Origin of the sequence: Achromobacter sp. K91 (assembly GCF_003576205.1) — a bacterium.
GTDB classification, from domain to species: Bacteria; Pseudomonadota; Gammaproteobacteria; order Burkholderiales; family Burkholderiaceae_B; genus Achromobacter; species Achromobacter aegrifaciens.
On the sequence record NZ_QWFB01000030.1, the window covers coordinates 222,213 to 279,883 of the forward strand.

47 protein-coding genes, 1 tRNA gene and 1 pseudogene (1 of these 49 only partly in view) are annotated in these 57,671 nt (G+C 65.2%); 21 read left to right on the forward strand and 28 right to left on the reverse strand.

Annotation, left to right across the window (positions count from 1 at the left end; translation table 11 throughout):
- Positions 1-488: 488 nt before the first annotated feature.
- Positions 489-2,402 carry a phosphomethylpyrimidine synthase ThiC gene (gene thiC / locus DXK93_RS12640; RefSeq protein ID WP_119450205.1) on the reverse strand — a complete coding sequence of 638 codons (1,914 nt, stop codon included), beginning with the start codon at positions 2,400-2,402 and terminating at the stop codon, positions 489-491.
- Positions 2,403-2,774: 372 nt separating this feature from the next.
- Here thiC and DXK93_RS12645 point away from each other — a divergent pair, with 372 nt between their 5' ends.
- Positions 2,775-3,335, forward strand: a complete 561-nt coding sequence (locus tag DXK93_RS12645; RefSeq protein WP_054457711.1) for a hypothetical protein — start codon at positions 2,775-2,777, stop codon at positions 3,333-3,335.
- Between the two features lie 112 nt (positions 3,336-3,447).
- Here DXK93_RS12645 and nadS read toward each other — a convergent pair whose 3' ends face one another.
- The 3 genes and pseudogenes from nadS to DXK93_RS12660 form a co-directional block, all read right to left on the reverse strand.
- The gene (gene nadS, locus DXK93_RS12650; protein ID WP_119450206.1) at positions 3,448-3,738 is read right to left on the reverse strand and encodes a NadS family protein; all 291 of its coding nucleotides are present in this window, start codon (positions 3,736-3,738) and stop codon (positions 3,448-3,450) included.
- A gap of 1 nt (position 3,739) precedes the next feature.
- Positions 3,740-4,050 (reverse strand): annotated as a pseudogene (locus tag DXK93_RS32305) (type II toxin-antitoxin system RelE/ParE family toxin).
- A gap of 183 nt (positions 4,051-4,233) precedes the next feature.
- Entirely contained in the window at positions 4,234-4,686 is a 453-nt protein-coding gene (locus DXK93_RS12660) for a helix-turn-helix domain-containing protein (protein WP_054457708.1), read from the reverse strand.
- 79 nt (positions 4,687-4,765) lie between these two features.
- Here DXK93_RS12660 and DXK93_RS12665 point away from each other — a divergent pair, with 79 nt between their 5' ends.
- Entirely contained in the window at positions 4,766-5,476 is a 711-nt protein-coding gene (locus DXK93_RS12665; RefSeq protein ID WP_119450207.1) for a response regulator transcription factor, read from the forward strand.
- Here DXK93_RS12665 and proB read toward each other — a convergent pair.
- The 5 genes from proB to DXK93_RS12690 all read right to left on the reverse strand — a co-directional run bounded on the left by proB (position 5,445) and on the right by DXK93_RS12690 (position 9,615).
- Entirely contained in the window at positions 5,445-6,581 is a 1,137-nt protein-coding gene (gene proB / locus DXK93_RS12670) for a glutamate 5-kinase (protein ID WP_054457706.1), read from the reverse strand. The two genes, DXK93_RS12665 and proB, sit on opposite strands and share 32 nt — an antisense overlap.
- A gap of 56 nt (positions 6,582-6,637) precedes the next feature.
- Positions 6,638-7,774, reverse strand: coding sequence for a GTPase ObgE (gene obgE, locus DXK93_RS12675; protein ID WP_054457705.1), 1,137 nt, complete (start codon positions 7,772-7,774; stop codon positions 6,638-6,640).
- A gap of 191 nt (positions 7,775-7,965) precedes the next feature.
- Positions 7,966-8,226, reverse strand: a complete 261-nt coding sequence (rpmA, locus tag DXK93_RS12680; protein WP_006216229.1) for a 50S ribosomal protein L27 — start codon at positions 8,224-8,226, stop codon at positions 7,966-7,968.
- 34 nt (positions 8,227-8,260) lie between these two features.
- Positions 8,261-8,572, reverse strand: coding sequence for a 50S ribosomal protein L21 (rplU, locus tag DXK93_RS12685; protein WP_006216228.1), 312 nt, complete (start codon positions 8,570-8,572; stop codon positions 8,261-8,263).
- Between the two features lie 284 nt (positions 8,573-8,856).
- Complete coding sequence (locus DXK93_RS12690) at positions 8,857-9,615, reverse strand: IclR family transcriptional regulator (RefSeq protein ID WP_119450208.1); 759 nt, start codon at positions 9,613-9,615, stop codon at positions 8,857-8,859.
- Positions 9,616-9,719: 104 nt separating this feature from the next.
- On the opposite strand from DXK93_RS12690, the gene DXK93_RS12695 reads away from it, so the two are divergent.
- The 4 genes from DXK93_RS12695 (at position 9,720) to DXK93_RS12710 (ending at position 14,579) form a co-directional block, all read left to right on the forward strand.
- Entirely contained in the window at positions 9,720-10,883 is a 1,164-nt protein-coding gene (locus DXK93_RS12695) for a fumarylacetoacetate hydrolase family protein (RefSeq protein ID WP_119450209.1), read from the forward strand.
- A gap of 196 nt (positions 10,884-11,079) precedes the next feature.
- The gene (ispB, locus tag DXK93_RS12700; RefSeq protein ID WP_054457702.1) at positions 11,080-12,045 is read left to right on the forward strand and encodes an octaprenyl diphosphate synthase; all 966 of its coding nucleotides are present in this window, start codon (positions 11,080-11,082) and stop codon (positions 12,043-12,045) included.
- Between the two features lie 158 nt (positions 12,046-12,203).
- A tRNA-Pro gene (locus DXK93_RS12705) sits at positions 12,204-12,280 on the forward strand.
- Between the two features lie 160 nt (positions 12,281-12,440).
- Positions 12,441-14,579 (forward strand): LamG-like jellyroll fold domain-containing protein, encoded by a 2,139-nt coding sequence (locus DXK93_RS12710; RefSeq protein ID WP_119450210.1) that lies wholly within the window; start codon positions 12,441-12,443, stop codon positions 14,577-14,579.
- Between the two features lie 39 nt (positions 14,580-14,618).
- Here DXK93_RS12710 and DXK93_RS12715 read toward each other — a convergent pair whose 3' ends face one another.
- On the reverse strand, positions 14,619-15,584 hold the full coding sequence (locus tag DXK93_RS12715) for a LysR family transcriptional regulator (protein ID WP_119450211.1): 966 nt from the start codon (positions 15,582-15,584) through the stop codon (positions 14,619-14,621).
- A 124-nt stretch (positions 15,585-15,708) separates the two neighbouring features.
- On the opposite strand from DXK93_RS12715, the gene DXK93_RS12720 reads away from it, so the two are divergent.
- A complete protein-coding gene (locus DXK93_RS12720; protein ID WP_158598557.1) occupies positions 15,709-16,689 on the forward strand; it encodes a tripartite tricarboxylate transporter substrate binding protein in 981 nt (326 codons plus the stop codon).
- Positions 16,686-18,212 carry a sulfatase-like hydrolase/transferase gene (locus DXK93_RS12725; protein ID WP_054457698.1) on the forward strand — a complete coding sequence of 509 codons (1,527 nt, stop codon included), beginning with the start codon at positions 16,686-16,688 and terminating at the stop codon, positions 18,210-18,212. Before DXK93_RS12720 ends, DXK93_RS12725 begins: the two co-directional genes overlap by 4 nt.
- A 22-nt stretch (positions 18,213-18,234) precedes the next feature.
- Here DXK93_RS12725 and DXK93_RS12730 read toward each other — a convergent pair whose 3' ends face one another.
- Both DXK93_RS12730 and DXK93_RS12735 read right to left on the reverse strand, forming a co-directional pair.
- On the reverse strand, positions 18,235-21,618 hold the full coding sequence (locus DXK93_RS12730; RefSeq protein ID WP_147400239.1) for an ATP-binding protein: 3,384 nt from the start codon (positions 21,616-21,618) through the stop codon (positions 18,235-18,237).
- 222 nt (positions 21,619-21,840) lie between these two features.
- The gene (locus DXK93_RS12735) at positions 21,841-22,572 is read right to left on the reverse strand and encodes a response regulator (protein WP_306650739.1); all 732 of its coding nucleotides are present in this window, start codon (positions 22,570-22,572) and stop codon (positions 21,841-21,843) included.
- A 343-nt stretch (positions 22,573-22,915) separates the two neighbouring features.
- Here DXK93_RS12735 and DXK93_RS12740 point away from each other — a divergent pair, with 343 nt between their 5' ends.
- Complete coding sequence (locus DXK93_RS12740) at positions 22,916-24,604, forward strand: ShlB/FhaC/HecB family hemolysin secretion/activation protein (RefSeq protein ID WP_119450214.1); 1,689 nt, start codon at positions 22,916-22,918, stop codon at positions 24,602-24,604.
- An 80-nt stretch (positions 24,605-24,684) separates the two neighbouring features.
- A complete protein-coding gene (locus tag DXK93_RS12745; protein WP_119450215.1) occupies positions 24,685-27,711 on the forward strand; it encodes a filamentous hemagglutinin N-terminal domain-containing protein in 3,027 nt (1,008 codons plus the stop codon).
- 68 nt (positions 27,712-27,779) lie between these two features.
- Here the strand turns inward: DXK93_RS12745 and DXK93_RS12750 are convergent, their stop codons facing one another.
- The 10 genes from DXK93_RS12750 to DXK93_RS12795 all read right to left on the reverse strand — a co-directional run bounded on the left by DXK93_RS12750 (position 27,780) and on the right by DXK93_RS12795 (position 39,950).
- Complete coding sequence (locus DXK93_RS12750; protein ID WP_054457693.1) at positions 27,780-28,970, reverse strand: fimbrial protein; 1,191 nt, start codon at positions 28,968-28,970, stop codon at positions 27,780-27,782.
- A gap of 36 nt (positions 28,971-29,006) precedes the next feature.
- Positions 29,007-29,768: a molecular chaperone gene (locus tag DXK93_RS12755; RefSeq protein WP_233564546.1), complete on the reverse strand. Its 762-nt coding sequence runs from the start codon at positions 29,766-29,768 to the stop codon at positions 29,007-29,009.
- Positions 29,765-32,386 (reverse strand): fimbria/pilus outer membrane usher protein, encoded by a 2,622-nt coding sequence (locus DXK93_RS12760; RefSeq protein ID WP_119450216.1) that lies wholly within the window; start codon positions 32,384-32,386, stop codon positions 29,765-29,767. The genes DXK93_RS12755 and DXK93_RS12760 overlap by 4 nt, the downstream gene beginning before the upstream one ends.
- An 81-nt stretch (positions 32,387-32,467) precedes the next feature.
- Positions 32,468-33,151 carry a molecular chaperone gene (locus tag DXK93_RS12765; RefSeq protein WP_119450298.1) on the reverse strand — a complete coding sequence of 228 codons (684 nt, stop codon included), beginning with the start codon at positions 33,149-33,151 and terminating at the stop codon, positions 32,468-32,470.
- Positions 33,152-33,212: 61 nt separating this feature from the next.
- On the reverse strand, positions 33,213-33,773 hold the full coding sequence (locus DXK93_RS12770; protein WP_054457690.1) for a fimbrial protein: 561 nt from the start codon (positions 33,771-33,773) through the stop codon (positions 33,213-33,215).
- A 338-nt stretch (positions 33,774-34,111) separates the two neighbouring features.
- Positions 34,112-34,912 (reverse strand): winged helix-turn-helix domain-containing protein, encoded by an 801-nt coding sequence (locus DXK93_RS12775; RefSeq protein ID WP_119450217.1) that lies wholly within the window; start codon positions 34,910-34,912, stop codon positions 34,112-34,114.
- A 35-nt stretch (positions 34,913-34,947) separates the two neighbouring features.
- Positions 34,948-35,919, reverse strand: a complete 972-nt coding sequence (locus tag DXK93_RS12780) for a fimbrial protein (protein ID WP_054457688.1) — start codon at positions 35,917-35,919, stop codon at positions 34,948-34,950.
- 83 nt (positions 35,920-36,002) lie between these two features.
- Positions 36,003-38,507, reverse strand: a complete 2,505-nt coding sequence (locus tag DXK93_RS12785; RefSeq protein WP_119450219.1) for a fimbria/pilus outer membrane usher protein — start codon at positions 38,505-38,507, stop codon at positions 36,003-36,005.
- A 17-nt stretch (positions 38,508-38,524) separates the two neighbouring features.
- Positions 38,525-39,337 carry a molecular chaperone gene (locus DXK93_RS12790; protein WP_119450220.1) on the reverse strand — a complete coding sequence of 271 codons (813 nt, stop codon included), beginning with the start codon at positions 39,335-39,337 and terminating at the stop codon, positions 38,525-38,527.
- Between the two features lie 82 nt (positions 39,338-39,419).
- Complete coding sequence (locus tag DXK93_RS12795) at positions 39,420-39,950, reverse strand: fimbrial protein (RefSeq protein ID WP_119450221.1); 531 nt, start codon at positions 39,948-39,950, stop codon at positions 39,420-39,422.
- 383 nt (positions 39,951-40,333) lie between these two features.
- Here DXK93_RS12795 and DXK93_RS12800 point away from each other — a divergent pair, with 383 nt between their 5' ends.
- The 7 genes from DXK93_RS12800 (at position 40,334) to DXK93_RS12830 (ending at position 48,629) form a co-directional block, all read left to right on the forward strand.
- Positions 40,334-42,337: an ATP-binding protein gene (locus DXK93_RS12800; protein WP_147400240.1), complete on the forward strand. Its 2,004-nt coding sequence runs from the start codon at positions 40,334-40,336 to the stop codon at positions 42,335-42,337.
- 203 nt (positions 42,338-42,540) lie between these two features.
- Positions 42,541-44,040: an ATP-binding protein gene (locus DXK93_RS12805; protein ID WP_158598558.1), complete on the forward strand. Its 1,500-nt coding sequence runs from the start codon at positions 42,541-42,543 to the stop codon at positions 44,038-44,040.
- Between the two features lie 11 nt (positions 44,041-44,051).
- Entirely contained in the window at positions 44,052-44,681 is a 630-nt protein-coding gene (locus DXK93_RS12810; RefSeq protein ID WP_119450224.1) for a response regulator transcription factor, read from the forward strand.
- 48 nt (positions 44,682-44,729) lie between these two features.
- Positions 44,730-45,104, forward strand: coding sequence for an Hpt domain-containing protein (locus tag DXK93_RS12815; RefSeq protein ID WP_054457681.1), 375 nt, complete (start codon positions 44,730-44,732; stop codon positions 45,102-45,104).
- Between the two features lie 81 nt (positions 45,105-45,185).
- The gene (locus DXK93_RS12820) at positions 45,186-45,971 is read left to right on the forward strand and encodes an EAL domain-containing protein (protein WP_054457680.1); all 786 of its coding nucleotides are present in this window, start codon (positions 45,186-45,188) and stop codon (positions 45,969-45,971) included.
- 106 nt (positions 45,972-46,077) lie between these two features.
- The gene (locus DXK93_RS12825; protein ID WP_054457679.1) at positions 46,078-46,770 is read left to right on the forward strand and encodes a response regulator transcription factor; all 693 of its coding nucleotides are present in this window, start codon (positions 46,078-46,080) and stop codon (positions 46,768-46,770) included.
- Positions 46,767-48,629, forward strand: a complete 1,863-nt coding sequence (locus DXK93_RS12830; RefSeq protein WP_119450225.1) for a sensor histidine kinase — start codon at positions 46,767-46,769, stop codon at positions 48,627-48,629. Before DXK93_RS12825 ends, DXK93_RS12830 begins: the two co-directional genes overlap by 4 nt.
- Positions 48,630-48,636: 7 nt before the next feature.
- On the opposite strand, the gene DXK93_RS12835 is transcribed toward DXK93_RS12830, so the two are convergent.
- Positions 48,637-49,026 (reverse strand): hypothetical protein, encoded by a 390-nt coding sequence (locus DXK93_RS12835; RefSeq protein ID WP_054457677.1) that lies wholly within the window; start codon positions 49,024-49,026, stop codon positions 48,637-48,639.
- Between the two features lie 195 nt (positions 49,027-49,221).
- Here DXK93_RS12835 and DXK93_RS12840 point away from each other — a divergent pair, with 195 nt between their 5' ends.
- The 3 genes from DXK93_RS12840 to DXK93_RS12850 all read left to right on the forward strand — a co-directional run bounded on the left by DXK93_RS12840 (position 49,222) and on the right by DXK93_RS12850 (position 52,781).
- Positions 49,222-49,704 (forward strand): hypothetical protein, encoded by a 483-nt coding sequence (locus DXK93_RS12840; protein WP_054457676.1) that lies wholly within the window; start codon positions 49,222-49,224, stop codon positions 49,702-49,704.
- 49 nt (positions 49,705-49,753) lie between these two features.
- Positions 49,754-50,200, forward strand: coding sequence for a hypothetical protein (locus DXK93_RS12845; RefSeq protein WP_119450226.1), 447 nt, complete (start codon positions 49,754-49,756; stop codon positions 50,198-50,200).
- A 325-nt stretch (positions 50,201-50,525) separates the two neighbouring features.
- Complete coding sequence (locus DXK93_RS12850) at positions 50,526-52,781, forward strand: TonB-dependent siderophore receptor (protein WP_119450227.1); 2,256 nt, start codon at positions 50,526-50,528, stop codon at positions 52,779-52,781.
- Positions 52,782-52,832: 51 nt separating this feature from the next.
- Here the strand turns inward: DXK93_RS12850 and DXK93_RS12855 are convergent, their stop codons facing one another.
- From DXK93_RS12855 to DXK93_RS12875, 5 genes are read right to left on the reverse strand one after another with little or no spacing between them, the layout of a single operon-like run.
- Positions 52,833-53,861 carry a tripartite tricarboxylate transporter substrate binding protein gene (locus DXK93_RS12855; protein WP_119450228.1) on the reverse strand — a complete coding sequence of 343 codons (1,029 nt, stop codon included), beginning with the start codon at positions 53,859-53,861 and terminating at the stop codon, positions 52,833-52,835.
- Positions 53,862-53,921: 60 nt separating this feature from the next.
- Entirely contained in the window at positions 53,922-54,695 is a 774-nt protein-coding gene (locus DXK93_RS12860; RefSeq protein ID WP_119450229.1) for an SDR family NAD(P)-dependent oxidoreductase, read from the reverse strand.
- A complete protein-coding gene (locus DXK93_RS12865; RefSeq protein ID WP_119450230.1) occupies positions 54,692-55,411 on the reverse strand; it encodes an SDR family NAD(P)-dependent oxidoreductase in 720 nt (239 codons plus the stop codon). The genes DXK93_RS12860 and DXK93_RS12865 overlap by 4 nt, the downstream gene beginning before the upstream one ends.
- Before the next feature lie 10 nt (positions 55,412-55,421).
- On the reverse strand, positions 55,422-56,318 hold the full coding sequence (locus tag DXK93_RS12870; protein ID WP_119450231.1) for an oxaloacetate decarboxylase: 897 nt from the start codon (positions 56,316-56,318) through the stop codon (positions 55,422-55,424).
- 21 nt (positions 56,319-56,339) lie between these two features.
- A complete protein-coding gene (locus DXK93_RS12875; RefSeq protein WP_054457670.1) occupies positions 56,340-57,062 on the reverse strand; it encodes a GntR family transcriptional regulator in 723 nt (240 codons plus the stop codon).
- A 298-nt stretch (positions 57,063-57,360) separates the two neighbouring features.
- Between DXK93_RS12875 and acnA the strand changes: the two genes are divergently transcribed.
- Positions 57,361-57,671, forward strand: partial view of an aconitate hydratase AcnA gene (acnA, locus tag DXK93_RS12880; RefSeq protein WP_119450232.1) — the beginning only. Its footprint extends 2,389 nt past the window's final position; only the first 311 of its 2,700 coding nucleotides appear in the window; the start codon lies at positions 57,361-57,363; its stop codon lies beyond the right edge, outside the window.

Genomic DNA, 57,671 nt, shown 5'->3' on the forward strand with positions numbered 1-57,671 from the left:
CTCATGACGCTTCCGTGGGATGGGTGAAGCATCAAGTAAGAACCCCAGCGTCCAGCACAAGTAGCTCACGGCCGGACCCTTACACACTCCCCCGTCCTGCCCATCTCCACGCACTCAACACCAGCGCGCAGCGTCATCCTTCGACGCGAGGCACCGCGTAAGCCCCCAAAGGCCGCCTGCGCGGCCGGCCGGGGGCGGGCCCCGCAAGAGCCTCGCCCACCCCCACCGGTGGCGAGAACGCCAAGCACACTTCTCGTCGCGGCGACCGTGAAGATCCAACAGACAGAGCACGGCGCGGCAGCGGCCTGCCGGGCGCGGGGCGTCGATAAGCCCGAGGGAATCCGAAGGAGTCGCCGAAGGCGAGGACGAGGATGACAACGGGGAAGTCCGGAGCGAACGCTCCGGACCGCAATCGTTGCCCCGCGCCCGGCAGGCCGCTGCCGCGTCGTGCGTCTTAAGAACTCAACGCAGACGCAGCAGCAACAACATCACTGCCGATGATAAACCTCGGCTCCCTTCTTAACGAACTCCACAGACTTCTCCTGCATCCCTTTCTGCAACGCATCCTTCTCGCTAACCCCCTGAGCCGCCGCATAATCCCGCACGTCCTGGGTGATTTTCATGGAGCAGAAATGCGGTCCGCACATCGAGCAGAAGTGCGCCACCTTCATCGAATCCTTCGGCAGCGTTTCGTCGTGGAATTCCTTGGCCGTGTCCGGATCCAGTCCCAGGTTGAACTGGTCGTCCCAGCGGAACTCGAAGCGCGCCTTGGACAGCGCGTTGTCGCGGATTGCCGCGCCCGGGTGGCCCTTGGCCAGGTCCGCTGCGTGGGCTGCGATCTTGTACGTGATGATGCCGTCCTTCACGTCCTTCTTGTTCGGCAGGCCCAGGTGTTCCTTGGGCGTCACATAACAGAGCATCGCCGTGCCGTACCAGCCGATCAGCGCTGCGCCGATGCCCGAGGTGATGTGGTCGTAGCCGGGGGCGATGTCGGTGGTCAGGGGGCCCAGCGTGTAGAACGGCGCCTCGTGGCAGTGTTCCAGCTGCAGCTCCATGTTTTCCTTGATCATCTGCATCGGTACGTGACCCGGCCCTTCGATCATGACCTGCACGTCATGCTTCCACGCCACCTGCGTCAGTTCGCCCAGCGTCTTCAGCTCGGCGAATTGCGCCTCGTCGTTGGCGTCGTATCCCGAACCCGGGCGCAGGCCGTCGCCCAGTGAGAAGCTGACGTCGTAGGCCTTCATGATTTCGCAGATTTCCTCGAAACGCTCGTACAGGAAGCTTTCCTTGTGGTGCGCCAGGCACCACTTGGCCATGATCGAACCGCCGCGCGAGACGATGCCGGTCATGCGGTCGGCCGTCATCGGGATGAACGGCAGACGCACGCCCGCGTGGATGGTGAAGTAGTCCACGCCCTGTTCCGCCTGCTCGATCAGCGTGTCGCGGAAAATCTCCCAGGTCAGGTCCTCGGCCTTGCCGTCGACCTTCTCCAGCGCCTGGTAGATCGGCACGGTGCCGATCGGCACGGGCGAGTTGCGGATGATCCATTCGCGCGTTTCGTGGATGTGCTTGCCGGTGGACAGATCCATGACCGTGTCGCCGCCCCAGCGGATCGCCCAGGTCATCTTTTCCACTTCCTCGCCGATGCCGGAGCTGACGGCGGAGTTGCCGATGTTGGCGTTGATCTTCACCAGGAAGTTGCGGCCGATGGCCATCGGCTCCACTTCAGGGTGGTTGATGTTGGCGGGGATGATGGCACGTCCGCGCGCGATCTCGTCGCGCACGAACTCGGGCGTGATGGCCGCGGGAATCGAGGCGCCGAAGGACTGGCCGGGATGCTGGCGCAGCAGGCGCTTGACCATCTTTTCGCCATCGGGGCCGCTGTCGCGCAACGTCTGCAGGTAGTGTTCGCGGCGCAGGCTTTCGCGGATCGCCACGTATTCCATTTCCGGCGTGATGATGCCGCGGCGCGCGTAATGCATCTGCGACACGTTGGCGCCCGACTTGGCGCGGCGCGGCGGACGCTGCAGGTCAAAGCGCATGGCCGTCAGCTTGGGATCGGTCAGGCGTTCCTTGCCGTAGTCGCTGGTCGGGCCCGACAGCACTTCCGTGTCGCCGCGCTCTTCGATCCAGCCGCGGCGCAGTTCGGGCAGGCCGCGGCGGATGTCGATCTTGGCTTCGGGGTCGGTGTAGGGGCCGCTGCAGTCATAGACCGTCAGCGGCGGGTTCTTCTCGCCACCGAACATCGTCGGCGTATCGTCCTGCTCGATCTCGCGGAACGGCACGCGGATGTCGGGGCGCGAGCCCACTTCATACACGCGGCGGGATTTGGGCAGCGGTGCGACGGCCGCCGCGTCGACTTCGGCGGTAGCGGCCAGGAATTTGGGATTGGCGTTCATGGAAAGCTCCAAGCGAGTGGTTGGAGCCGATCGGGAAGGAATTCCCGCCGCGCGCGCAAAGACGCATGGCGGGAATACGGCTCCCAGCATCGGCATTATCCGTACTGGTACGAAGGGACTCTCTCAACACGTCCGGCCATGTAGGCGGGACGAGTACCCCTGCGCGAAAGCGAAGTATAGAGGCTGGCGCGCGTTCCGACGAATCGCGCGGCTGCTGCGCCGCGTCGGCCGGAGCAGGCGGGAGCTGGTATTACCGCTTTACAATTGGATTCAGACTATGGCGACACCGTCATTCAGGTTCGGTACACTTTTCCCAGTGCCGGGGATGAAGTGCATCGCCTGGTCTTAGTCCACATTAAGAAGGAAACGAGCATGCAACTGACCCTACGCAAATTGGCGCCCGCCCTGGTAGTCGTGACGTTGGCGCTAGCGGGTTGCAAGACCGCCCCGACTAAGACGTCTGGCGACACCGCCACGCCGCAAGCAGGCCAAGAGGCCGCCAAGCCGGCAGCCGCGGCCTCGGTGGACTTCTACCTGGCGCAGAAGCAGCCTGGCGCAGGCATGCGCGAAATCGCGCTGCCTGACGGCAAGCTCTACATGCAGACCGTGCCCGTCCTGACGCGCGCCGACCTCACCGACGCCGCCGCGCTGGTGGACCGCCAGGGTCAGAACTTCGTCGGCCTGCGCTTCTCGGAAGCCGGCGCCCGCAAGCTCAATGACGTCAGCACCAAGAACGTCGGCAACATGCTGGCGCTCGTGATCGACCAGGAACTGGTCGCCGCTCCGCTGATCGGCGAACCGCTGAACCGCGGCGTGCTGGCCTTTGGCGTGGCCTCGGCCCAGGCCGCCTCGGAAATCGCCGCCAAGATCCGCGGCGACGCTGCCGTGCCGCCGGCTGGCGGCGCCGCTCCGGCTCCTGCTGCCAAGCCCTGAACAGCACAGCAAGCGACAAAAAAGCCCGGCATGCCGGGCTTTTTCATGGCCGCGCACAATGCGCGGGGGAGGGTTGATGAGGGCTTGGCGTCTTTTGCGCGGTCCCATGCGCCTAACGGTGCAGGGCGCGTAGCGCGATCTCAGGCTCGTTGGCTACGACTTTCAGCAGAGCAGCAGCTGGTCCAGTAGGAGACCGGCGCTTTTGCTCCCAGTTTTGCAAGGTGCGAACGCTGACCTGCAACGCCGCCGCAAACTCAGCTTGAGACAGCTTGGTCTGTTCGCGCACCCGCTTCACGTCCAGAGGATCAAGCGTGGATATTCTCGAAGGACGCGTCTCTCCCTTGCGTATCGCTGCCGCTTCTTTGAGACTCGCCTTCAAATCGGCGAATAACTGCCTGTCCATTTCACAAGTCCTTTACCAACGCCCGCAGTTCAGAAAGTTCCGCTGAGCTCAAGTTGTCCCGCACGTTCTTTGGGTAGGCCAACAGCATCAGAATCTGGTCGTCATCGGTGAGCCAGTAATAGATCACCCGTATCCCCCGCTCTTGCCGATTCCCGGCCGCGCGTGGCGCACCTTTCGTATGCCGCCTCCGCCAGGAATCACATGGCCGCAGGCGGGATCCTCCAGCAGCATTTGCTGCAATTCACGATAACCATCATCTGGCAGCAGGGACGTGATTTGCCTGGTAAAGACGCTGGTTTCTATGAAAACCACGATTGGATTGTACGCCAATGGCGTAGTCGAAGTTGCACGTAATACCGCAAGCGCGCGGCGCGGAAAATCGCCGACGACTGTACGTGCTTTACCGGGAGGCAGGGGCGCTACTGCGCGATATCTGTCACTGGGATGCGCTTGGCGGACGCGCGCTTGCGCGAGGCCGGCAAAGATAGTTTGCGATCAGCCCAGCTTGCGGCCGCGCGTCTTGGCGCCGCGGCGGACGAGGATGGTTTTTTCGATGTAGGCCTGCGTGATCGATTCAAGGATCAGGCGGTCGTCGGCCGTGAGCGATTCGAACTGCGAAGGCGAAATGTTGGGGAAGGGCCAGGGCGCCATCGGACGCGGCCGGCCGCCGGGACGCGGCACGGGTTCGGCCACGCCAGGCGCGGGCAGCGTGTTGCTGAGGTCGTAGCCTTCCACGGGAAGTTCCAGCGGGCCCTTGCCGGTTTCCAGCCATTCGACCTCGACCTTCAAGACCTGCGCCAGCTTGCGGGCCGAGCGGCTTGAGTGCCGCAGGCCGCTTTCGTAGCTGCCGATGGCGCTTTGCGAAATGCGCGCAAGACGAGCGAGGTCTTTCTGCGTGTGGCCACGCAGCAGGCGCGCATGCTTCAGTCGGTCTGAGAATGTTTTCACACCGGCGATTGAAGCTTGCTGGTCACGCGCTTTGGTGGTTATAAATATTACTTAAGTGATATTTATCAAAGGTGAGCGCATGGAGCAACGAGGCAGCGTCTTCGTCGTACGGCTCGACGCAACGGCGCGCGAGGATTTCGCCGAGGCTTTGCGTCTGATGCGTTGGCAGGTCCGCGTGTTCGATTCGTCCGCTGCCGTATTGGAACACTTGCAGGCGCAGGGCGCTGATGCCCTGGTACTTTTGGGAGGTATTAAGGGCGTGCCTGGCCTCATCGCCATGCTGCGCCGGGCGGCGCCCGCTGCGGCGGTGCTGTGGCAGGCCGCGGATGCCAGCGCGTCGGATCGCATTGCCGCGCTGGATGCGGGGGCGGACGTCTGTACCCCTGCGGGCATGGACGCGCTGGAATGGGATGCTCTGCTGCGCAATCTGTACCGGCGCGCGCCGTCCACCGCCTTGCCTTGGCGACTAGACCCGCACGTGGGCGCACTGGCGGGACCGGCTGGCGAGTTCCTGCCGTTGACGGTCACCGAGCGCGCTTTTTTTGTCCGCTTGTTGAGCGCGCCGGGCTACTGCCTGCGCCGGGAATGTTTTTTCCCTGCCGGTACGCGCAAGTCCATGGAAGGGGCGCGGCGGGTGGATGTGCTCTTGTCGCGGCTGCGCAGCAAGGCGCGCCGCCTCAATATCGACTTGCCCGTGCTTGCGGTGCGGGGATGGGGCTACATCCTGCTGCCCGAAGGCGCCGCAAGAGGGCAGGGTCTCAGAGCACTACCAGGTTATCCCGATGCATGAGCTCGGGTTCGGTCATGCTGCCGAGAATGCGCGCGATCTGCGACGAAGGCTGGCGCAGGATGCGGCGGGTGTCGGCCGATGAGTAGTTGATCAGGCCACGGGCGCATTCGCGGCCCTGGCCGTCCACGCAGGCGACCACGTCGCCGCGGCCGAACTCGCCTTCCACCTCGGTCACGCCGATGGGCAGCAGGCTCTTGCCTTCGCGCAGCAGCGCCTGCACGGCGCCGTCATCCAGCACCACACGTCCGCGCAGGCGCAGGTGATCGGCCAGCCATTGCTTGCGCGCGGACCACACGGGCAGCACGGCGCGCAATTCGCTGCCGATGCACTCGCCCTGGGCCAGGCGCGTGAGCACGTTGCGCTCGCGGCCCGACGCGATGACGGTATGCGCGCCGCTATGCGCCGCGCGCTTGGCCGCCAGCACCTTGGTCAGCATGCCGCCGGTGCCGATGCCGCTGCCCGCGCCGCCGGCCATGGCTTCCAGCGCGGGGTCGCCTGCCTGGGCATGCGACATGAACTTGGCGTCGGGATTCTTGCGCGGATCGGAGTCGTACAGGCCGCGTTGATCGGTCAGGATGATCAGCGTGTCGGCTTCGATCAGATTGGTGACCAGCGCGCCCAGGGTGTCGTTGTCGCCCAGCCGGATTTCGTCGGTGACGACCGTGTCGTTTTCGTTCACGATCGGCACCACGCCCAGGCGCAGCAGCGCGAACAGCGTGCTGCGCGCGTTCAGGTAGCGGTGGCGGTCGGCCAGGTCTTCGTGGGTCAGCAGGATCTGGGCGGTACGCAGGCCGTACTCGGCGAAGGCCGCTTCGTAGGCCTGGCACAGGCCCATTTGGCCCACGGCCGCGGCTGCCTGCAGTTCGTGCATGACCGACGGGCGTTTGCGCCAGCCCAGGCGCGCCATGCCTTCGGCGATGGCGCCGCTGGAGACCAGCACGATCTGCTTGCCCTGCTTGTGCAGGGCGGCGATCTGCGCGGCCCAGTGCGCCACGGCGGCGCGGTCCAGGCCTCGGCCTTCGTTGGTGACCAGCGACGAGCCGACTTTGGCGACGAGACGCTGGGCGTTGGTGACGACGGAAACGGCGGGTGTTTCAGCAGACATGATGGCGGCCGGCTGCGGCGAGAAAAAGGCGTAATCGTAAGGACTGCGATTATGGCTTATTCGTCGTCGCCGCGCGGCGCGGGGCGCTGGTCGGCGGTCGAGCGCTTGTCGTCGAAGCGCGGGTCCGGCGCGACATAGTTCTCTTCGGCCTGGTCTTGCGACAGGTGTTCCTTTTCACGTTCGGCGTCCAGGTAGTCCTGCAGCGCATAGATCAGGTCTTGCGTGCCTTCGCCCGACAGGCCGGAAATGCCGAACACCGGGCCCTTCCAGTCGTAGAGTTCAAGGAAGCGGCGCTTGGTGTCCTCGGGATCGGGCACCATGTCCAGCTTGTTCAGGACCAGCCAGCGCGGCTTGGCGGCCAGTTCCGGATCGTAGCGGCGCAGTTCCTCGACGATGGCGCGCGCGTCGACCACGGCCTGCTCGACCGGATCCGCGTCCGGGTCGGGCGTGGAGACGTCCACCAGATGCAGCAGCACGCGGGTGCGCGCCAGGTGGCGCAGGAACAGGTGGCCCAGGCCGGCGCCTTCGGAGGCGCCTTCGATCAGGCCGGGAATGTCGGCCACAACGAAGCTGCGCGACGGCGAGGTGCGCACCACGCCCAGGTTGGGGTGCAGCGTGGTGAAGGGGTAGTCCGCGATCTTCGGCTTGGCATTGGAAATGCGCGTGATCAGCGTGGACTTGCCGGCGTTGGGCAGGCCCAGCAGGCCCACGTCCGCCAGCACCTTCAGTTCCATGCGCAGGTAGCGGTGTTCGCCTTCCTTGCCGGGCGTCCACTGGCGGGGCGCGCGGTTCACGCTCGACTTGAAATGGATATTGCCCATGCCGCCCTGGCCGCCTGCGGCCAGCACCACCTTCTGGTCGTGCTGGTTGAGGTCGAACAGGATTTCGCCGGTGTCGGCGTCATGGATGATGGTGCCCACCGGCACGCGCAGCGTGATGTCCGGAGCGGCCGCGCCGTACTGGTCCGAGCCGCGGCCGTTTTCGCCGTTCTTGGCGCGGTGCAGGCGCGCATAGCGGTAGTCGATCAGCGTGTTGATGTTGCGGTCTGCCACGGCGTAGATGGTGCCGCCGCGTCCGCCGTCGCCGCCGTCCGGGCCGCCTCTGGGAATGAATTTTTCGCGGCGAAAGCTCGCCACGCCATTGCCGCCTTTGCCGGCGACGACTTCGATGGTGGCTTCGTCTACGAATTTCATGATGTCCGCGCGTGTAGTGGTAAGGAGTGGGGCGGGGCCGTCATTCGGCGCCGCCGGGAGGCAGGGGCCGGAACCGTCCGGCTGCTGCCCGAAATCTGGAAAAGCTTAAAACAAAAAAGCCCTGCCGCATGCGACAGGGCTTTTGCCGTTCTGGAACGCGGCGAACCGCGTTGCTGACCGTGCTGGTCCGATTACTCGGCAGCGACGATCGAAACGGTCTGCTTGTTCAACGCGCCCTTGAAGCCGAATTGAACCTTGCCGTCGATCAGCGCGAACAGGGTGTGATCCTTGCCCATGCCGACGTTCACGCCAGCGTGGAAGCGCGTGCCGCGCTGACGCACGATGATCGAACCAGCGGGAATCAATTCGCCGCCGAATGCCTTGACGCCCAGACGCTTCGATTCTGAGTCGCGTCCGTTCCGCGTAGAGCCGCCGCCCTTTTTCTGTGCCATGTTTAGCTCCTGCTAAGTGGTACCGAGTCGCTTCTTAAGCCGTGATGGCTTCGATGCGGATTTCGGTGTAGTTCTGACGGTGGCCCTGACGCTTCTGGTAGTGCTTGCGACGGCGCATCTTGAAGATCTTGACCTTGTCGTGGCGGCCTTGCGCAAGAACCGTTGCCTTGACCACGGCGCCGGAGACGAGGGGCGTGCCAACTTTCAGTTGGTCGCCTTCGCCCACGGACAGCACTTGGTCCAGGGTGATTTCTTGCCCAATGTCTGCCGGTATCTGTTCTATCTTGAGTTTTTCGCCAGCGGCAACGCGATACTGCTTGCCACCGGTTTTTACGACCGCGTACATGGGGGATTCCTTAAATAGGTAAATGGGTTCATCTGCGCTGCCTGCCCTGCTGGGCGGGATTGCCGCTCTGGCGGGCGCTTTCTTCTCCTGGCGCCAGAGCCTGGCAAGAGAGGGAAAGGCCTTGATGCCTGGGAAAGTAGAACCTTCCTTGGCACCCAGAGGGGTGACGCAAATGCAACCGACGTAATTCGGGCATTGCTGACCGAATCCGGAATATTAGCCCGGGACTTTCAGAAAGTCAAAAAGCCGTTGCAGGCTAAGGGCTTAGGTGTCGCATGCGCGCTTCAAGCGCCGGGGATCACCCGCAGGGCGATGTCCCGCGCCACGAGGCGGATGCCCGCAATGACGTCATGGCGGTGCGTCTCGTCCAGCCGGTCGGTGGGGATCGACGTGCTGACGGCCACTCGCTTGCCCTGCGGCGTCATGCCCACGTAGGCGGCATAGCAGACCAGGCCTGTCGCCACTTCCTCCAGATCCTGCGCGAGGCCTGTGCTGCGCACCTGGGCCAGTTCCTGATCGAGCGCGGCGCGGGTGGCGAGGCTGCGCTCGGTGACGCGCGGCAGCGTATCCGGCACGCGGGCGGCCAGGTCTTCGGGCGGCAGGCTGGCCAGCAACGCCTTGCCCAGCGCGCAGGCGTGCGCCGGCAGGCGCAAGCCCAGGTCCGACACCAGTCGCACCGGGCGGCGCGCGTCTTCGCGGGCCAGGTAGACCACGTCGAAGCCATCCAGCGTCGCCAGTTGCACCACTTCGTTGTGCCGCGCCACGAAAGCGCCCGCGGCCGCCTGGAACGCCGCCTGCAGCCCGTCCTGGCGCAGATAGGCATGGCCCAGCGCCATCAGTTCGATGCCGATGACGTAGCCGCCATCACGGCGCTCGATCCAGCGGCGCTGTTCCAGGCAATCCAGCAGCAGATAGAGGGTGCTGCGGGCGAGCTGGCAGGATTCAGCCAGCTCGGATGCCTTGACCGGCGTGTTGCGGCTGGCCAGCACTTGCAGGATGTCGTGCGTGCGGCGGATGGCGGGGACGTCGTGTACGGTTGCCATGCTCTATTTGTCCAACATATTGGACATAAATTCATGATGTTGGACATGATAATGGAAGTCTCCTAGACTGCCCCGCACATCATTCGAACAAGGCGAGGAGACTCATGGACCAAGCAAAGGCGCTGCCCGTCGATCTGGAACAGGCGTTGCTGGTGGGGCGGGTGTGGAGGCCGGGGCATGGTCCCAGCGTCGTGGCGGTGCGCCGCGGCGAGGTGATCGACATCACGGCGGCCGCGTCCACCATGGCGGACCTGCTGGACCGTCCCGACCGCGTGGCGCTCGCCGCCAGCGTCGCCGGCGAGTCGCTGGGCGATGTGCATGCCCTGATGGCAGCCAGCCTGGCAGGCCGGGAGGGCTTGCGCCTGCTGGCGCCTTGCGACTTGCAGCCCGTCAAGGCGGCGGGCGTCACCTTCGCCATCAGCCTGCTGGAACGCATGATCGAGGAAGAGGCCGGCGGCGATGCCAGCCGCGCCGAGGAAATCCGCGTCCGCATGCAGGCGCTGATCGGCTCGGACCTGTCCCGCCTGCGGCCGGGCTCGCCCGAAGCTGCCAAACTGAAGGCCGAGCTGACCGAGCGCGGCCAGTGGTCGCAATACCTGGAGGTCGGCATAGGCCCGGATGCCGAGATTTTCTCCAAGGCGCCGCCCATGGCGTCGGTGGGGACGGGTGCGCATATCGGCGTGCTGCCCGAATCCCGCTGGAACAATCCCGAACCCGAGATCGTGCTGGCGGTGGACAGTCGCGGCGAGGTCGTCGGCGCCACGTTGGGCAACGACGTCAACCTGCGCGACATCGAAGGCCGCAGCGCCTTGTTGCTGACCAAGGCCAAGGACAACAACGGCTCTTGCGCCATCGGTCCCTTCATTCGCCTGTTTGACGGGGACTTCAGCCTGGACAGCGTGCGCCAGGCCGATGTGTCCTTGCGCATCGAGGGCCTGGACGGCTTCGTGCTGGACGGCGTGAGCCACATGCGCGAGATCAGCCGCGATCCGCTGGACCTGGCGCGCCAGGCTTGCGGCAAGCATCATCAGTACCCGGACGGCTTCATGCTGTTCCTGGGTACCATGTTCTCGCCCACCCAGGACCGCATGGGCCCGGGCACCGGCTTCACCCACAAGCTGGGCGACCGCGTCGTGATCGCGTCCGAGCGCCTGGGCGCGCTGGTCAACGAAGTGCGTCTGGCCACCGAGATTGAGCCCTGGACCTTCGGGGTGCGCGCACTTTACGCCAGCCTGGCCGCGCGCGGCCTGCCGAGGCAAGGCGCCTGATCCGCCGCAGGACGGCGCCGGGCAGGGGCGCGCTCCGGGGCGTCACCCCTGCCCGGCGATTCCGCCAGGATGACGGCTCGTGTCCGTCACTCCCCGTATAATCCTTGGTCGAATCCTCCCGCCGTCTGCGGCGGGCCCAGCGGTAAGAGCCGGCGCGCGTTCACGCCGCGGCTCGTTTCACTCTCCCGGATACGTCTTGAATCTCCCCGAGCTTGTTGCCCCCATTGCAGACGATATGAAAGCCGTCGACGCGGTCATCCGCGAGCGGCTGAATTCCGAGGTGGTCCTGATCCGCACGATCGGCGACTACATCATAGGCGCGGGCGGCAAGCGCATGCGCCCGGCCATGGTACTGATGGTGGCGCGCGCGCTGGGCTACGAGGGCACGCACCACCAGCTGCTGGCCGCCGTGGTTGAGTTCATCCACACCGCGACCCTGCTGCACGACGACGTGGTCGACGAATCCGACCTGCGCCGCGGGCGTGAAACCGCCAACGCGGTCTTCGGTAACGCCGCCAGCGTGCTGGTGGGCGACTACCTGTATTCGCGCTCCTTCGAGATGATGGTGGAAGCGAACTCGATGCGCGTCATGAGCATCCTGTCCGAAGCCACCACGGTGATCGCCGAGGGCGAGGTGCTGCAACTGCTGAACGTGCATGATCCGGACGTCTCGCAGGAGCGCTATCTGCAAGTGGTGCGCTACAAGACCGCCAAGCTGTTCGAGGCCGCCGCCCAGGTGGGCGCCGTGCTGGCGGGCGCCACCCCCGAGCAGGAAGCCGCCGCGGCCGCCTATGGCCGCCACGTGGGCACCGCCTTCCAGTTGGTGGATGACGTGCTGGACTACAGCGGCGACGCCGCCGCCCTGGGCAAGAACGTGGGCGACGACTTGCGCGAGGGCAAGCCCACGCTGCCGCTGATCCGCGTGATGGAAGTGGGCACGCCGGAACAGCAGCAATTGATCCGCGATGCCATCAAGACCGGCGACGCCGACTTCGCCGCCGTGGCCGCCGCCATCCAGGCTACCGATGCCCTGGAACACGCCCGCCAGGCCGCCGTGGCCGAAGCGGATCTGGCCCGAAAAGCACTTTCTGCTTACCCCATTTCCCCTTTTCAAAAATCTCTGTTAGAATTCTGCGCTTTCGCGGTGAACAGAGATCGCTAAGCGAATTAGGCGAAAAATCTGGGGCAACCCAGGTGTTGGGAAAACCCGGATGGGAAAGCCCGGTGGCCTGAAACGTGGCGGTTGATAGTGAAAGCGAAAGATGATTTGGTTGCACTGAGCGCAGCGAAGTCAGTAGTAGTAAGAGTTGTACTAAGACTCGGGGCGTAGCTCAGCCTGGTAGAGTACTGCGTTCGGGACGCAGGAGTCGGAGGTTCGAATCCTCTCGCCCCGACCACTCATGTGGTCGAATTCATGAAGGTGTTTCCCGACGCCTTTGGCTGAAAGCCGGTATCGCGCAAGCGTTGCCGGCTTTTTTGCATTTGCGTGTCGGATTCAGTCATCCCGCCGTCATTCCGCGTCTCTAGACTCCCGCCTTTTTCGAACAGGCAGCAGAGATGACGAAGGACAGCAAGCACGGCCAGGGTGATACGCAGATCGTGGAGCAGGCGCCGGATGCCTTGCCGCAGGCGCCCGACAACCGGCGGCGCAGCTTGCTGCGCGCCGGCTTGGGCGTGACGCTGTTGCCCATGGGCGGCAGTTTCCTGCTCAGCGGCTGCAATGGCGGCGGCGACGATGACGATGATGATGACGGCGATGGCGGCACGGGCAAGCCTCAGCCGGCCCTGGTGTCGAGCTTTGCGCTGGCGGTGCTGCCGGATACGCAGTTCTATTCTCGCTACGCGACCGACGCCGAGAACCAGCAGTTCATGCGCAAGTACGGCAGCGAGCCCTACCAGGCGCAGACGCGCTGGGTGGCCGAGCACGCCAAGGCGCTCAACATTCCCTTCCTGGTCCATCTGGGTGACGTGGTCGACCAGCAGGGCAAGCCCGACCAGTGGAAGGTGGCCAGCGCCGCGATGAAGGTGCTGGAAGACGCCAAGGTGCCGTACTCGATCCTGGCGGGCAACCACGACGTGATCGTCGACCGCGACTATGTCGACGAGAGCAGCCAGTCGGCCAATACCGACGCGCAGCGCGACCTGGCCAAGGAACCCTACCTGCAGCATTTCAGCGTCACGCGCGCCAAGCAGCAGGCCACCTTCGGCGGCCGCGATGCCAGCGGCTTTCACGAGTACCACGTGTTCGAGGCCGAAGGGCAGAAGTTCCTGGTGCTGTCGCTGTCCTGGCGCGCATCGAATGACGCGCTGGCCTGGGCCAACCAGGTGCTGCGCGCCAATCCCACGCTGCCCGCCATTCTGATCAACCACCAGCTGCTGAATATCGACAAGGATGGCGTCAGCCCACTGGAAGTGCCCTACGGCAAGATGCTGTGGGACAAGCTGATCCGCGACAACGATCAGATCTTCATGACGCTCAACGGCCACTACCATGGCGCCACCCGCCTGACCAAGACCAACGCCTATGGCAACGCGGTGGAGGAGATGGTGGTGGATTACCAGATGGCCTACCAGGGCGGCAACGGCCTGATGCGTCTGTACGAATTCGATCTGGGCAACAACGAGATCCGCGTGCTGTCTTTCTCGCCCTGGGTGCCGCAGAAGCCCAAGGACACGCTCAACGCATTTGACCAGGCGGTGCTGACCGCGCCCAACGAGCAGTTCACCATCAAGATGGACTTCGCCAGCCGCTTCTCCGGCTTCAACAAGACGTTCAAGGCGGCGGCGCCTTCGCATACCTCGCTGGTCGAACAGGCTTCGGCGCTGATCCTGGCCAACTACACGGATCCCACGACCGTCGAACAGAAGCCGGCCGCGGACGTCAACGACTACCCGCTGGTGGCGGGGACGCTGGCGCACTGGCGCTTCTTCGGCGGGCAGGCCGGCCTGTCCGTCAAGGTGGGCGAGACCGTCGCGGATCTGACCGGCCTGAATCCGATCCGCCGCGCGGCGCTCAACATAGACGGCGTGGCGGGCGCGCAGGAAGGCGACCTGCTGTGGTCGGACGATCACCATTACCTGTCCGCCGCGCCCGGTTCAGTGCGGTTTCTGAACACCGATAAGAACACCGCGCGCATGAGTTACTTCACCACCGAAGCCACTGCGGCGATCAACGGCGCCACGGTGCCCAACGGCTACACGGTCGAGGCGTTCCTGAAGATCGACCGGGACTGGAGCGCGCAGAAGCACGCCTGGATGAACGTGATGACGCGCGACGGCAAGCGCGGCGATCTGGCCGGGTTCAATGGCGGCGACCCGGAATCCCCGCCCTTGATCTTCGCCGTGTCCAGCTTGCGCGAGATCCAGTGGGAAATCGTGCCGGTCGTGGCGGGTGAGCGCGGCGGCAAGACCAACTGGTCGGGCGAGATCATCGCGGACAAATGGTTCCACGTCGCGGTGGTCAACGACGCCGACACGCACGAGACCATTCTGTACATCGAGGGCGCGCCGGTATTGCGCAACGTCAGCAATGCGCCGGGCCTGGCGACGCTGGCCGCCGACATGCCCTGGGTGATCGGAGCGGGTTCGTGGGACGGCGAACGCGCCGACGGCTTCTTCGGCAGCATCGGCGAGATACGCATCGTGGATAAGGCGCTCAAGCCCGCGCAATGGCTGACCGCGCGCCGCGCGAGCTAGCGCGTCATGCGGGACGCGCGCGACGCGTCCCGCAGGTGTTCAGCGTGGCGCCGCCGCGTCAGCCGCCTCGGCCCGCAGGCACTCGATCAAATCCCGCATCCGCGGCGACAAATCCAGGCTGTGGTGCCGCACGATGCCCAGCGGGCCGAATACGGGAGGCAGCTCGATATCCAGAACGGCAACGCCGCCGCTGCCGGCCGGGTGGCGTGCGACGCAACGGGGCAGCAGCGACAGCAGGTCGCTGCTGGCCATCAGCATCATATTGTTCAGGGCCGAGGCCGATTCGATGCGCGACGGCGGGTACTGGCCGTGACGCTGCAGCAGCATGTCCAGGCCGATGCGCGCCGGGCTGCCGCGCGGCGGCATGATCCACGGATAGGCCGCCAGTTGCGCCCAGGAGACCTGGGCCACGTCCGCCAGCGGATGTCCGCTGCGCGCGCATACGCACATCGGCTCTTCGTACAGCACTTGCGTCAGGGTATCGGGCGTGCGCACGGCGGCGCCCATGCGCGCCACCAGCAGGTCCAGCTTGCGGGTGTGCAGGTCTGGCATCAGCGCTTCCAGTGAACCCTCGCGCACCAGCACATTGACATTGGCCGCCTGTTGCTCGAAACGCAGCAGCGCGCGCGGCACCAGGTAGGCCGCCGCCGCCGAGTTGACGCCGACATGGATGGTTTCCGCGTCGAGGCCGGGCGCGGCGGACCATTCGCCGCTCATGCGTTCCAGGTCACCCAGCACCCAGCGGGCGTGACGGATCAGGGAGTCGCCATGGGGCGTGGGGAAGCTGCCCTTCGGGGTCCGGTCGAACAGCCGGGCGCCCAGCATGTCCTCCAGTTCCGCGAGCATGCGCGACACCGCTGGCTGGGTGGTGGCCATGCGTTGCGCCGCCACGCCGACGTTGTGGACTTCGTCCAGCAATAGCATGAGTTGCAGGTGGCGCAGGCGCAGCCGGCCACGCAGATACCAGTCTTGCTGCAGGGGAGCGATGGTGTCGGGAGGGTTCATCTCTACATATCAATTCTGATATGAAAAGTGAAAAATATATCATTGGACTGGAATGATGGGCTGGCCGATGATGATTGCCAGCGAGCCGCCCGCGAATGAGGCGAGCCGCGGGATGGAGACAATCATGCTGAAACTTGTGCGCGGCGCCCTGGCCGCCCTGAGTCTGGCCGTACCTCTGGCCGTTCCCCAGGCGGCCGCCGCGGCTTATCCGGACCGCCCCGTCACGCTGGTCGTGCCCTCGGTGCCCGGCGGAGCGGCCGATGTGGTCGGGCGTCTGGTCGCTGCGGAAATGTCCAAACAATGGAACGTTCCGGTCATCGTGGAAAACCGCGCCGGTGGCGCCGGCGTCATCGGTTCCCAGGCGGTGGCACGCGCCAAGCCCGACGGCTACACGCTGCTGCTGGGGCCGGACGCCTCGTTCACGGCGGTGCCTTACCTGATGCAGGACGTGCCGTATCGTACCGAGGACTTCGCGCCCGTCGCGACGCTGGCGACCCTGCAGTACGTGTTGGTGGCGGCGCCCACGGCGCCGTTCAAGTCCTTGCGTGAACTGCTGGAGCAGGCGCGCGCCCGGCCCGACTCCATTACCTACGCCAGCGGCGGTCCGGGTTCCACCCATCATCTGGCGATGGCGTTGTTCGAGCATGCCGCTGGCATCTCGCTCAAGCACGTGCCGTACAAGGCCGCGCCCCAGGGCTTTGTCGGCGTGATGGGCAGCCAGGTCGACCTGATGTTCATCGTCGCCAGCACGGCCGTGCCGCAGATCAAGGCCGGCAAGGTGCAGGGGCTGGCCAACGCGGGAGCCGCGCCCATCGCGGGCGCGCCCGACCTGCCGATGGTGAAGGACGCAGTGAAGGACTTCACGTTCTACAGCTGGTTCGGACTGTTCGCGCCGGCGCAGACGCCCGCTCCGGTGCTGGCCGATTTGCAGCGCGCCGTCGCCGCTGTCCTGAAGAGTCCCGAGGTCCGGGACAAGATGCAGGCCCAGGGCATGATCGTGGGCGACCAGGACGGACTGGGCTTGAGCGAACGCATCGCCCATGACATCCGTGTGCTCGCGCCCGTGCTTTCCGACATCAAGACCGCCACCAGCAAGCAGCAATGAAACGCCCCAACATTCTTCTCATCACGACCGACCAGCATCGCGGCGACTGCCTGGGCTTTGCGGGACGCCGGGTCAAGACGCCGCACATTGATCTGCTGGCGCGCACTGGCACGCATTTCGCGGCCTGCATCACGCCCAACGTCGTCTGCCAGCCTTCGCGCGCCTCCATGCTGACCGGCCTGCTGCCGCTGACGCATGGCGTCTGCGACAACGGCATAGACCTGGACCTGCGTACCGGCGAGGCGGGCTTTGCCGGCAGCCTGGCCGCTGCCGGCTACGACACGGGCTTCATCGGCAAGGCGCATTTCTCCACGCACCACACCTTCCAGGCCACGGGACGGCCCGAATGCCAGTACAGCGAGGCGGGCATGGGACCGGGCTGGGCGGGGCCGTACATGGGCTTCAAGCATGTGGAGCTGGTGGTGGAAGGCCACAACTATTGGCTGCCCACGCCTTTGCCCGGCGGCCTGAATCATTCGCGCTGGCACTACGGCGACGGGTTGGGCGAACTGCGCAACCAGCTGTATGAGACCGACCTGGGCCCGGCCAGCGGCGCGCCGCAGACCTTCCATTCCGCTTTGCCGGCGGCCTGGCACAACTCCGCCTGGATCGGCGATCGCACCATCGATTATTTGCGCGAGCATCGCAATCAGCCGTTCTGCCTGTGGGCTTCGTTTCCCGATCCCCATCACCCTTTTGATTGCCCCGAACCCTGGTCGCGCCTGCATCATCCCGACGAGGTCGATCTGCCGCGCCATCGCGTCACCGACTACGATCGCCGGCCCTGGTGGCACAGGGCCAGCATGGAAAGCAAGCCCATGGGCAATGCCGAAGTGCAGGCGGTACGGCAGAATTTTTCGCGCATGCCGACCCAATCAGACGAGGCGCTGCGCCGGATCATCGCCAACTACTACGGCATGATCTCGCTGGTGGACCATCAGGTGGGGCGCATCATGAAGGCGCTGAGCGAGTACGGGCTGGATCAGGACACCATCGTCATCTTCACCTCGGATCATGGCGAATGGCTGGGCGACCACGGGCTGATGCTCAAGGGGCCCATGCCGTATGAAGGCCTGCTGCGCGTGGCCATGGTGGCCAGCGGCCCCGGCATCGCGGCCGGGAGAAAGGTGGAAGACCCGGTTTCCACGCTGGACCTTGCTGCGACCTTCTGCGACTACGCCGGCGCATCGGCCCTGGGGCCGCAACACGGCCGCAGCTTGCGTCCGTTGCTGGAAGGCGGGGACGCCACCCGCGAGTTCGCCTTGAGCGAATGGGACGTGGCGGCATCGCGCTGCGGCGTGGAGCTGAAGCTGCGCACTGTGCGCACGCGCGACTGGAAGCTGACCGTTGAACTGGGCAGCGGCGCGGGCGAGATGTATTGCCTGGCCGAAGATCCGGACGAGATGGACAATCTCTTCGACGATCCGGGTCATGCCGCGAAACGGCGGGAACTGGCCGCCATGCTCGCAACCCGGCCTGCGGACCAGTTGCCGGCGCGCGTGCCGGCATCGGGTATCGCTTGAACGTGCGGCGCAAACCGGACGGTCAAGCCTGTTCGGTGGTCGGCTGGCCAGCAGGCTTGCCCAGGGCGCTTTTCACTGCGGCGAGCACGTCGTCGCAGATGAGCGCCACCGCGTCCGCCGACCCGCGCACGCCTGGCTGGTTCAGGCGAGTATCGAGCTGAGCGCACTGTTCGGCCAGCGCGGGCAGGCGGAAAATGGCCAGCATGCCACGCAAGGCGTGCAGTTCGCCGCGCAGGCTGCCGCTGTCTTCGTCGATGGCAGCGCGTTTGATGGTGTCCAGGGACTGCGCGCAAGATTGCTCCAGCGTGCGCAGCAGCGCCGGGGGGAAGGCGCGCCCGCCGGTCAAGGCTTGCGGACCGTTATCGGCCGCAGCCGGTGCTTGTTGCGGGCCGCGGCCGGCTTGCCCGCATACGTCCAGCAAGGCGTGTTCGAGTTCGGCCAGCGGCAAAGGTTTGGTCAGCACCCGCGCGATGCCGGCTTCATTGCAGCGCTGCCGCTCGTGTTTCGTCACGCAGGCCGTGGCGGCGATGACGGGCATGTCCGGCCGCATGGATCGGGCCTGTCGGGCCAGCGCGTAGCCGTCCATGCCGGGCATCGCGAGATCGGTGACCAGCACGTCATAGCGGTGCGCTGCCAGCAGTGCGCCAGCCTGCGCACCTCCCTCCGCCAGATCGACTTCGCAGCCCAGCAGCTTGAACTGTTCTTCGAACAGGCCGCGGTTGGCGGCGTTGTCTTCGGCCACCAGCACCCGCAACAAGCGGGTCGAATGCCGCGGCGCGGGCGCGGGGGCCGCGGTGGACAGGGGCGCGTCCTGCAGCACATGCCGCAAGGCCGAGGCCAGGCCATGCAGTCCGTACATCGAAACGCTGAGCTTGCGTCCCGTGTCCTGCGGCGTGGCGGGTCCAAGCATGCCGCAATCGATCACCCATGAAGATTGGTCCAGCAACCTGTCTTCGTCCTCCGGCTGCCAGTCCGTCTTGTCGCCCCAGATGATGAGGACCGTCGCTTCGTCCAGCGTGTCCTCGTCCAGTTCGGATGGATGGCGGCGGGCGTTGACGCGCAGTCCCCAGGTTCGCAGGACGGCTTCCAGGCCGTGACGGCAGTTGTCGCGCGCGGCCAGCAGCAACACCTGCTCGCCGGCGAACCATGGCCTGTCGGCCTCGGTGTTTTCGATGCCCAGCGGCAAGGAGAACGCGAACAGGCTGCCGCTTCCAGGTTCGCTGCGCACGGACAGGGAGCCGCCCATTGCCTCGACCAACCGGCAACACAGGGTCAGCCCCAGGCCCGTGCCGCCATAGCGCCGGCCTATGGTCGCGTCAGCCTGGCTGAAAGCGCGAAAGACACTCCGAGTCTGTCCTTCCGTCATGCCCATGCCGGTGTCCTCCACCTCGACGGCGATGCGGGCCGCGTCGGTGCGGGTACGCAGCACCACCTTGCCGTGGTCGGTGAACTTGATGGCATTGGAGAGCAGGTTGTGGATCACTTGTCCCAGTCGGGTGGCATCCCCTCGCATGGGCTGCCTGAGCGCAGCGCCCAGATCGCCGAGCAAGGCCAGTCCTTTGGCCTGGGCCTGGGGCGCGAACATGGATAGGGCGTGCGAGGCGACTTCGAGCAGGTCGAACTCCGTCTGCTCCAGGCTCAGTTCGCCGGCCTCGATCTTGGAGAAGTCCAGCACGTCGCTGATCGTGGCCAGCAGCAGTCCCGACGACACCCGCACGGTTTCGAGATGATTGCGCTGGATTGGCGCCAGGCGCGAGCGCGAGAGCAGCTCAAGGTGTCCCAGGATGGCGTGCAGCGGCGTGCGTATTTCATGGCTCATCGCCGCCAGGAAGGCCGACTTGGCGGCATTGCCGCGGTCCGCGGCGGCCTTGGCTTCACGCAGGCGGTGGGCTAGCTGATATTTTTCGGTGACGTCGATGAACGCAGCCACGACCACGTTAGATCCGCGGTAGCGCGCGCCTGCCATGCTGACCGACAAGGTGACGGGAGTGCCATCGCAGGCAACGAACGAGAGGTCTTCCTCCACCACATCCGTATCGCGCCTGCCTGCGGCCGTGCCGGCGCGCCGCCGATAACGATTGGCCAGCTCTGCCGAAAGGCTGAATTTTCCCACGCCCACGCGCGCGGTCATCTTCTCCATGGCCGGGCTGTGCAACAGCGGACTGCCGCTGGCAGCGTCGATCAGACCCAGGCCCACGGGAGCCGTCTCGATGAGCGTGCGGTTGAGATGCTCGCTCTCCAGCGCCAGCCTGGAACGGTTCATCAAGGGCCGGACCACGCGCAGCTCGAAGTAGAGCAGCAGCGCCCATATCAACGCCAGCGTGGTTGCGGTCATGGTCGCGGGCGTGGTCAGCTGTGCGCTGATGGCATTGACGATGCTGCTCCAGTCCAGCGTGAAGACCAGCACCCAGCCCGTCGGGCCCAATCCTTCTGAAATCGAGAACTGGCCAGAGCGCGTTCTTTCCTGGCGCGTTCCGGCAGGGATGTCGGCGAGGTCGGCGGCCGGAGCGGTTTCCTGCGCGTCGCCGGCACTGCCGCCCGGCGACGCAGCGATGAGTTGGCCGCTGGCGGACATGATGGCGAAGTCGCCCGCCTGCCGGTTTGCCGCCTGCGAGGCGCCGGGTTGCAGGGGGGAATACTCCGTCACCAGCACGGCGACCGGCACGCCCTTGTCCAGTATGGTTCCACCGATGCGGAAGACCTGCTTGCCCGTGATCGGATTAGCGACGGGAGGGATCCAGCGCAAGGAGCGCCATGTGTCGGTGCCGGCATCGGTTGCGATCAGCATGCGCCGGCTGACTTCGCCGGTCAGCAGGGCGAGGTAGCGGTCGCGGTCCGCCAGGATCCTCTGGCGGACCGCTGCTTCGGGGGCAGGGACCAGGCCGGCGATGCTGCCATTGACCCCAAAGAAGAACGAGGCCAGCGAGTTGTCATGGGCCGCGGGCCCGCCTGAGGGAACGCGTCCGATCTGCTCGGCCAGATTGAAGAACTTTCCTGTCGCAGCGTTCGTCACCCGGCCGCCGCCCGAACCCAATATCCATTGAGAGCGGGAATCCTCGTCGGCCTCCACCAGCAGTTCTTCGCCCCGGCTGCGGTACTTTGCGATCTGGGCCGCGTCAAAGGGCGCCGCTTCCCGCCACATCAGCTCCGCGCTTGCCAGGCTGATGCGGAAGGCGTTCTCGCGCGTATAGATTTCCTTCATGAGCACGGCGTGTTCGGCCACGAACGATTGGCGCACGTATTCCAGATATTTTTCGGCGGTGGTCTTGGCTTCCAGGGCGAAGGTCAGCAGCACCGCGACCGTGATCAGCACGCCGCCGCCCAGGCTCTGCCAGCGCTGATAGCGGCGAAAGCGCGTCACGGTGTCGAGCCGCGAGGGGCTCAGGCGGTGGCGTAGTCGAATCAAGGCGCGGGAGGATGGGTGTCAGGCGGCGCCGGCATGCCGTCTCGGATAGGCGGGCGCTGCGGGTTTCTGGGGGCGGGCGCAGCTACTTGAACATTATTCCGGCCCGTTTGGCGCAAAGGCTTGCCAGCGGCTTTGACATGGATCAAGCGGCTGCCACTCGGGTCTGGTCGCGTCCAGCGTGTCGACATTGAACAAGGGGCAAGCACTGGTACCGCCGGAGACTCAGGCCGCTTTCTCGCCCTTCACGTCGGGTGGCGTCATATCGGCCATCGGCAGGGCGGCGCAGCCGTACCGGACCAGGTCCGCGTCGCGTTCGATGCCCAGCTTCCTCATCGCGCTGCGCTTCTGTGAGCTGACCGTCTGCACGCTGCGGCTGGAAATACGCGATATCTCGGTGATGGTTGCGCCCGCGCAAAACAGACGGATGATCTCTGCCTCTCGCCGCGTCAACCGCGGCTGTTGCGGCGAGAGGGATTCGCGGATGATCATGTCCTTCACCGTCGGCGAATAGTAGGTCCGGCCGCGGCTCATCGCGTGTATCGCTTCGGCGATATGGCGCGTTGAATCTGCCTTGCTGAGGATGCACAGGTTCTTTTCGGCCAGCAGCGCCCGCAGCAGCGTGGGATGCTCGACCATGGTGAGCACGGCCACTCGCAGCGCCGGGAAGCGCCGCCGCAAAAATCCGATGAGCCCCAGCCCGTCGCCGTGCTTGCCGCCCGGCATCGCGTAGTCCGAGACCACCGCGTCGCACGGTTGAGTTTCAAGCAGGGCCACCAGGTCCGTGGAGTTCCTGGCGCAGCCGATCACTTCGATGGCCGGATCTCGCGCGAGCTCGTGGCTCACGCCCAGGGAGACGATGGGATGGTCGTCGGCAATGATGACGCGGATGCGGCCGTGTGACATGTTTCTTTCCCCGTTCATCCAGAGCCTGCTGCGGAACTGCCGTGCGTCCATGGCGATTGCCGCCAAGTTTCGCAAGCAGGCGTTTGAAACGCTGTATGTGCGCGGCTGCTGTGGCGATGCCGCGTGCCGCCATATTACCGACGGCGTCCTCGCCAAAGAATAGGAGGAGTACTAAAGTGCGGCGCTCGTCGCAGCCGCCGCCACCCCCAACTCCGCGGCAGGCGACTGCCGAATCGTAGTAGTACGACTCCGATTTCGTAGTCTTCCCACAGTTCCACTCCCGTCCGCTCCGTATTCTGCCGGCAGGACGAGAATCGCCCGGCTTGGCAGGAGCGGCAGCCGGCCCGGGGGCAAACGCTTCCCGTGAAAAAAGGCAGAGAGCAGGGGGCGGGAGATGACAGGGGAGAACGCGCGCCATCGGATGGCTGCGCTGGCCGCCGGGCTGGTCATGGCGTTGTGTGCGGACGTCTCGCGGGCGCAGATCCTGGATGCGGGGCGCGCCATGCGCGACCTGCAATCGGTCTTGCCCGCCATGCCCCCGGGTGGCACGGCTCCGGAGGTGCAATTGCCCGAACCGCAGCCACCCGCAGCCGCGTCCGGCGAAGCGGCCACAGGCCCCGCCGTCAAGGTGCTTGAGTTCCGCTTCGAAGGCAACCGCGCCGTTGACGAGGCGGCGCTGCGGGCGCTGCTGGCCGATCTGGCGGGCACGGCGCTGACGTTTCCGGATTTGCGCCTGGCCGCTGATCGCGTCACCGCTTACTACCATGATCGGGGTTATGTGCTGGCGCGCGCCTACCTGCCGCCGCAAGACATCGATGCGGGCGTCCTGCGCATCGCCGTGCTGGAGGGCAGCTATGGCGAGATCGGTCTGCGGAACCGCTCGCGGATCCGCGATGCTGTGCTGGAACAGCCTCTCTCCGCCCTGCGTCCGGGGGATGCAGTGCAGGCCCGTGAGCTGGAGCGCGCGCTGCTGTTGCTCAGCGAGCTGCCCGGCGTGGCGGTGAAGGGAACGCTGCGGCCCGGCGCCGAAACCGGCACCACCAGCCTGCTGGTGGATGCCGAAGCGGGGCCGCTCGTCTTCGGCAGCGTGGACGCGGACAATTTTGGCGGCTACTACACCGGCGAATACCGGCTGAGCGGAAGCATCGGCGTCAACAACCCCCTGCGCCTGGGCGACCAGCTCAATCTGCGACTGTTGGGGAGCGATGGCGGTCAGCGCTACTACAACGCCGGCTATCAGCTTCCCCTTGGCTCCTGGTCCACGCGCGTCGGCATTGGCATGTCCAGCATGCGGTACGAACTCCGCAGGCGTTTCGAACCCCTGGGTGCGCACGGCCGCGCCGACGTGTCGACCGTGTTCATCCAGCAGCCCTTGGTGCGCACGCGCCGCGCCAGCTTGCGCCTGCAATTGCAGCACGAGCGCAAGCGTCTGGTCGACAGCATGGATCTCTTCGACGTAAGCAGCAGCAAGCGTATCGGGCTATGGACCGTGGCCCTGGCCGGCAGCAGCGAGGACGGATGGCTCGGCGGCGGAAGGACCATCTTGCAGCTGTCGCATGGCCGCGGCCGACTGCGCCTGGGCGATTCGCAAGCCGAGCGCGAGGACCGTCTGACCGTGCGCACTGCGGGCGGGTTCGCCAAGACCAATCTTTCGGCCAGCCGACTGCAGCAGCTCGTGGGCCGCCTGCAGCTGTATGCGCGGCTGGACGCGCAATGGGCGTCGAAGAACCTGGACAGTTCCGAGAAATTCAGCCTGGGCGGACCCTATGGCGTACGCGCCTATCCGCTGGGCGCGGCCAGCGGCGACGAGGGCTGGCTGGCCGGCGTCGAATTGCGTTACCAAATGGCTCCCGGGTGGCAGGCGAGCGCCTTTGCGGACCGCGGCAGCGTGCGCTTGAGCAAACAGCGCTGGACGCGCGAAGGCAACCGCAACGACCTGAGTGCGGCGGGATTCGGCATCACGCAGTACGGCGCCAACCATCAGGTGAACCTGAGCATCGCCTGGCCGCTGGGCCGGCAGCTACCCGCGACGGAAGCGGACCGCGAGCCCCGCTTGTGGTTCCAGGCGTCGCGCTACTTCTGACGCAGGCGCATCACGCGCGCAGTTTTCTCAACCGGCGCAGTCTGCCGTGGCGGCGGATGCGCCATTCTCGCGAGGTAATCATGAACAAGACATATGCATTGGTATGGAACGAGGCCAGACAAAGTTGGAGCGTGGCGCGCGAGTCTGCGCGCCGCCATGGAAAATGCGGCGGCGGCAGGCGTAGTCGCGTTGCCGCGCTGGCCCTGATCGGGCTGGCGGGCCTGTCTGGCGCGCATGCTGCACCGACGGGAGGGACGATCGCGGCCGGCAATGGCATAGGCGATATCCACACCACGCTGGACCAGAAACAGGTGTCGATCAATCAGCACACGCAAAAGCTGATCATCGATTGGAACAGCTTCAGTATCGGCGCCGACGAACGTGTCGCCTTCAACCAGCCTGGCGCCGGATCCATCGCGCTGAACCGGGTGAACGGCCTGTCGCCCAGTTCGATCCTGGGACGCATGGACGCAAATGGCCAGGTTTTCCTCGTCAACCCCAACGGCATCGTCTTCGGCAGGGGCGCGGAGGTCAACGTGGGCGGACTGGTAGCGTCGACCAAGCAGCTTTCCGACGCCGATTTCAACGCGGGCAACTATCGCTTCGCCGGGCCATCGGAGGCCTCCGTATTGAACCAGGGCGTGATTGCCGCGCGCGACCGCGGCAGCGTCGCGCTGCTGGGCGCCAAGGTCAGCAATCAGGGTGTGATCCAGGCGCGGCTGGGGCGGATCGCGCTGGCAGCCGGCGCAGAGTTCACTGTGAACTTCGACGGCAACGGCTTGCTCGATTTGCGGATGGATGGCGCCGCGCTGTCCGCCCTGGCCGAGAATGGCGGCATGCTGAGCGCCGACGGCGGGCAGGTCCTGATGACGGCCAGCGCCGCGGGAGCGGCCTTGCGCACGGTGGTCAACAGCCAGGGCATCATCGAAGCGAAGACGCTGCAGGGTCAAGGCGGCAAGATTACGTTGGACGGCGGCGGCGCCGGTGTGGTGGTGGCTGCGGGCAAGCTGAATGCCAGCGCGCTTGCCTCGCCAGGCAACGGCGGCGAGGTGGAGATGCGGGGGCAGCAGGTGGCCGTGCGGCTTGGCACTGAGGTCGACACGCGGGCCTTGAACGGCGATAGCGGCACCTGGCGCATCGCGTCGGCAGGGGTGACGGTGGGCGAAAACGCCACTGCGGCAAACGTCACGGTGCACGCGGACACCGTCGCCAGCAATCTCGCGGCCACCAACATCGTGCTGGAAGGCGCTGCGGGCGACGTCGCGTTCAATGGCCCGATCGCGTGGCACAGCGGCAACACGCTAGGCTTGGTTGCGGCGGGTGATATCGCGGTCAACGCAGACCTGGCCGCAACCGGCCAGAACGCCGCCATCGCCCTGTCCGCCGGCGGGGAAATCGCGCTTAACGGCAAGACTGCCATTACCGGCATCAATGGCGCCTTGTCCTTGCAGGCGCCGGGAGGTCATGTGCTGGGCGAAGGGGCGGTGATCACGCTGTCCGGCGCAGGCGCATCGTTCAGCGCCCATGGCCAGCGTTACGCGGTGATCCAGAACCTCGCCCAACTGCAGGACATCGACCGCAACCTGAGCGGCCTGTACGTGCTGGGCAACAACCTGAGCGGACGCGGCTCGATCCAGGCCATAGGCGGTCCGCATGGCATCTTTTCAGGCGTCTTCGACGGTCTGGGCAATACGCTCAGCGGCTATTCGGTCAGCGGCGCCGGTCCCAACGTGGGCTTGTTCGCCGCCTCGTCCGGCAGCATCAGCAATGTCAACCTGGCATCGATGGCTGTCAATGCGCCTGCCACCGGCGCGGCATCCATGTCGGTGGGCGCGCTGGTGGGCCGCAACTCGGGCCAGATCGTCAACGTGTCCACGTCCGGGATGCACGTGAAGGGCAGTTCGTATCACCGTAACGTGGTGGGCGGCCTGGTGGGCACCAACGCCGGCGGCAGTATCGACCGCGCCACCGTCGCAGGCAGCGTATATGCAGGTTCGCACACGATCGCCATAGGCGGGCTGGCAGGTGAAAACCTGAATTCCGCGACGAGCCGCGGCGTCATTACGCGCAGCGTCTCGCGCAATGTCGTATCGGGAGCGATGCAGCGCGATGAGCTGGGCGGCATGGGCGGTCTGGTTGGCGTGAACCGCGGCCTGATCGCGGATGCCTCCAGTCATGCGAGCACGCAGGCCACGGGAGCTGGCCACAATGTGGGCGGGCTGGTGGGCAGCAATCTGGGCGGCGACATCGAACGCTCGCTTGCGACCGGACGGGTGCAGAACGGCAGCGATGCATACACCGGCGGCCTGGTGGGGTTGAATAGCGGAGCCATTTCAGGCTCGGCCGCCGAAGGTGGCGTCAGTGCCGAGGGCGGCGGCTCCACCGGCGGCTTCGCAGGGCGCAACAGCGACGGCGGCTTGCTGCTGGACGTCAAGGCCGCAGGCGATGTGACGGCCGCCTATGGCGTCAATGTGGGCGGCCTGGTCGGCGCCAACGATGGACGCATCGATACGGCGGAGGCGGGTGGCGAGGTCAAGGCCGGCTACAACCGGAATGGAGGCCGGGCGGGCGGTTTGGCCGGCTATAACAGCGGCACGATAGAAGCCTCGGTCGCCCGCGGCAAGGTTGCTGGCGGACACTATGGGTACAGCGGGGGACTGGTCGGCTACAACACCGGCACGCTGGGCACGGTCAACGCCAGCGGCAACGTGACAGCGGGGCAGGGCAGTGCGGTCGGGGGGCTGGTCGGCGCCAATCAGGGCCTGATCGTTTCGGCGATGGCCAATGGCAATGTCTACGGCGGCGTCAACAGCCGTGCCGGTGGCGTGGTGGGAGAGAACGGCGACATGGGTGAGATCCGGCAGTCCTCTTCCTCGGGCGAAGTGGGTGGCGCGAGCCGCGCCCTGCTGGGGGGCATTGCTGGGTTGAACCAGGGCGAAATCTCCTATTCCAGCGCGAGCGGCAAGGTGAATTTCGTGAACTCCCTTCAGCATACCTACGGCGGCCTGGCCGGCGCGAACTACGGCGTGCTGCGCGCCAACAGCACGTTGGGGCTGGCATCCCTGGTGCCGCCGGTGGGCTTGAACTACGGGATTGTCGAGCGTTGATCGACAGTGCATGAACAGGGCCATGGACGCGCGCGTCCGTGGCCCTGTTGGCATGAGGCGCCCTGGCCTCAGGGAAACTCGAAGGTGAACTCCGCGCTGCCATCGGCGATGCCGGCCTTGACCGCTCCGTCGACCGGCGCCGTGCGGAGATAGTGGGCTCGCAGCATCAGCACGGCCTGGTCGCCGACGCGCTGCATGTCATACGCGGCGCCGAAGCGGACCGGGACTTTGCCGGTATCGTTGATCATGGCAATGCCTATGCCCTCGGCGGCTTCGGAGCCGGGCTTCAGGTTCAGCACATGGGGATCGGTGTTGGGGCCGTACTTGTCGGCAAAAGTAATGGTCGGCTTGGCCGAGGCGCTGCATTGGGTGAGCACGATGGAAAATTCCTTGGCTGGCGAGGTGGCTCCCGGTGTATCGAAGAGCGAGAGGGGCAGGTCTCCCAGCGAGACTGGGATCGTCCGGTAGGCGCCGACCTCGCATTTGTTGGGGACGATTACCCCCGTGCCACCGCCAATGCCGATGACGCCGGTGCCCTGGTAGGAAAACGGCAGACTGCCGCAGACGCCGGTAATGCCCGGTGTCCAGACGGGAAAGTTCTGGATGGCCTCGCCGTAGCCCACCGCGCCCTGCTGGTAGTTGACGGCATAGAGCATCAGCGTGATGTTGGGGTCCACGCCGGTCACTTTCAGTTCACCGCTGGGCAGGTTGGCCGCGGCGTCGGTCAGTACCAGGCGCTGGATGTACTCGGTGACGGTGGAGTTTTTCTGCGACGCGGACCCGGCGGTGTCGTAGTACACGGGACGCTTGTCCATGACCACGGGCAGCGCGCCGGGTTTGATCCGTCTTTCGATGCCGTCCGCGCCCATGACGGATACCTGCAGCCCGATGCCGGGTACGTTTGTCTGCGCCGTGCCGTCGGCGGCCACGCCTGCGTTGGGACCCCACTGCGCCGCCGCAACCAATTCGTGGAGGACGCCTGCGCCCACGCCCGAGCCAAGCTGGAAATTGTTGAAAAGCCCGGCGCCCCGCTCGAACAGCACATCGCCAATCTGCGAGGAGCTGGTCAGCGGCGAGACTTCACGCCAGGGGCCGCCGGCCTGGTTCGACTGGCTGCAGTGGATGGCAGGGCGGTTCATGACCAGTTCGCCGCGAACCGGGGCGCACGGCAATGCCATCGCGGCGGCCAGCAGGAGGAGGGCGGCCCGTGCAGGCTTGTCGATCGCATGGGTGCGTGCGGGGATAGGGAGCTTGCTCATCAGGGTGTACTCCTGGATGCCGGGATCGGCTTGGACTCAGTTTGCGGCTGCGAGCGCTGCCGCGCCGTGGATCAGGGCGCCGGCGTCATCGGCGGCCTCGTAGCGCAGCGTGTTTGGGTGCGCCTGGGGTTGATGGCCGGCGGGTAGCGCGAACCGGGAGGTGGCGTACGGCGGCACGGTCAAACCGTCCAGGCGCTGCACGCCCGCCGGGGCGGGAAGCTCCAGCCGTGCCAGCGACACATGGAAAGGGGTGGGGTTGTGCGCTTCCAACTGCCATGGCGCAGCGGCGTCTCCAGAGCGCCGGTACTTCCACGCGACTTGCGCCGGGGCCTCCCGAGGATCGCCTTGCAGCGCCGGCGGACGGAACAAGAACTTCATCCTCAGCCGGAACGACAGCTGCAACTGGTTGCGGCGCGACGGCTGCAGCGAAGGGATTTCAAGGAAATTGATCCAGAACACCGATTCGCGGTCGCCCGGCAGGGGTTCGCCCGTGTAGCGCAGCTCCAGCGCCTTGCGCTCCCCGGCATCCAGCCGGTAGACCGGGGGCGTCAGCACGAAAGGGACGGGCAGCTTGCTGGGATCGGTGCGCGCCTGCGCTTGCTCCTGGTCCAGCCAGGTCTGCACCAGGATGGGCGTCTGCCCCGAGTTGCTGGTGCGTATCGTCAGCGACCTGGCTTGCGCAGGATAGATGAAGCGTGTGCCAACCACGGTCAGGTCCGCATGCGCCCAGGCTGCCATGCAGGCCATCAGCAGACCGGCGGTCAGGCGCGGTGCGCATGAGCGCAGCAGGCCCATCATCGGCGCGCCAGCGGGCCGGGGCCCATGGGCCTGCCGCCGTCCGCCGGCATCGGCGCGCAGGTGAGCGAAAGCTCATCGTAGCCCCGGGCGCGCTGCCGCGCGCGCTCGGGTAGGGCGTAGTCGATGGCGCAGCGCTGCTGCGGCCCCGGTCCCCACTGCACGATGACGCGGCCTTGATCCTGTTCCACCCGCATGACGATGCGGCTGCCCTGACCCACCGCGCCCACCGGCTTGCCGTCGGCGGCGTTCAGCACTTCCGCGCCAAAGGGCAGCGCGGCGCCGTCGGCCTGGCGGGCGTCGATCAGCACCGGCCGGGCCACGCGGGTCGGGTAGGACAGCAGCACGACTGCGCCGGCGCGCGGCGCCACGTTGCGCGAACTGGCCTGCAGCTCCACGTCGTCGGGGATGTCGCGCGGATCGATGTCGACGGTGTTGAGCTGGTAGGGGCTCAGGCTGGCGACGACGCCATAGCCGCGGGCGTCCAGGCGGTCGCCGCCGTAGCCGATCTGCGCGCCTTGCGCGTGGTCGGCGCGTACCAGCGCGACCGTTTCTCCCAGCGTCTGCGAGAAGGTCACTCCGCCAGCATGGACAAGCACGCCGCCCGACGCGTTCAGCGATGCCTGGCGGAAGCCCGCTCCCTGCGAAATACCCGCTCCCACCCAGGACTGCGGCAGGCGGTAGCTGATGTTTGCGCTTGCCGAGTTGGCGTTCTCGCGGCTGGCATGAGAGGCGGATACCGAATAGGTGCCTTGGTCGGACTCGCCCATCGAGCCCGCGACCGAGGTGGTGAAGTTGGCGCCGGCGCGGGAATCGGCGCTGTAGTAACTGTTGAGCATGGGAGCGCCGCGCTCGGCCCGGCCCAGGGGAATCGAAAGGTTCACGGTGACCAGTGTGGAGTTGTCGCGGCCGCCGCCCCGGTACGAATTTCGGGTGGCCAGGTTTTGCATGCGCTGCACGCCGAAGGAATAGGAAATGTCGCGCCAACGGTTGCTGTAGCCCAGCGCGAAGTTGATGGTGTTGCCATGGCCTTGCCAGTATTGGATGGCCGACCCCGACAGATAGACGTTTCCGCCGTTGACGCCAAGCTGCTGGCTGATGTTGGCGTCGAGCCGTCCGCGCGTGCGGCCCACGTCGCCGAACCAGCGGTAGCGCTGTGGCGCGCCTTGCAGGGCGATGCTCTCGCGCAAGCCCACGAAGCCGCTGGTGGAATAGCGGTAGGCCAGGAGCGAAAAGTTGGTGCCGCTATTGGGCAGGTTCTTGCTGTACGACAGGCGGTAGCTGGCGCCCGTCCGCGTGCCTTCGTCCGGAAGCTCGGCGCGGGATAGCGTGACGTCGGCCGCGAATGCGCCCAGCGCGGTGTTCACCGCGGCGCCGGCCAGCGCGGAACCATAGTGCCGGGTGAAAGCGAGACCGCCGTAACCCGTGTACATGTCGCCCAGCCCGCGCTTGAACGTGCCCTGCAGCAAGTACTGCGAACTGCTGCCCATGCCCAGATCTATCGCCCGCCCCGCCGTCAGGCTGTAGCGGCTGGTGCCGGGCCGCAGCAGTTGGACGGTGGTGGCGAAGGGCACGACGAAGCTGCGCGCGCTGCCGTCCGCCTCCACGATACGCACGTCCAGGTCGCCGCCATATCCCGCCGCCTGCAGGTCTTCGAGCGCGAAGGGGCCGGGCGCCACGGTGGTTTCGTAGACGAGGTAGCCACGCTGGTACACCGACACCTGGGCATTGCTGTTGGCCGTGCCGCGGACAACCGGGGTGTAGGAACGCAACGCGCTGGGCAGCATGCGTTCGTCGCTGGCCAGTTGCACGCCCCGGAACGATACGGAGTCGAACAGGTCGCCGTCGGTGGAGCTTTCTCCCATCAACAGCTGCGACTTCCACGCCGGTACGTCGGTCTTCAGATAGGTATAGCCGCGCTGATAGTTCGCGCCATGGCCCGGCGACCAGGTCGCGCTGCCGTAGTGGCGCAGCCGGAACGCGCCCACGTTGACGCCTGCATTCAGGCCCGCATAGCCACGCGTGGTGCGCGTGCCGCGGCTTTCAGAGGTGAAGAGGTTGCTGTTGTAGTTCAGCCGCGCCGCCGTCACGCCGAAGTCCCAGTTCGATGGATCCACGTAGGCGCCGGGCGTGGAGAGGCGCAGATAATACTTGGGCACGGTGAGATAGAGCTTCTGCTCGGCCACCTCCAATTTGACCTGCGCGCCGGGCACGTAGCGCGACAGCTCGCCGCAGGCTGCGGTCGAGGATAGCGCAAGCATGCCCTCGCCGCGCGCGGCCTTGTCGACGTCCAGGCCAAGGCGCGCCAGCAATGCGCTGTCATAGCACGGCGTGGCGCTGGCGCTGCCGGCCAGGAGGCGGAACGGGACCTCCTCCACGCCGCGCCACTGGCCGTTGACGTAGACGTCCAGCTTGTGCCGGCCGGGCTCCATGAAGTTGCCGCGCTCGAAGCGGCTCGTGTCGATGGTCGTGCCGCCTGCGCCTTGGAACATCATCTGCGGGTCGAAGAACGCCTGCTTGCCTTGTACGGGAGCGACCCAGACCGCCAGCGCGGCGGCAAGACCGGATGCGAGCCTTTCCGCCGCCTGGCGCCGATTCGCTGGACGAGCGGGGTCTGGCAAGCGGGGGCAAGCCCTTGCGTGTAGATTTTCCATCGGGACGTGTCAGCTCTGTGGTTCGCGGGCGCAAGCTGCGCCGCGCCTTTACTCGGTAACGGCCTGCTTTGTCTTCGTGGTTCCGCCGTAGTCGGTGATGACCTCGTACTCGACCGAGACCCGGCCCGCGGGTTTGGCCGCGCGGGACGGCAAGTCGAAGCGCGCCTTGTCGAATGGCGCGACCATGCCGCCTTCGAGCACGGTGCGCTTGTCGCCTGCGACCAGATCGACGCTGGCGAAGGAGACGTAATAAGGCGTCGGGTTCGTAACTTCCAGCGCGCGTCCGCGCAGCCTCCAGCTCAACAGCGCCGGCGCGGCTTGAACGTGAGGACGCAGCGCGGCTGGCCTGAAGAAAACCTTGATGCGCGACCGGAACTGGAAGATCAGCACATTGGCTTCGTTCGGATCGCGCGGCGGCGTTTCCAACACGTTGAGATAGAACAGGCTCTCGCGATCGGCGGGCAGCGGCTCGCGGGTGTATGAGATCCTCAGCACCGCGCCGCTGTCCGGGTCCACCCGCACGACTGCTGGCGCCAGGACGAAAGGCACGCGCATGTCCGCTGGCGACCTGTCTGCATTGCCGTCGTCCAGCCAGCTCTGCGCCAGCACGGGACCGGCGCCCGCGTTGCGGATGGCCAGCGTCACGTCGCGGGAATCCGGCGAGATGACCAGGCGCGTGCTTTGCAGCACCAGTCCGGCCCGGACTGGTGTAGCCCAGGTACACAGGGTCATGGCGCAGACGGCAGCCAGGGATGAAACGATGTGCGCTATCGACGCCATGACCGGCCCGCGCTTAGTTGTAGGACAGCAGATACTTGATGCTCGACGCGCCGGAGCCAGCGCCCGCCGCGCCGCCGACCTCGACATACTTGGCGGCGTACTTCAGTTCCGCCGTTCCCGGATTGCCCGTGATCGTGGCGACCTGCGGCGTGGTTTCCGAACCGCCAATGGGAATGATGCCGGTGTTGCCGGTCGCGTTGTTGCGGATCTGGATCTCGACGTTGGGCGCGCGGTCGGCATCCAGCAGCGCCAGGTTGCCCGCTGGCGTGGCGTTGGTCGGGTCGAACATGATGCGGACCTTCCGGCCGTCGGTGCAGCCTGCTCCGCCCGCGAGATTCAGCTGGAACTCGGCTTCGACGGCATTGCCCAGGCCGACTTCCTCCGGCGTGGGCGTGCCCAGCTGCACTGTCTGCGTGTTGCCCAGGCCCGGGGTGTTGCCGTTGATGTCGCAACCGGGAGCGCGGATAACGCCCATGAAGTTGATGACGCCGTCAACCGCGTGGGCGGGCACCGGCGCGAGCACGGAGACCAGGGCTCCGGAGGCCAGGAGAGAGGCGACGAGACTGCGTTTCATGTTGTATTTCCTTTGAAGCTAGGCTTGCCCGCGGCGATCGAGACCTTCCCGGGCGCGGGTCGGACCGGGACGGTCCTTGCGCATCCGGAAGGCAGCGATCTTTTTGGGGATTCATGTAAGGCCCGACGCCGCGAATGCGGCGATATCCAGGCGGCTCGTACCCGTCGGTTGTGCGCTCGAATCTGCGCGGGCCGGCGAGTACGGATACTTTATGGCGCGGGGGCGGGAAATTTAGTCGGAAGACATCGATTTCCGCATCTGAGAAATACGAATTTGCGCAGGGTCGCGTTGATCGGGAGCCAACCGCCGCCATTGCAGCGTCGCGATTGGCGTTGTCGCTAGTTGGCGTTGTTCAGCGGATGGACGAAGGTGTAGCCCTGTCCATAGCTCGTGCGCAGCGGCAGCTCGATTCCCGCCATGCGCGCCCGTCGGCGTAGCCGCCCGACCACGCTGGAGACGATGGCCCGTTGCAGGTGGATGGGGCGGCTTGCCGCATCCGGCCACACTTCGCGGTGCAGATCCGCAATGCTGCAGTACTGGAAGTCATGCCCGCGCAGGCACGACAGCAGCGCAAATTCCTTGTTGCTCAACGCGATCTTGCCGGCGCTGTCAGGCGCGCGCAGCGTTTTCTCCGCTTCGATCAGGGCCCATTCCCGGACCGGCGTGACGCGGACTGTCGCGACTGTGCCGGTCAAGGCGCGCCGCTGCCGCGCCAGGGCGTCGGCGGCGGGGGTGGCTTCGCGCTGCAGGCGAGTACGCAATGCCGAGGACAGGCGTTCCAGGCTGCTCAGCGCCGCCAGCAGTTCGTCGATGCCCGCGTTCGAGGCCAGGCAGGCGTCGGCGCCGGCGCATATCAGTTCGGCCCGCGCATTGGAGGAATCGTTGGCGGTGATCATGACCACCAGTCCGGTGACGTAGGGGCCGCGCCGCGCGCCCAGCATGGCGGCCAGCCATTCGACGCTGCCGTGCATGACGACGTAGTGCAATCCGGGTTCGGCCAGCTGTTCCTGCAAGCGGAGCGCGGATTGGGTCAGGCACACCATCTGGGCGCGGTCGCCCAGCCCTTGGACTAGCGTCGCCGCTGGCTCTACGGCTTCGACGCAGACATGGACGGTGTGGTTGAATGCGGGCTTTTTCATGATCGATGGCCTGTGGTTCGTGGAAGCTGGGAAGATCATTTGTATTCAAGCGTGAAGGTGGCGGTGCCGTTCGCCGCGCCGGCCGTCACCTGGTTTGCGGTCTGGTAGTAGCGGACGTGGAACGGCACGTCATAGACGCCGTCCTTGGACATGCCGACCAAGGCGCTGTCGCCGTACTTGACCGGCTGACGGTCCTTGTCCAGGAGCTGGATGCCGACGCCGGTGGCGGAATTGGCGTCGGGGCTCAAGGCGATCACGCCGGGCGCGCCTGACGCGTGGGGTTTTGCGTCCATGCGCAGGTAGACAGCGTTCAGTTCGGGTTTGGCCTCGCGGCAGTTCAGCTTGATGTTGAAGCGTTGTTCGGCTGCTGTGCTGCCGACCGAGCTGAACAGGTTCTTCCAGACCTTTCCCAGCTGTACGGGCGGAGTGGGAGCGGCGGTGCACGACGGAGTGACAATGGCCGTGGTCCTGCCGGTGAGTATCACTTTCAGGGAGTCCCCTGGCGCGTCCTGCGCGTACAGCGTGGCGTAAGTCCCTTCCTCCAGGGCTCCGTTGCCGGTGTCGGAGCTGATCTTGAAGAGCTGAACGTGAATCCAGCCCTTGTTGCCGATAGTCGTCTCCGTGCCTGTGCCGGAGAGGGACCAGGTCGTCGGGAAATAGAAGGTTCCGACGTGATCGCCCGGTCGCATTCCGATGCGTATGCCGATACCGGGAATGTTGGTGCGATAGATGTGGGTATCGTCTACGACCGTACCTTTGTGCAGGGACGCTAGCGCCTTTCCCCCTCCATCCTTGCAGACGAGGAGCGCGTTGCCTTTGTGGCTGATGGGGAATCGTCTGTCCGCGATCGGCACTACCCTGCTCGGTCCCTTTTCCGGCGGGACGACGATATTGCCCAAGGAGATGTTGATCACATTCCGGGCGATACCTTCTCCCAGGGCGCACGCTGCCAGGCTTTGCGGCGCATATGCACCCAGCATCAACGCCATGCACGACAGTGCCAGCATGCCGGTAGCGCATCTTTTTTTCTTGATCCGAGAGTCTTTCATTTGTTTTTCATTCCTCAAGCTTGCAATCGCCAAGCCAGGCATCACAGGCACATGTAGGCGACTTCGCGTATGGGAGCGGGGCGGTCCTCTTGCGGCAGGGTGTAGGACACACCACAGCTGTCGGCTGCGCCGCGGCCCCAGACGATGCGCATCGTTCCGGACTGCTGCGCGCCGGTCACGAAGGCTTGGCCGTCCGGCCCGACGATGCCGATTTCCTGGCCAGCCTCGTTGTCGATGCGCGCGCCCAACGGCACCACGCTGTTGTCCTTGCGGGTCAGCGTAAGCATCAGGCGATAGCCAACCACCGTCTCAAATCCGGCACGTATCACCGCGCCGCGAGTGGGGACCAGATTCACCGCCGCGTTCTTGACTTCGACGGTGTCGCCCAGGTCTGCGGTGAGCATGGCCAGACGGTTGGAGCGGTACGGGCTCAGACTCGGCACGATGGCGTAGCCGCTGGCATCGGTGCTGACGCCCGGATGCGATTCAAAGCGCACGTTCTCCGCCGACGGAGCGTGCACCAGCGCCACGGTTTCACCCAGAGGCTGGCCGAACGTCACGCCGCCGGCATGGACGACGATGCCGCCTGACAGCCCCGCGTTGATCTGGTTGTAGTTGCGTCCCTGCGACGCGCCCAGGTCGAGGCGGCCGATCCTGGACAAGTAGTAGGCGTTGCCGGAGCTGTTGACGCCGTTCTGGTTGGAGGTCGCCGCAGTCAGGTTGTAGCTGAGCCGGTTGTCTTCGAACGCGGAGCCGGAAACGGTGGCCGCGTGGCTGGTCTCGCCATTGTTGCCGGTGGTCAGGGAGTAGTGGGCGCTGCTGCCCGAGGCGCCTAGCGGAATCGACATCGACAGCATGACCCGGCGGTCATTCGAACCGCTGCGGCCGGTGTTCATGTCGACGAAGACGTTGTAACTGACCTGTCTGTAGGAACCGGAGTATCCGACCTGGATCAGCCGCTCCTTTTGATTCGTCTGCCAGTACGACTGTTGGCGCGCCGAGGCGTAGACCGAACCCCAAGAGCCCAGCGACTGGCTTACCTCGAATCGTAGTTCGTTGCGGCGGCTGGGCATCTTGTAGCCCGGCTCGAAATCGTCGACGCCGGTCGCTTCCCGGAAGGTCCGGTAGCCGCTGGTGGAATAGCGATAGCCGGCGACTCGGAAGTTGGTGCCGATTTCGTCGAGGGATTTGGCATACAGGAAGCGCACGGACTGGCCCTGCGTTTTCAATCGCTCGGTGGAGGTGCGCGCGTGCGACAGGTCCAACGAAATCGCGCCGAAACTGCGCAGATTCTTGCCTACGCCCACGAGGGCGGATTGATAGATGCTGGCCGCGGTGATGCCGCCATACAACGAGAATTCCTGGCCCAGGCCGCGCGCGATCGTGCCTTGCACAAAGGTGGGTTCACGCTCGTCGGAGCCGGAGGCGCTGCGATAGCGTCCGGCGGTGGCGCTGTAGCGCCAGGTGCCTTCGCGCAACAGCGTTGGCACGGAAGCATAGGCCTGCACGTAACGGGTCTGGCGTCCGTCCGACTCCGTAATGGTGACTTCCAGGTCGCCGCCGGAGGACGACGGGTACAGGTCGTCCAGCACGAACGCGCCGGGCGCGACATAGGCGTTGTAGACGATGTAGCCGTTCTGCCTGACAGTGACGAGCGCATTGGTCTGGGCGATGCCGCGTATGGTCGGCGCGTAGCCCTGCATGCTGTCCGGCAGCATGGAGTCGTCCGAAGAGACCTGCACGCCGCGGAATGGCACGCTATCGAAAAAGTTGCCCGGCGTGTTGCCGTCGCCAAGCAGCAATTGGCCGTTGATCGAGCGCAGGTCGCGCTGCAGATTGGTTTCCAGCGACTGCCATTCACCGCGCCCGTTGGTGCCGCGGTTGTAGTTGGAGGCGTGGCGCAGGCGCCAGTCGCCGAAGTTCAAGCCGCCGCGCAATCCGGCGTAGGCCGCGTAGGGCGATTCGGCGCCGCGGTTGGAGGAGTTGCCTCCGCCCTGGCGCGACATATTGAGCTGATAGTCCAGCAGGGCCGAGGTGATGCCCTTGTCCCAGCGCGACGGGTCGACTGAATCTCGCGCCGCGCGCTTGAGCGCGGCCTGCGGAATGCTCAGATACAGCCGTTGCTTGCCGCCATCGAAATTCACGGCGGCGTCTTGCACCAGCGCGGGCAGGTCCACGCAGGCGCCGTCCGCGCCCGCGGATTCGGGCAGCGCGGCCATGTTGACGCCCCAGTTCTCCAATTGGCCGCGGGTCAGGCAGACCGAGGGCTGCTTGAGGCCCTCCTGGACTTCGACGATGATTCGGCTCGCGCCCATGGACTGATCGTTGACGAACACGTCGGCCAGGTACTCGCCCGGCAGCACGCTATTGCCGAAACTGAAGATGGACAAGTCTGCCTGCGGCTGGTCTCCGCCCGTACCCAGGAACTCCTGATTGAAGACCGTGCCCGCCGGCTCGGCGGCCTGAGCGGAAAAGGAAGCCAGGCCCAGCAACAGCGATGCCAATGCCGCGAAAGGGGGCATGCGACCCTGCGATACGCCATTCATTGCATGAGCTCCGGGCATTAACGGCTTGCGGCAGGCGCGACGGGCTCGGCCTTGACGTGGACCGGAACTTGGGCGCTGGGTACGCGGACTCTTTCCTCGGGGGTCTCGGCGCCGTAGTCGTTGATGGTCGTGAACACGACGTCCACGTCCCTGGGCGCGGACAGCCCGGACAAGGGGTACTCCAGGGTGCCGCCGGGCGACACCATGCCGCCGTTGATCTCCTGCTGGCCGCCATTGACGTTCAGCGTGGCGAAGGTGACGTGATAGGCGGACGGATTTGCAATCTTGAGCACAGCGCCTCTGCCGCCGGCGGCGACCGCCCACTGCAACTGCTGACGCTGTTCGCCGGGTTTGCCCGCCAGGCCCGACGGCCGGTAGAACAGTTTGATGCGGGTGCGCACCGCGATCTGCAGTACGTTTTCGTCCTGGCTCTTTTCCGGGATTTCCTTGACGTTGAGCCAGAACACCGATTCGCGGTCGAGAGGCAGATTGCCGGCCAGGCGCAGTATGCGCAGCACGTTTTCCTGGCCTGGGTCCAGCCGCGACAGCGGCGGGCTTGCCACGAACGGCGCCTTGGCAGCGCCTTCGCCTGCATCGATCCAGGCCTGCACGACGTAAGGGGACACGCCAGTGTTCTTGACGGGAATGGAGGACTCGCGGTCCTTCTCGTTGAAAATGACGCGGGTGCCGCCGACCAGCACGCCGGCTGCCGCATTGGCGTGGGCCAGCGTGGCCGCCAGGGCGAAAATCATGAAGGGCCGCGCCTTGTGCACGAACCGTTGCGCGATGTCTTTCAGCATGGGGATCTCGATGTTGTGCTCGCAAGCCATCGGGTTCTCGTGGAACCGCCTGCTGCGAGTAGGCTTGCGGCCAGCCCCGCTTTTGAGGGGCTGGCGGTCCGGCAAAGCGGCGTTACTTGTAGTTCACCGTGAACTGCGCGGTGGCGTTGGCGGGGCCGACGGTGACGGTGTTGGCGGTCGACACATAAACGGCGCCGAACTTCAGATTGTTGGTGCCGGCGCGCAGCATGTATTCGGGGGACTCCGCTCCCAGCTTGATTTTTTTCTGGGTGGAATCGCGCAGCTCGACGGCCACGCCGGTGGCGCTGCCCAGTTCGCCGATACCGATCGCCAGCGTGTCCGTGTTGATCGTGTCTGCGGTGCCGGTGAACGTCACGCTGGCGCCCTTGGCCGTGGCGCTGCAATTGGCCAGCTGGAGTTCGAATTGCGCGGGCGTCGAGTACTTGCCCACGGCGCCGTCCAGGGTGGTCCGGGACACTTTCCCAAGCGGGACGACCAGGTTGGTTGCCTGGGGCGAGACATCGCACGGGGCATCGACGATTTCGCCAATGAAGTTGATGCGGCCGTCCTCAGCCAGGGCGGTTTGGGAAACTGCGGCTGCCGTGGCGAGCAGGGCAAACTTGATAATGATGTTCTTGTTCATGGAAGTGAATATCCTGAGTCGATTAATAATCAAAAGCGCCGCCTGGGGATTACTGAAAGCAGAGGGCGACCGACTTGCGAAATGCTTTATTTCGGTTTTCAGGAATCAACTTCCGTGCGATTCAGTTGTTATCAAAATTCAATTCGAACAATTGATAAAAGGACGCAGCCGGATAATTCATTCGCCTGCTCCTCCGAATCCCGTATTCCGCATTTCGTCGGCAACTGAAAATTAATAGAATCGGAATTCTGAAGTTGTAGGAATTCTCCCTTCTTGTTGTATGAAATTTCATATGAAAACGACAATTGGCGATTCTTTCCAATAATTGCCAACCTTAGCGAAATGAGGCGGTTTTATTGGTCCTATTTGGTATTTTTTGGGCCGTGATTTGGAAGCAACGTTACGCGGAATTTATGGGGCCGGCGACGCGTGCGGAGGGGTGGCGCGATGCCTTCTGCGATAAAATCGCCGTTGCGCAGCGCATATCAAATTCAGCCATAGGCGCGACCATCGACAATCTCCAGATGAAGCCTGAAGTTTTTGCTAGCGCTATGCGACGCGGCAATGCCGTTCGAATCAGGATGGCAATTGGTGCGGCCGCGATTCTTGTTGTCGTGCTATGTGCGCTGAGCGCGCCGACCATCGCCGCCTCGCTGCAGCAACAGCTTGCATCTGCTGCGATCCTCTCCTGGGCCTTGAACGGCGTCTTGTTTCTGGCCGTGCTATGGGTCCTGCTGGCACTGAAAGGCACGGCGAATAAAAGCCACGATCTGCTGGCGCATTTGAGGCAAGCCGCGCGCTTGATCGCCGCGGCGCCTGTGGACATGGTTATTCGGGAAAAATCGCTGCGTCTGGTCGGGCTCAGCGATGGCATGCGGCGCTTTTCGGACATCGTCATCAGGAACGGATGGGCCAGGCCCGAGCACATCGATCTGGGATTCCTCTCCGGCGCAGAGAAGGATCAGATTCAGGTGCCGCCCGAAGTTGCCGTCATCGTGCGCGAGTTCCAGGCTGCGGTGGCTACCGGCGAACCGCGCTCTTGTGACTACAGCCAGGAGCTGCCAGGAGCCGCCGGAATCCGGGCGGCAATCCAGGCCCAGATTTTTCCTCTGTTTGGCGCTGAAGATCAGGTCATAGGCGTTTTCGCCAAGGGCATGTACTTCCTGGGCCATAGCCAGTCGTTGGAGGATTCGGCAAGCGCACGTGGCCGGGCAGAACGCATCAATGACATGAAAACGCGGTTCCTGGCGGCGGTCAGCCGCGATGTGCGCAATCCCTTGAACGCCATGGCGGGCCTGTTGGAAATGGCGTCGCTTGACGCGGCGATGCCGCGGCAGTCGAAAGAAATGTTGGCGACCGTTCGCTTGTCTACGCGGTCCCTGCTCCAGTTGATTCCGTCCATCGTCGATACGCGCAGAATGGAGACCGGCGATCTGGCATGCGCCCGCGTATCCCATTCGCTGCGCAGGGTGGTAGCCGACGTGGTTGCGCTGTTCGCTCCCAGCGCCTACGAAAAGGGCATAAGCCTGACGCTGGAGGTGGCTCCCGGGGTCGCCGCCAGCCACATGGCGGACGCTCAGGGGTTGAATCAGTTGCTCAACAATTTCCTGTCCAACGCCATCCGATTCACGGAACGGGGCGGCGTCCGGATACATCTGGACGCCACCCCGGTGGAAGATGGCCGGCAATGGGTCTCGCTGTCGGTCATCGATACCGGCAGCGGCATTGATCCGCACATACAGCAGAAGCTGTCGGCCTCCCGCTACGAAGCCGGGCTGAGCGCCTCGCCCGATGGCGCCGGGCTGGGCTTGCACTACTGTCGGCAGATCGTGCATCGCGTTGGCGGAACCATCCGCATCTCCAGCGTCGTGGGCGAGGGTACGCACGTCCATGTCCGCGTGCCGCTGATGCTCGGATCCGGCGAGCGGCGCGACCCGTCGCAAGAGACCGTGCTCGGAATGGCTCAGCGACCCGCCACCGGGTTGCGGACGCTTGTGGTTGAAAGCCAGGCCGCCAACCGCCTGCTGTTGAAAAGCCAATTGGAATTCCTCGGCCATGCCGTCCAGACGGCGGAGGATGGCGCGCAGGGCTTGGCGCTTGCCAGAGCAGGCAGGTTCGACCTGGTGGTCTGCGATGGCATGATGCCGGACATGGACGGGGCAGAGTTCACCCGGGCGCTGCGTGCCGGCGCGGGCGAGTGCGCCACCGTTCCCGTGCTCGGATACACGGCCGACGCGCGCCGGGAAGACCATGAGGCGGGTTTGCAGGCTGGCATGAACGCGGTGCTGGTCAAGCCTGCGGATCTGCGCGCGCTGGAAGCCGCCGTCGCTTCCTGCCTGCCGGCGGCCTGCGTCGCGAGCGGACGTGCACGGGATGGAGCGCCATAGTGGTCCATCGCGAGGCAGACTCCATACTCACGCTTTCCGTATTCCTGAATCTGGCGCTGGCTGCGGCGCTGGTCTTGATGCTGGTCTGGCTCGCGGTGCGCATGCGCAGCGCCAGGTCGCCGCGCGGCGAACTGGCCCGGCTGGCGCGCCTGGCGGATACGCTACCCGCCGGGATTTTCATCCGCGATCTGGATTTGAATCTGGTGACGCGCAATGACGCGCTCAGGGAGTACGCCGCTACATGCCGCAGCGAGGGCTGGAGCCGCCCTCTGCATATTCCGCTGGAGTCCCTGTCCGCGCCGGACTCGGGCAGCGAACCGCCGCCCAACCTGAACGAGATAATCGACGATTATCGTCAAGTGCTGGCCGGCGGTGAAACCCTGGTCCGCGAACATCCGTTCGAGCATGATCCTACGTGTGGGGTAGCCGCTTGGGCCGCGCCGTTGCGCGGAGAGGACGGCGCCATCATCGGGTTGATCGGGGGCAGCGCACGCTTTCGTGGCTTTCCCGACATGCTGCGGGACGTGTCGACAACTCGGCTCAATATGGAAAGGGCCAACCTGATGAAATCAACGTATCTTGCGTTCATCAGCCATGAACTCCGCACCCCCCTGAACGCGATTATCGGCATGCTTGAACTGATGCTGGCGCGCGGGGGACTCGTCAGCGAGACGTATGAAAGACTTGCTGTGTCGCGCCAGTCGGCGCAATCGCTGTTGTCCCTGATCAGCGGCCTGATCGACATATCCAAGCTGGAAACCGGTCACTTTCAACTGCGACGGCAGAACGTCGATCTGCGCGCGCTGGCGGCCGACACGCTGGCATCATTTCGGGGCGCTGCCCAAGAAAAAGGCCTGCAGTTGACCCTGGACATCGGCCGCGACATTGCCGAGCGTCATTTCTCGGATCCCGTTCGCCTGAAGCAACTGCTGGATAAGCTGTTGTCCAATGCGGTCCGCTTCACGGGGCATGGCCGTATCGATGTCGCGCTGACCGCCGGGGCCGCCACGGAAGAGGTGCAGTGGATCACGCTGTGCGTCGCGGACACCGGCCCCGGGATTGCCGAGGATATCCAGGCCAGACTGGCTGCCCCGCACTTTGAACACGTGGTCGGGGAGCAAGGCGTCACCATCGGACTGGGGCTGTCCATCTGCAACGAACTGACGCGCTTGATGGGGGGCTCCATGGAAATTTTCAGTACGGCCGGGCAGGGCGCCAGAATATCGGTGCGCTTGCCTTTGGCGCTGCCGCCTTCGGAAAATGCCGCCGTGGCAGCGGCTCCTGCGCCAACGGTGGCCGACGCCGGCGGCCTGCGCATACTCGTCATCGACGACCATGAGGCCAACCGGCTGCTGCTCAAGCATCAGTTGCGGATGTTGAAGCATTCCGCGCAATTCGCGCAGAACGGCGCGGCGGGTCTGGCCTTGGCCGAACGGATGGAGTTTGATCTGATCATCTGCGATTGCGTCATGCCCGTCATGGACGGCAATGCATTTACTGCTGCCTTGAGAGCCGGCGGCGGCGTGAATGCGGCCACGCCCGTGCTGGGCTATACCGCAAGCGAACTTGAACTCGATCTGGCGTCCGGCGCGCGAGCCAGCATGAACGCCGTGCTGATCAAGCCGGTAGACCTGCAGACGCTGCAGTCGTTCATCCTCGCGCATGCCAGGCGGCCGCTGGCCAGCGTGCCCAAGATCCACTGAAGGGAGGCAGCATGTCGACTGTCTTGATTGTTGATGACCATCCCGCGTTTCGGTTGGTTCTGAGAACGCAGATTGCGCTTTTGCCCAGCGCCAGCCGGATACTGGAGGCGGACAACGGGGTCGATACGCTGGCGCTGGCCCGCAGCGAGCGCCCTGATCTCATCGTGTTGGACCTGGACATGCCGAAAATGGGCGGCCTGGAAGCCATATCCAGAATCCTTGCCATCAATCCGGACTTGCGGATACTGGTGGTGTCGGCGCATGATCCGTCGGTCTTCGCGTCGCGCGTGGCCGAACTCGGCGCCTGCGGCTACGCCAGCAAGCGGCTGGAGATCAAGGAACTGATCCGTTGCATCGAGTCCGTGCTGGCTGGCTACCGCGTGTTTCCGAATTCGGCCAAGACGGCAGGCCTGGTGGATGTGGCGGACGCCTACCAGAAGAAACTTGAACTGCTGTCCAACAAGGAAATGGTCGTCACGCAGATGCTGGCCCAAGGATTGAGCAATAAGGAAATCGGTGACGCGCTATTCATCAGCAATAAGACGGTCAGCACGCACAAGACCAGGATAATGACCAAATTGCAGATCGGTTCCCTGGTTGAATTAGTCGATTTCGCCAGAAAATCGAAAATATCGATGTGAATTTCTCATAGGGCATATTTCCGCGTGCAGAACCCAGCGGCTTCGGCCATGCATCCCGAGCAGGAAAACTCGCAGATCCAGGCGGTGGCGGTGCTGCGCGATGAACTGCTTTCCAAGGTAGGCAACGACCTGGACATTGCCGCCGAACTGGCGCATAGCCTGCACGTCAACCACAGGAAGGACGTCGATGCCTTGCTGCTGGCGATCGAACAGGAGCAGTGGGCGGAGGTCAAGCGGTATGCGCACCGGATTCTGAACACCGCGCAATTGCTGGGCTGCAGCGCCTTGGTTGAACTTTGCCTGCGCGTTGAGGCGATGCTCGGCAGGAAGGATGGTCAGGCGCGTGAGGAACTGTTGGCCGACTATGTCCCGGTCGTCAAAAATTTGAGTGCAGTCCTGGAGCGAGTGAACCGCACATTCTGAATCCTCCTACATTTTTCGCTCTCGAAGCGCCGTAGAGTGGCTGTATGTGAATTTCCTTCCCCAGTCCACCAGGAATGATGTATGAAACGCGCTGCAGCGCAATGCCAGCAACTTGGCGACCACGAAGTCATGTCGATGGCATGGCGAGGCGATGGCTTGAGCGTCGCCCTACAGCCGCAATTCAACCTGATGAACGGCGAAATGGTCGCCGCGGAATGTCTGGCTCGTTGGAAGCATCCGACCATGGGCGATATCGGACCCGCCGATTTCGTTCCCGCCGTCCATCGACTGGGCCTGGACCTGCTTTTTTTTGAGCAGATCTGCCGCCTGGCGGTCGCCGCAGCGCAGGCGCTGCAGGAAGAGGGAATCGACGTGCCGTTGGCGATCAACGCCTCGGCCTCAACCTTGTCGAGCCATGATGCGGTCGACGTCCTGGCGCGTCACGCCGCCGCGGCGAACATTCCGTTGACGCGCTTCCGGATCGAGCTGACAGAAGACCAGCCCATCACTCGCCTCGAGATGCTGCGGAAGTCCTTGAAGAAATTTGCGAAGGCCGGTTGCCAGGTCAGCATGGACGATTTTGGAACGGGCTATGCCTCGCTGCAGCTCTTGAACGCGCTGCCCATCGCCGAACTGAAGATAGACGGACGCTTCGTGCGCCGCATCCGCCGCGACCGGAAAGCGCGGGAAATCACGCGCCTGTCGGTGTTGCTGGGGGAGCGGCTCGGCCTGCGCGTGATCGCCGAAGGCATCGAAAGCGCGCCGGACATCGCTCTGCTCCAGTCCATGGGATGCAGCCACGGGCAGGGCTATGTGCTGTCGCCGCCCGTCGTGTTGTCCGAGTTCATCGAGAGCCGGAAGCGGTAGCCTCACCTGATGCGAAATTCCTGTGAAAATACCAACTTCCAGGGATATGCGGTTTCGCGCGGCTGAGACATAGTTCAGGCTGGGCAATTCCGCCCGCTCTCATCCGATGACCGCCCACATGCTTGCTTCCGAGTCGACCCTGCCTGCCCCGGTGCTGCTGGTGGAGGACGAACCCCTGATCTGCCGCCGGCTGGAAGGCCTGCTGCTGCAGCTTGGCTATGCGCCGGAGGCGCTGGTGTTTGCCGCCACGCTGGCGCAGGCGCGCGAGCAACTCGCCAGCCAGCCGTTTGCGCTGGCTCTGGTCGATCTGGGCCTGCCCGACGGCAACGGCACCGATTTGATCGCCGAGATGCACGCGGAGGATTCCAGCCTGGCGATCCTGGTGATTTCGGCATGGAGCACGGAAGACGCGATTCTTGCCGCGCTGCGCGCGGGCGCCACGGGCTATGTGCTCAAGGAACGAGACGACCTGGAGGTGTCCCTGTCCATCCGCAGCGTGCTGCGGGGCGGGGCGCCTATCGATCCCTTCGTGGCCCGACGCATCATCGAAGAACTGCGCCCCAGGCGGGCCGAACGCGCCGACGAGGCTGCGGGCGATTCCGTCGAAACCCTGAGTCCGCGCGAAAGCCAGATCCTGCGGTTGGTGTCCGAGGGACTGGGCAACCGCGAGATAGCCGAGGAACTGCATCTGTCGCGCTACACCGTCGAATGCCACGTCAAGCATATCTACCGCAAGCTCGCGGTCTCCTCGCGCACGCGTGCCATACACGCGGCGCGCACGCGCGGCTTGCTCGATTGAAGTGGCTGGCCGTCCTGTGGTTGGCGCTATGGCTGGCGCCGGCGTGGGCCCAGGAGCCCGCTGACGCCTGTACGGCGCAGGTGCTGTCGGTACAGGTTGCCAAGGGCGGCGACGATGGCAGGCGTCCGGAGCCGGCGCAATGGCAGGCGGTCGAACTGCCCGACGACTGGAGCGCGCGTTGGCCGGGCTACAGCGGTACCGCCTGGTACCGGATCGGCTGGACGCGCAATTGCGCCGGCACGGCGTCCGGGCAGGTGGCCTTGGCGCTGGAATCCATCGTCATGGCGGGTGAGGTCTATATCAATGACGAACGGATCTGGAGCGATCCGCACCTGACAGAGCCGCTGTCGCGCAGCTGGAACGTGCCGCGTTACTGGGTGATTCCCGACGCCCTGCTGCATCCGGGCGAGAACACCTTGTGGATCCGCGTGGTCGGCGTGGCGGGGCAGACGCCCGGCCTGGGGCCGGTGCGTCTGGGCGGACAGTGGACGGTGTTGCAGCAGTACGAAGACCTGTGGTGGCGCAACCGCACGTTGTTCACGCTCAACCTGATCGTCTCGGGCGTCCTGGGCGGCCTGTGTTTCTTCATCTGGCTCATGCGGCGCGAACAGCGCGCCTTTGGCTGGTACGCGCTGATGGCCCTGTTCTGGGTGCTGTTCATTGCCAACGTGCTGGTGACCAGTCCCTGGCCGTTCCCCGACAGCCTGACGGCGGCTCGGGCCAACATCATGGTGCTGGTGCTGTACGTGGCCTGCTTCTGCGTCTTTACATGGCGCTTTGGCGACCAGTCCTTGCCGCGCATCGAGAAGGCGCTATGGCTGCTGGCGGCCGTGCTGCTGGCGGCGATGGCCTTCGTGCCGCAGGGGCATCTGCCGCAAGTGCAGCTGAGCGTGGTGCTGATCGTGTCGGCGATCTTCTTCGCCAATTGCCTGCAATTTCCGTTTCACGCGCTGCGCACCCGCCGGCCAGAGCACGCCATGCTGGCGGCATGCCTGCTGGCCTTCTTCGCTGCCTGCGCCCACGATCTGCTGCTGATGCTGAGGCTTATCGACGGCGAGGCCACCTACACGCCTTTCACCAGCGTGGTGGTCACGCTATGCATGTCCGCAGTGCTGGGGCTGCGCCATGCGCGCAGCGTGCGCCGCATCGAGCGCTTCAACCAGGAGCTGGCCAGCGGCATCGAGCAGGCGCGCACCGAACTCGCCACCACGCTGGAGCGCGAGCATGCGCTGGCGCTGACGAATGCCCGGCTGCAGGACCGGTTGCAGATCGCGCACGATCTGCACGACGGGCTGGGAGGCTCCCTGGTCCGCATGATGGCCGTGGTGGAGCAGGCCAGCGCGCCGCTGCACAGCCAGCAGTTTCTTTCCATGCTCAAGCTGTTGCGCGATGATCTGCGGCAGACCATAGACAGCGGTTCCAGCGCGGGCGTTACGGTGCCGGCCACGCCGCGGGAATGGATAGCGCCGTTGCGCCACCGTTTCATGCAGCTGTTCGACGAGCTGGACATCAGCGCCACCTGGCGGGTGCCCGAGCTATGGCGCACGCCGCCCAGCGCCCTGCAGTGCATGGCGCTGACGCGGCTGGTTGAGGAATCGCTGGTGAACGTGCTCAAGCACAGCCGCGCCCGCCGCGTGGAACTGGAGCTGCGGCAGTCCGAATCCGACCGTCTGGAGCTGCGCATCGAGGATGACGGCGTCGGTTTTGACGTGGCCGCGGTGCTGCGCGCGGGCATCAGCGTGGGCATGCGCAGCATGCACGCCCGCATCGCCAGGGTAGGGGGCGAGCTGGACGTTGCATCGCAGCCGGGGCGCACTGCGCTGACCGCCACGCTGGGGCTGCGCACGCCTCAGGCTTGAAGGCCGGCTATTTGGCGGTGTTCTCGTCGTCCACCGTCAGTCCGCCGCTTTTCATGATGCTCTGGGCGATCTCCTCGGCGGACTTTCCGGCAAAACCGTGTTCCCCCGCGGTAATGCGGAAGCTGTCGCCTTCCAGCGGGCTTTGCAGCGTGGCGGAAGACAACAGCACGCCGCCCGACCGCAGCTGGATGCGTTTGCCCACGCGGTCGCGGGTGAAGTCGGCAAGGGCCTGGCGGCTTTCGGGCTTGAGTTCGACGTCTACCGTCCTGGCGGAGGTTTGCGGGTCGGCGCCGGCGGTGGCGCGCGCCACCTGCAGCACGACGGTCTCTGCGTAGGCCGCGCCGGGCAGCAACAGCGCAAGCGCGGCCGCGCGGGCGAGTTGTCTCATTGATGGCATGGCAAGCTCCTTCTGATGGACATCCTGGCCTGGTCCCTTCGCAGGGCCTGGGCGGGTTCCTACATCCTAGCGCATGTCTCGCTGGCGATCGTCTGCGCAAATCGGACAAGCACGAGCGCGCAATGGGCGCTATGCTTCGCGGCGCGAAGTTCAGCGCGGCAACCGCCGTGCGATCCATACGAAGAGAGTCGAAACATGTCCAACGTTACCGCCGGCGCCACGCCGCTCGCCGAGCTCTACCAACATGTGATCCAGGAAGAGCTGGGTCTGGTCGCCCGGATCGACGAAGAGGGCGATGTCCTGTTCCGCCATCCCGAACTGGGCACCCTGTATTTCAGCCTGAGCGCCGACGATCCCGAATTCCTGCGCCTGGTCTATCCGTCCTTCGCCGATGCGACCGATCTGGGCATGGGGCGCGCCGAGCTGCTGGAGATCATCAATACGGTCAACAACCGTTGCAAGGCGGTGAAGCTGTACATCACGCAGAGCAGCGGCGATGTGGTCACGAACCGCGTTTCGGCCGCGATCGAGAGCTTTGTGGCTGCACCCGACGCGCTGCCCTCGGAGGCCTTGCTGCGCGGCATAGTCGCGCGTTGCCTGTCGGCGATCCGCCACAGCGCCGCCGAGACGCTGCGGGAAGCCGGCGTGCTGAAGCCGGCAGACGAAAGCGCGCATTGATACGGCGGCCCGATCCCGGCCTGGGCCGGGTCTAACGAAGGAGAGTCTCATGGCAGTGCGTGGAGTCTGGCTTGCGGCCGGCTTGTTGTTGAGCGGTATCGCTCACGCGGGATCGGCGCCGGCAGAATTGAGCTGCGTATCCGAAAGCGGCAAGGTCGCGCTGGAAGGCACGATCCCCTCATCCTCATCGGACGAAATGAAGCTGAAGCTGAGCTATGCGGACGGCAGCCTGGCGTTCGACTCGGACGCGAACCAGAACTATGTCGTGGCGGACTTTCCGCAGGCCGTGTTCACGCTGGTGGTGGCGGCCCAAGGGCAGCCGCTCACGCTGTACGCGATACCGTCCAGCATGGCGGTCAAGCGGGAAAGCAATGGCGACGCCGCTGGCAAATTCCAGGCCAAGCTGACGGCTCCACGGCCCCGCAGCGTGTCGGGGGTGCAGGCCGATACTCCGCTGAAAGCTACCCTCAACTGCGACTACCGGTACTCGCTGTAAGGTTGGACGGTAGCTGACCGGCAGCTTGCCCAGCCCCTTTCTCCAGATGACTGGACATCTGGAGAAAGGGGCTTTTTCATGTCTGAAGCCTGAGGATAGGCGCCGATATGCACCTGCTGTGAGCAGATCGATACGCATGAATTGTTGTTATTGCGCTGCATTCTGGCCTTGTGAACCGGTCAAATTTCACAAAATTGACATTTGTCTGAATAAATCCTGACTATTTGTTGAACGTAAAAATAAGAATGAATATCATTGGCGCTCTTAAAAAACCAAGATCGCGCTGATAGCGCAGCCGCCGCGGGGCGGCTTCTGACAGAGTCCAATGAACAAAGCAGATACATCGACGGCCCATGCCAAGGCCGGTGGGAATACTTCGGCCTCCATTTATGCAGCGATGTGCGGCGCGCTGATGTCGCCGGGCCTGGCCCTGGCGCAGGGCAGCGTGGCGCCGGGCGCCGTACACGAACTGTCGCCGGTGCACGTGCAGGGGCAGGCGGTCAGCGATGGCTACGAAGCCAACATCGCGTCCTCTCCGAAGATGACGGCGCCTCTGCTGGACACGCCGCGTTCGGTCACCGTGATCACTGAACAGCTGATGCGCGACCGCGCGGCGACCTCGCTCATGGATGTGTTGCGCACCGCCCCGGGCATCACCTTTGGCGCGGGCGAGGGCGGCACGCCCACCGGCGACCGCCCATTCGTGCGCGGCTACGAGGCCAGCACCGACATGATGGTTGACGGCATGCGCGACCTGGGCCGTTTCTCGCACGAGACCTTCAACCTGGAGTCGGTCGAGATCCTGAAGGGCCCCAGCTCCGCCTATTCCGGCCGCGGTTCGACCGGCGGCAGCATCAACCTGGTCAGCAAGAGCCCCAAGCTGGAGAATTTCGCCGAAGGCACGGTCGGCGTGGGCACCGACGACAACTGGCGCCTGACCGGCGACGGCAACTGGGCGCTGGGCGAGAGCTCGGCATTCCGCCTGAATTTCATGAAGCAGGGTGGGGACATCCCGGGCCGCGACCATGTCGAAACCGATCGCTGGGGCGTGGCGCCCTCATTCTCCTGGGGCCTGGGCACACCGACGCAGGTCACGCTCAGCTACTACCATCTGCAGAACGACGACACGCCCGACCTGGGCATTCCGTTCAAGAACGAGTCGCGCCCGGATCGCGTCACGCCGCCCAAGGTGGACCGCAACAACTACTACGGCCTGATCGGCCGCGACTATCGCAAGAACCAGGCCGACATGACCACCCTGATGGTCGAGCACAAGTTCAGCGACAAGCTGAAGCTGCGCAACGGTACGCGCTATAGCGAGTCCACCAACGAATACGTGATGACCCGCCCGTCTTTCGACAATTGCGCGGCGCGTGTGGGTGGCAGGCCCAACCCCGCCTATGGCGTGGCGCCCTGCTCGAACGAAGCGGACGGCGTGAAGATGAGCAAGGCCCTGCGCAGCCTGAACCAGACCAACCGCTCCTTCATCAACCAGACCGACATGTTCGGTGAATTCACCGCCGGCGGCCTGCGTCACAGCTATGTGGCCGGCCTGGAGTTCAGCACCGAGACGATCAGCAAGCGCGACGGCGTGCCCTCGGGCGGCTTCGACAAGACCCTGCAGGACGACCTGTACAACCCCAATCCCCGCCAGCCTTATACCGGCAGCCTGAGCTGGGGGCCGCGCTACGACGCCGCCAAGACCATCACGCGCGCGGCCTACGTGTTCGACACGGTCAAGTTCAGCGAGCAATGGGAAGCCAACGCCGGCCTGCGCTACGACAATTACCGCGTGACCAGCGGCAACGTCGAGCGTACCGACAATATGTGGAACTACCAGCTGGGCCTGGTCTACAAGCCCGCGCCCAATGGCAGCATCTACGTGTCCTACGGCACCTCGTCCAACCCGTCCGGCGAAACGGCAGGCCAGTCAGGCGGCGCCGACGGCGCGGCAGGCGGCCGCCTGACCGCGGGCACCGCGGCGCTGGCGCCTGAAAAGAGCCGCAGCATCGAACTGGGCACCAAGTGGGACGTGTTCGACGAGCGCCTGTCGCTGACGGCAGCGGTGTTCGAAACCCGCAAGACCGATGCCCGCAGCTCCGATCCCATCACCGGCGACGTGACGCTGTCCGGCAGCAACCGCGTGCGCGGCATCGAGCTGGGCGTGGCGGGATCCATCACGCCCAAGTGGCAGGTCTGGGGCGGCTACAGCTACATGGACCCCAAGGTCACCAGCTACCAGAGCGGCGGCACCGACTACAGCGGCAATCAGATGAAATTCATCGCCCGCCAGAGCGCCAGCCTGTGGACGACCTACAAGTTCCTGCCGGAGCTGACGGTGGGCGCCGGCGCCACCTACACCGGCAAGCGTTACGTGGACGACGCCAACGTCTATCAGTTGCCGTCCTACTGGCGCTACGACGCGATGGCGGCTTATCAGTTCAACAAGAACTTCGGCCTGCAGCTGAACCTGAACAACCTGACCGACGAGACCATCTACGAGGCTTCGCACGTGGGGCTGTTCAGCTATGTGGCGCCGGGCCGCTCGGCGATGCTGACCGCCACGTTCCGCTATAACTGACGCGCAATGCGCCAGCGCCGCAGCCACGGCGCTGGCGTCGCGTATTCCGGCTTAGTCGATGCGCGCGCCGGAGATCTTGACGGCCTCGGCCCACTTGGCGATTTCCTGCCGCACGAAAGCCTGGAACTGCTCGGGCGTGGAAGGCGTGAATTCGCTGCCGGAGGCGGCGAGCTTTTCCTTGGTCTTGGGATCGGCCATGACTTCGCGCATGTCCGCCGATATCTTCTCCACCAGAGGCTTGGGCGTGCCCTTGGGGGCGAAAAAGCCCGACCAGGGCGGAGCGGCGTAGCCGGGGAAGCCCTGTTCGGCCACCGTGGGGTAGTCGGGCGCGCTGGCGAAGCGCCCCGCCGTGGTCAGCGCCACGATCTTCAGCTTGCCGCTCTTGGCATAGGCTTGCACGGCGGGCAGGCCGGTGACGCCCACCTGGATCTGGCCGCCCAGCAGGTCGGTCACCATCGGCGCGCTGCCGCGGTAGGGAATGTGGGCAATCTCGAACTTGCCCTGGTTCTTGATCAGCTCCATGCCCAGGTGCGATGCCGTGCCGTTGCCGTCCGATCCGTACGAGTAGTGCGCGTCGGGCTTCTTCAGCAGGGCGATGAGTTCCTGCAGGTTGTTGGCCGGCACGTCGTTGTTGACGATGATGGCATTGGGATACAGCGTGGCCTGCGTGATGGCCTCGAAGTCCTTGACCGGGTCATAGCGCATGTTCTTGTAGAGCGAGGTATTGATGCCGTGCGAACCCGTCACGCCCAGCACCAGGGTGTAGCCGTCGGGCGCCGCGCGCGCTACATATTCCGAGCCGACGTTGCCGCCTGCGCCGGGCTTGTTTTCCACGACCACGGGTTGTCCCCATTTCTTGGACAGGCCTTCGGCCACCAGGCGCGCGGTGATGTCAGTGGCGCCGCCGGCCGGGAAGGGTACGACGATGGTGACCGCGCGGTTGGGGAAGTTGTCCGTACCCTGCGCGAAGACTGGGGCGGCAGCCAGGCCAATGGCGCCGGCAAGCAGCGCCAGCATGCTGCGGCGGAGGGCAGGGCGCGCCGGGCGTCCGTACGTTGCGGAGGTGTTGGTGTGCTTCATGGTTCTAGCCCCTTGCTGTGTGATGTAAGTCTTGTGTGAAGTCGATGGTGGCGGCTGGAGCTATAGCGCGGTGTAGCCGCCGTCCGCGCGTATGTCCGTACCCGTGATGAATGAGGCGGCGTCGCTGATCAGGAAAACTGCTGTCTGTGCGATCTCCTCGGCTGTGCCGAGGCGTCCGGCTGGATATTTGGCCGCCAACGCGGCGCCGGCGGCCTGCGCGCTGCCATAGCGCGCGACCAGCCTGCTGGTCAGGACCGCGCCCGGCGACAGGCTCAAGGCGCGGATGCCGTCGGCCGCGTGATCCACGGCAATGGCGCGCGCCAGCGCGATCAGACCGGCCTTGCTGGCGCCATACGCACCACGGCCCGGCGCGGCCACGCTGCCCAGCTGCGAGGCGATGTTCAACACCACGCCGCTGCCGGCCCGCGCCATGTGGGGGATGGCGCATCTGCTCATCAGCCACGCGCCCGTCAGGTTCACGTCCAGCGCCTGGCGCCATTGCTCCAGCGTAAGGTCCGCGATCTTGTTGCCCGGCGTGACGGTGGCCGCGTTGTTCACCAGGACGTGGATCGCACCCCAGTGCGCAGCCGTTCTTTCCACGGCTTCGCGCGTACTTTGCGCGTCGCTCACGTCGCAGGCGATCGCCAGCATCTGGGTATCAGGTCCAGCGAGGGCCTGGCGGGTTTGCGCGAGCAGTTCCGCATCGCGGTCCAGCAAGGCCACGCGGGCGCCGGCAAGCAGGCATTGCGCCGCGATCGCCTGGCCCAATCCACCGGCTGCGCCGGTCAGGATCACGACCTTGCCATGCAGCGCGGGTGCGTTCGTCTGTGTCATAGCGGCATCGCTCCCAGCGAGGCGCCGCCGCAGACGTAGAGCGTCTGTCCGGTGATGGCGCCTGCCTGCGCGCCCAGGAAGAAGGCAATGGCCGCGGCGACTTCGCCCGCGTCGATCAGGCGGCCCAGCGGCAGTTCAACCTGCGGCGGAGCGCCGCGCCTGGGATCGCGCAGCATGGGCGTGTCGACCGCGCCGGGCGCGACGACGTTGACGGTGATGCCGCGCGCGATGAGTTCGGCGGCCAGACTGCGCGCCAGGCCAATCTGGGCGGATTTGGTCGCCGCATAGGCCAGGCGTTGCGCGCGGCCCAGCACGGCGCGGCTGGACACCAGCACGATGCGGCCGCGGCCGTCAGGCAGTTGCGGCGCCAGCGCACGGACCAGTGCCATCGGCGCGGCGCCGTGCAATTGCCAAAGCCAGTCCGCGTCTTCCGGGCGCGTGTCCAGCGCGCCGCCGGTGCGCACTGCGCCCGCGCAATGCGCCAGCGCTGTCGGGGCGCAGCCGTCCAGCAGCGCGCATAGACCGCGCAAGGCGGCGGCGTCGGTCAGGTCGCACACCAGATGGCGATACTGTCCATGGCCTTTGATGGCCGCCGGCGCGATGTCCACGCCGGTCACCTGCCAGCCGGACGCCAGCAGCAGCTCGGCCAGCGCCAGGCCGATGCCCGACGACGCGCCCGTCAGGACGCAATGCGCCTGCGCATTCCGCTCAGTCATGGCGAAGCGCTCAGTCGGCCAGCGTCGTCAGGCGCTTTTCCATGGCGCGCATCTGCTCGTAGCCCATCAATTGCATGATGTCTTCGATGCCCACCAGCAGGTCGGGACGGTCGGCGGGCTCGCCGCTGGCGATCACGCCCTGCATGACTTGCAACGCCTGGCGCATGCCGTAAATCGCAGCGGCAGGCAGCATGCGCGGCAGGCTGATGCGCTTGACGCCGATTTCCTTCAGGCGCGGCAGCGGAATCAGCGGCGTGGTGGGACGGTTGCGGATGCCGAATCCCATGTTGATGCTGACCGGAATGCCGGCGGCGTCCACCAGGCGCTTGATGTCGTCCTCGGTGCGCACGGCGTCGGGGAACAGCATGTCGGCGCCCGCCTTGGCGTAGGCGCGGGCGCGCTTGACCGCGCCTTCGATGCCTTCGATCGCGAGGGAGTCGGTGCGGGCGATGATGACGAAGTCATCGTCGCGTCGCGCCAGGCAGGCGGCTTCGATCTTCTTGACCATTTCCGCTTCGCTCACCACGTCCTTGCCGGGCATGTGGCCGCAGCGCTTGGGGCTGACCTGGTCTTCGAGGTTGATGCCGGCGACGCCGGCTTCCTCGAACATCTGTACCGTGTGGTAGACGTTCACCGGGTTGCCGTAGCCGGTGTCGGCGTCAGCCGTGAGGGGAATGGAGACGGACCGCGCCAGATGACGGCAGTGGGTGACGTTTTCCGACAGGCCCATCACGCCGATGTCCGCGATGCCCAGCAGGGCGTTCGACACTGCCGCACCGCTGGTGCAGGCGGTCTTGAAGCCCGCGGCCTCGACCAGGCGGATGCTGTATCCATCGTACACGCCAGGGGAGACGATGAAAGGTTCGTTCTTCAGCAATTGCCGGAACTGGTGGCGCGAGTTGTTCATGTCGTACTGCTCCAGAGAGTGTCAGGCAGCGGAGACGGGGTGCCCGGCGATGCCGGACGCCCCTTCCGCCAGATGTTCAAAAAGGTGTTGCGCCGCGCGTTCGATGTGCGAGCGCATGAGCGATTCCGCCAGCTCGGCGTCGCGCGCGCGGATCGCGCGCAGGATCTGCCAGTGTTCGGCGTAGGCGTCGTCCTTGCGCTCCAGCACGGTGCCGGAGTGCCGGCGGTAGACGCGCAGCAGGTGATAGAGGTCGCCGCAAAGGGCGTTGATGATGCGGTTGTTGCCGCTGGCCCGCACGATGCGCTCATGGAAGTCGAAGACCCGCGGCGCTGGGGCGCCGCCATTGGCCGCTTCCAGGCGCCGCTGGCGGTCCTGTTCAAGCTCGGCCAGCAGTTGCGTGATTTCCTCGTCGCTCATGCGGCGAGTGGCCAGATTGCAGGCCACGCCTTCCAGTGCCATGCGCATCTGGAACAGTTCCAGCGCGGATTCCGCCGACAACGTCACCACGCGCGCCTTGATGTAGGGCTCGCGCGTGATCAGCTGGATCCCTTGCAGGCGGCGCACGGCCTCACGCACCGGACCGCGGCTGACGCCGAATTCCTGCGCCAGCGCGACTTCATTGATGACGCTGCCCGGGGCCAACCGGCCTTGGTAGATCGCGTCCAGCACCTGGTCGAACACCACGTCGGCCAGCGGGCCGGAGGCGTCTTCCTTGATGGCGATGGAGGTCGTGGCGGTGTTCATAGTGTTGACAGCCTATCAAAGGAATTTAAAAAGTGTCAACTCTTTTGGAGTTGGCAGGGTCGTGGCGGCGATACCGGATTACAGGCGTCGCCATTGATGTTTCGCCCATTTTACAGAGACTTTTCGGGGTTATCCCTAGCTCTATGGGGGTGGTTCTTGTATCTACACTTTCGATGACGCTATGCAAAACTGTATTTGACGCATCCATCGTCGGTTCAGAGACGACCTATAGTGTTGACACTATTATTTCGTAAGCCGTAAGATGGGCCCAGTTTAGATTTTCTCGATTACCGCTGCCATGATCCAGTCTTTCCCCTGTTGCGGCAGGACGCTGCGCTACGCGCACCTGTCCGCCGCCGCCCGAGCCGCGGGGCGCGACATCCACGCATATCCCTATGTCATCCGCGTGCTGCTTGAGAACCTGCTGCGCCATCGCGCATGGGGCGCCGCCGTGTCCGAGGACGAGATCGGCAGGCTCTGGGATTGGCGCGCGCATGCCGGCGCCGACTTGCCGCTGCATGTCGCGCGGGTGATCCTTCCGGACTCCAGCGGCCTGCCGGTATTGCAGGACCTGGCGGCGCTGCGCGACGCGGTGGCCCAGGCGGGCGG

Excerpts from the sequence above, each read along its gene's own strand:
- thiC (WP_119450205.1), bottom strand. The coding sequence starts at position 2,402 with ATGAACGCCAATCCCAAATTCCTGGCCGCTACCGCCGAAGTCGACGCG.
- DXK93_RS12645 (WP_054457711.1), top strand. The coding sequence starts at position 2,775 with ATGCAACTGACCCTACGCAAATTGGCGCCCGCCCTGGTAGTCGTGACG.
- nadS (WP_119450206.1), bottom strand. The coding sequence starts at position 3,738 with ATGGACAGGCAGTTATTCGCCGATTTGAAGGCGAGTCTCAAAGAAGCG.
- DXK93_RS12665 (WP_119450207.1), top strand. The coding sequence starts at position 4,766 with ATGGAGCAACGAGGCAGCGTCTTCGTCGTACGGCTCGACGCAACGGCG.
- proB (WP_054457706.1), bottom strand. The coding sequence starts at position 6,581 with ATGTCTGCTGAAACACCCGCCGTTTCCGTCGTCACCAACGCCCAGCGT.
- obgE (WP_054457705.1), bottom strand. The coding sequence starts at position 7,774 with ATGAAATTCGTAGACGAAGCCACCATCGAAGTCGTCGCCGGCAAAGGC.
- rpmA (WP_006216229.1), bottom strand. The coding sequence starts at position 8,226 with ATGGCACAGAAAAAGGGCGGCGGCTCTACGCGGAACGGACGCGACTCA.
- rplU (WP_006216228.1), bottom strand. The coding sequence starts at position 8,572 with ATGTACGCGGTCGTAAAAACCGGTGGCAAGCAGTATCGCGTTGCCGCT.
- DXK93_RS12690 (WP_119450208.1), bottom strand. The coding sequence starts at position 9,615 with ATGGCAACCGTACACGACGTCCCCGCCATCCGCCGCACGCACGACATC.
- DXK93_RS12695 (WP_119450209.1), top strand. The coding sequence starts at position 9,720 with ATGGACCAAGCAAAGGCGCTGCCCGTCGATCTGGAACAGGCGTTGCTG.
- DXK93_RS12710 (WP_119450210.1), top strand. The coding sequence starts at position 12,441 with ATGACGAAGGACAGCAAGCACGGCCAGGGTGATACGCAGATCGTGGAG.
- DXK93_RS12715 (WP_119450211.1), bottom strand. The coding sequence starts at position 15,584 with ATGAACCCTCCCGACACCATCGCTCCCCTGCAGCAAGACTGGTATCTG.
- DXK93_RS12720 (WP_158598557.1), top strand. The coding sequence starts at position 15,709 with ATGCTGAAACTTGTGCGCGGCGCCCTGGCCGCCCTGAGTCTGGCCGTA.
- DXK93_RS12725 (WP_054457698.1), top strand. The coding sequence starts at position 16,686 with ATGAAACGCCCCAACATTCTTCTCATCACGACCGACCAGCATCGCGGC.
- DXK93_RS12735 (WP_306650739.1), bottom strand. The coding sequence starts at position 22,572 with ATGGACGCACGGCAGTTCCGCAGCAGGCTCTGGATGAACGGGGAAAGA.
- DXK93_RS12740 (WP_119450214.1), top strand. The coding sequence starts at position 22,916 with ATGACAGGGGAGAACGCGCGCCATCGGATGGCTGCGCTGGCCGCCGGG.
- DXK93_RS12745 (WP_119450215.1), top strand. The coding sequence starts at position 24,685 with ATGAACAAGACATATGCATTGGTATGGAACGAGGCCAGACAAAGTTGG.
- DXK93_RS12750 (WP_054457693.1), bottom strand. The coding sequence starts at position 28,970 with ATGAGCAAGCTCCCTATCCCCGCACGCACCCATGCGATCGACAAGCCT.
- DXK93_RS12755 (WP_233564546.1), bottom strand. The coding sequence starts at position 29,768 with ATGATGGGCCTGCTGCGCTCATGCGCACCGCGCCTGACCGCCGGTCTG.
- DXK93_RS12765 (WP_119450298.1), bottom strand. The coding sequence starts at position 33,151 with ATGACCCTGTGTACCTGGGCTACACCAGTCCGGGCCGGACTGGTGCTG.
- DXK93_RS12770 (WP_054457690.1), bottom strand. The coding sequence starts at position 33,773 with ATGAAACGCAGTCTCGTCGCCTCTCTCCTGGCCTCCGGAGCCCTGGTC.
- DXK93_RS12775 (WP_119450217.1), bottom strand. The coding sequence starts at position 34,912 with ATGAAAAAGCCCGCATTCAACCACACCGTCCATGTCTGCGTCGAAGCC.
- DXK93_RS12780 (WP_054457688.1), bottom strand. The coding sequence starts at position 35,919 with ATGCTGGCACTGTCGTGCATGGCGTTGATGCTGGGTGCATATGCGCCG.
- DXK93_RS12785 (WP_119450219.1), bottom strand. The coding sequence starts at position 38,507 with ATGAATGGCGTATCGCAGGGTCGCATGCCCCCTTTCGCGGCATTGGCA.
- DXK93_RS12790 (WP_119450220.1), bottom strand. The coding sequence starts at position 39,337 with ATGGCTTGCGAGCACAACATCGAGATCCCCATGCTGAAAGACATCGCG.
- DXK93_RS12795 (WP_119450221.1), bottom strand. The coding sequence starts at position 39,950 with ATGAACAAGAACATCATTATCAAGTTTGCCCTGCTCGCCACGGCAGCC.
- DXK93_RS12810 (WP_119450224.1), top strand. The coding sequence starts at position 44,052 with ATGTCGACTGTCTTGATTGTTGATGACCATCCCGCGTTTCGGTTGGTT.
- DXK93_RS12815 (WP_054457681.1), top strand. The coding sequence starts at position 44,730 with ATGCATCCCGAGCAGGAAAACTCGCAGATCCAGGCGGTGGCGGTGCTG.
- DXK93_RS12820 (WP_054457680.1), top strand. The coding sequence starts at position 45,186 with ATGAAACGCGCTGCAGCGCAATGCCAGCAACTTGGCGACCACGAAGTC.
- DXK93_RS12825 (WP_054457679.1), top strand. The coding sequence starts at position 46,078 with ATGACCGCCCACATGCTTGCTTCCGAGTCGACCCTGCCTGCCCCGGTG.
- DXK93_RS12835 (WP_054457677.1), bottom strand. The coding sequence starts at position 49,026 with ATGCCATCAATGAGACAACTCGCCCGCGCGGCCGCGCTTGCGCTGTTG.
- DXK93_RS12840 (WP_054457676.1), top strand. The coding sequence starts at position 49,222 with ATGTCCAACGTTACCGCCGGCGCCACGCCGCTCGCCGAGCTCTACCAA.
- DXK93_RS12845 (WP_119450226.1), top strand. The coding sequence starts at position 49,754 with ATGGCAGTGCGTGGAGTCTGGCTTGCGGCCGGCTTGTTGTTGAGCGGT.
- DXK93_RS12850 (WP_119450227.1), top strand. The coding sequence starts at position 50,526 with ATGAACAAAGCAGATACATCGACGGCCCATGCCAAGGCCGGTGGGAAT.
- DXK93_RS12855 (WP_119450228.1), bottom strand. The coding sequence starts at position 53,861 with ATGAAGCACACCAACACCTCCGCAACGTACGGACGCCCGGCGCGCCCT.
- DXK93_RS12860 (WP_119450229.1), bottom strand. The coding sequence starts at position 54,695 with ATGACACAGACGAACGCACCCGCGCTGCATGGCAAGGTCGTGATCCTG.
- DXK93_RS12865 (WP_119450230.1), bottom strand. The coding sequence starts at position 55,411 with ATGACTGAGCGGAATGCGCAGGCGCATTGCGTCCTGACGGGCGCGTCG.
- DXK93_RS12870 (WP_119450231.1), bottom strand. The coding sequence starts at position 56,318 with ATGAACAACTCGCGCCACCAGTTCCGGCAATTGCTGAAGAACGAACCT.
- DXK93_RS12875 (WP_054457670.1), bottom strand. The coding sequence starts at position 57,062 with ATGAACACCGCCACGACCTCCATCGCCATCAAGGAAGACGCCTCCGGC.